This window comes from Streptomyces sp. NPDC005955, assembly GCF_042871255.1.
Classification (GTDB): domain Bacteria; phylum Actinomycetota; class Actinomycetes; order Streptomycetales; family Streptomycetaceae; genus Streptomyces.
In genome coordinates, this window is record NZ_JBIAIF010000019.1 from 1 (window position 1) to 57671 (window position 57671).

Annotated in this window: 46 protein-coding genes (1 of these 46 running past the window's edge); 18 read left to right on the forward strand and 28 right to left on the reverse strand. The window is 71.7% G+C overall.

Features of this window, described 5'->3' with window-relative positions; genetic code table 11:
• Window positions 1–246: 246 nt before the first annotated feature.
• The 3 genes from ACFYOU_RS31180 to thyX all read right to left on the reverse strand — a co-directional run bounded on the left by ACFYOU_RS31180 (window position 247) and on the right by thyX (window position 3998).
• The gene (locus tag ACFYOU_RS31180) at window positions 247–1932 is read right to left on the reverse strand and encodes a ribonuclease J (RefSeq protein WP_387011305.1); all 1686 of its coding nucleotides are present in this window, start codon (window positions 1930–1932) and stop codon (window positions 247–249) included.
• Between the two features lie 152 nt (window positions 1933–2084).
• The gene (gene dapA / locus ACFYOU_RS31185; protein ID WP_389766467.1) at window positions 2085–2984 is read right to left on the reverse strand and encodes a 4-hydroxy-tetrahydrodipicolinate synthase; all 900 of its coding nucleotides are present in this window, start codon (window positions 2982–2984) and stop codon (window positions 2085–2087) included.
• Window positions 2985–3257: 273 nt separating this feature from the next.
• A complete protein-coding gene (thyX, locus tag ACFYOU_RS31190) occupies window positions 3258–3998 on the reverse strand; it encodes an FAD-dependent thymidylate synthase (protein WP_387011307.1) in 741 nt (246 codons plus the stop codon).
• A 264-nt stretch (window positions 3999–4262) separates the two neighbouring features.
• Between thyX and ACFYOU_RS31195 the strand changes: the two genes are divergently transcribed.
• Entirely contained in the window at window positions 4263–4505 is a 243-nt protein-coding gene (locus ACFYOU_RS31195) for a hypothetical protein (protein WP_389766471.1), read from the forward strand.
• A gap of 197 nt (window positions 4506–4702) precedes the next feature.
• Window positions 4703–5248, forward strand: coding sequence for a hypothetical protein (locus tag ACFYOU_RS31200; protein WP_389766473.1), 546 nt, complete (start codon window positions 4703–4705; stop codon window positions 5246–5248).
• A 68-nt stretch (window positions 5249–5316) separates the two neighbouring features.
• Here ACFYOU_RS31200 and ACFYOU_RS31205 read toward each other — a convergent pair whose 3' ends face one another.
• From ACFYOU_RS31205 to eccD, 6 genes are all read right to left on the reverse strand, one after another.
• The gene (locus ACFYOU_RS31205) at window positions 5317–5769 is read right to left on the reverse strand and encodes a hypothetical protein (RefSeq protein ID WP_389766474.1); all 453 of its coding nucleotides are present in this window, start codon (window positions 5767–5769) and stop codon (window positions 5317–5319) included.
• Window positions 5770–5773: 4 nt separating this feature from the next.
• Window positions 5774–6526, reverse strand: a complete 753-nt coding sequence (dapB, locus tag ACFYOU_RS31210) for a 4-hydroxy-tetrahydrodipicolinate reductase (protein ID WP_385491761.1) — start codon at window positions 6524–6526, stop codon at window positions 5774–5776.
• A gap of 38 nt (window positions 6527–6564) precedes the next feature.
• Window positions 6565–7944, reverse strand: coding sequence for a M16 family metallopeptidase (locus ACFYOU_RS31215; RefSeq protein ID WP_389766476.1), 1380 nt, complete (start codon window positions 7942–7944; stop codon window positions 6565–6567).
• Window positions 7941–10160: a polyribonucleotide nucleotidyltransferase gene (locus ACFYOU_RS31220; protein ID WP_387002136.1), complete on the reverse strand. Its 2220-nt coding sequence runs from the start codon at window positions 10158–10160 to the stop codon at window positions 7941–7943. Before ACFYOU_RS31220 ends, ACFYOU_RS31215 begins: the two co-directional genes overlap by 4 nt.
• Window positions 10161–10597: 437 nt before the next feature.
• Complete coding sequence (rpsO, locus tag ACFYOU_RS31225) at window positions 10598–10885, reverse strand: 30S ribosomal protein S15 (RefSeq protein WP_385491752.1); 288 nt, start codon at window positions 10883–10885, stop codon at window positions 10598–10600.
• 215 nt (window positions 10886–11100) lie between these two features.
• Window positions 11101–12657 (reverse strand): type VII secretion integral membrane protein EccD, encoded by a 1557-nt coding sequence (gene eccD / locus ACFYOU_RS31230; RefSeq protein WP_391310386.1) that lies wholly within the window; start codon window positions 12655–12657, stop codon window positions 11101–11103.
• Between the two features lie 321 nt (window positions 12658–12978).
• On the opposite strand from eccD, the gene eccCa reads away from it, so the two are divergent.
• From eccCa to ACFYOU_RS31255, 5 genes are all read left to right on the forward strand, one after another.
• Entirely contained in the window at window positions 12979–16959 is a 3981-nt protein-coding gene (eccCa, locus tag ACFYOU_RS31235) for a type VII secretion protein EccCa (protein ID WP_391310388.1), read from the forward strand.
• A gap of 242 nt (window positions 16960–17201) precedes the next feature.
• Complete coding sequence (locus tag ACFYOU_RS31240) at window positions 17202–17756, forward strand: hypothetical protein (RefSeq protein ID WP_391310390.1); 555 nt, start codon at window positions 17202–17204, stop codon at window positions 17754–17756.
• Window positions 17756–20056, forward strand: coding sequence for a hypothetical protein (locus ACFYOU_RS31245; protein ID WP_391310392.1), 2301 nt, complete (start codon window positions 17756–17758; stop codon window positions 20054–20056). Before ACFYOU_RS31240 ends, ACFYOU_RS31245 begins: the two co-directional genes overlap by 1 nt.
• 5 nt (window positions 20057–20061) lie before the next feature.
• On the forward strand, window positions 20062–20679 hold the full coding sequence (locus ACFYOU_RS31250; protein ID WP_391310394.1) for a hypothetical protein: 618 nt from the start codon (window positions 20062–20064) through the stop codon (window positions 20677–20679).
• A gap of 81 nt (window positions 20680–20760) precedes the next feature.
• Window positions 20761–21099, forward strand: coding sequence for a DUF397 domain-containing protein (locus tag ACFYOU_RS31255; RefSeq protein WP_391310396.1), 339 nt, complete (start codon window positions 20761–20763; stop codon window positions 21097–21099).
• Between the two features lie 88 nt (window positions 21100–21187).
• Here ACFYOU_RS31255 and ACFYOU_RS31260 read toward each other — a convergent pair whose 3' ends face one another.
• The 6 genes from ACFYOU_RS31260 to eccB form a co-directional block, all read right to left on the reverse strand.
• On the reverse strand, window positions 21188–21490 hold the full coding sequence (locus ACFYOU_RS31260) for a WXG100 family type VII secretion target (RefSeq protein WP_385491731.1): 303 nt from the start codon (window positions 21488–21490) through the stop codon (window positions 21188–21190).
• 57 nt (window positions 21491–21547) lie between these two features.
• On the reverse strand, window positions 21548–21886 hold the full coding sequence (locus tag ACFYOU_RS31265) for a WXG100 family type VII secretion target (RefSeq protein WP_385491728.1): 339 nt from the start codon (window positions 21884–21886) through the stop codon (window positions 21548–21550).
• A gap of 75 nt (window positions 21887–21961) precedes the next feature.
• Complete coding sequence (locus ACFYOU_RS31270) at window positions 21962–23191, reverse strand: S8 family serine peptidase (RefSeq protein ID WP_391310398.1); 1230 nt, start codon at window positions 23189–23191, stop codon at window positions 21962–21964.
• A 1803-nt stretch (window positions 23192–24994) separates the two neighbouring features.
• Window positions 24995–25447 (reverse strand): hypothetical protein, encoded by a 453-nt coding sequence (locus tag ACFYOU_RS31275; protein ID WP_391310399.1) that lies wholly within the window; start codon window positions 25445–25447, stop codon window positions 24995–24997.
• Window positions 25448–25857: 410 nt separating this feature from the next.
• Window positions 25858–27114: a type VII secretion-associated serine protease mycosin gene (gene mycP, locus ACFYOU_RS31280; RefSeq protein WP_391310401.1), complete on the reverse strand. Its 1257-nt coding sequence runs from the start codon at window positions 27112–27114 to the stop codon at window positions 25858–25860.
• Window positions 27115–27127: 13 nt separating this feature from the next.
• Entirely contained in the window at window positions 27128–28651 is a 1524-nt protein-coding gene (gene eccB / locus ACFYOU_RS31285; RefSeq protein ID WP_391310403.1) for a type VII secretion protein EccB, read from the reverse strand.
• Between the two features lie 381 nt (window positions 28652–29032).
• Here eccB and eccE point away from each other — a divergent pair, with 381 nt between their 5' ends.
• The 8 genes from eccE (at window position 29033) to ACFYOU_RS31325 (ending at window position 41298) form a co-directional block, all read left to right on the forward strand.
• On the forward strand, window positions 29033–30379 hold the full coding sequence (gene eccE / locus ACFYOU_RS31290; RefSeq protein WP_391310405.1) for a type VII secretion protein EccE: 1347 nt from the start codon (window positions 29033–29035) through the stop codon (window positions 30377–30379).
• On the forward strand, window positions 30379–31125 hold the full coding sequence (locus tag ACFYOU_RS31295) for a hypothetical protein (protein WP_391310407.1): 747 nt from the start codon (window positions 30379–30381) through the stop codon (window positions 31123–31125). Before eccE ends, ACFYOU_RS31295 begins: the two co-directional genes overlap by 1 nt.
• Window positions 31126–31642: 517 nt before the next feature.
• Entirely contained in the window at window positions 31643–34873 is a 3231-nt protein-coding gene (locus ACFYOU_RS31300; RefSeq protein WP_391310408.1) for an SCO5717 family growth-regulating ATPase, read from the forward strand.
• A 406-nt stretch (window positions 34874–35279) separates the two neighbouring features.
• Window positions 35280–37178 (forward strand): ABC transporter substrate-binding protein, encoded by a 1899-nt coding sequence (locus ACFYOU_RS31305; RefSeq protein WP_391310409.1) that lies wholly within the window; start codon window positions 35280–35282, stop codon window positions 37176–37178.
• Window positions 37171–38214 carry an ABC transporter permease subunit gene (locus ACFYOU_RS31310; protein WP_391310410.1) on the forward strand — a complete coding sequence of 348 codons (1044 nt, stop codon included), beginning with the start codon at window positions 37171–37173 and terminating at the stop codon, window positions 38212–38214. Before ACFYOU_RS31305 ends, ACFYOU_RS31310 begins: the two co-directional genes overlap by 8 nt.
• On the forward strand, window positions 38211–39146 hold the full coding sequence (locus ACFYOU_RS31315; protein WP_391310412.1) for an ABC transporter permease subunit: 936 nt from the start codon (window positions 38211–38213) through the stop codon (window positions 39144–39146). Before ACFYOU_RS31310 ends, ACFYOU_RS31315 begins: the two co-directional genes overlap by 4 nt.
• Window positions 39143–40279: an oligopeptide/dipeptide ABC transporter ATP-binding protein gene (locus tag ACFYOU_RS31320; RefSeq protein WP_391310414.1), complete on the forward strand. Its 1137-nt coding sequence runs from the start codon at window positions 39143–39145 to the stop codon at window positions 40277–40279. The genes ACFYOU_RS31315 and ACFYOU_RS31320 overlap by 4 nt, the downstream gene beginning before the upstream one ends.
• Complete coding sequence (locus tag ACFYOU_RS31325) at window positions 40276–41298, forward strand: oligopeptide/dipeptide ABC transporter ATP-binding protein (protein WP_391310416.1); 1023 nt, start codon at window positions 40276–40278, stop codon at window positions 41296–41298. Before ACFYOU_RS31320 ends, ACFYOU_RS31325 begins: the two co-directional genes overlap by 4 nt.
• A 10-nt stretch (window positions 41299–41308) precedes the next feature.
• On the opposite strand, the gene ACFYOU_RS31330 is transcribed toward ACFYOU_RS31325, so the two are convergent.
• From ACFYOU_RS31330 to rimP, 8 genes are all read right to left on the reverse strand, one after another.
• Complete coding sequence (locus ACFYOU_RS31330) at window positions 41309–42256, reverse strand: bifunctional riboflavin kinase/FAD synthetase (RefSeq protein ID WP_391310418.1); 948 nt, start codon at window positions 42254–42256, stop codon at window positions 41309–41311.
• Between the two features lie 205 nt (window positions 42257–42461).
• Window positions 42462–43367, reverse strand: coding sequence for a tRNA pseudouridine(55) synthase TruB (gene truB / locus ACFYOU_RS31335; protein WP_389766510.1), 906 nt, complete (start codon window positions 43365–43367; stop codon window positions 42462–42464).
• Window positions 43364–43882 carry a 30S ribosome-binding factor RbfA gene (rbfA, locus tag ACFYOU_RS31340; RefSeq protein ID WP_389766511.1) on the reverse strand — a complete coding sequence of 173 codons (519 nt, stop codon included), beginning with the start codon at window positions 43880–43882 and terminating at the stop codon, window positions 43364–43366. The genes truB and rbfA overlap by 4 nt, the downstream gene beginning before the upstream one ends.
• Window positions 43883–43976: 94 nt before the next feature.
• A complete protein-coding gene (locus ACFYOU_RS31345; protein ID WP_389766513.1) occupies window positions 43977–44270 on the reverse strand; it encodes a DUF503 domain-containing protein in 294 nt (97 codons plus the stop codon).
• A 202-nt stretch (window positions 44271–44472) separates the two neighbouring features.
• The gene (infB, locus tag ACFYOU_RS31350; protein WP_389766515.1) at window positions 44473–47610 is read right to left on the reverse strand and encodes a translation initiation factor IF-2; all 3138 of its coding nucleotides are present in this window, start codon (window positions 47608–47610) and stop codon (window positions 44473–44475) included.
• Between the two features lie 151 nt (window positions 47611–47761).
• Window positions 47762–48040, reverse strand: a complete 279-nt coding sequence (locus ACFYOU_RS31355; protein ID WP_387002094.1) for a YlxR family protein — start codon at window positions 48038–48040, stop codon at window positions 47762–47764.
• Window positions 48041–48169: 129 nt separating this feature from the next.
• Window positions 48170–49195, reverse strand: coding sequence for a transcription termination factor NusA (nusA, locus tag ACFYOU_RS31360; protein WP_389766517.1), 1026 nt, complete (start codon window positions 49193–49195; stop codon window positions 48170–48172).
• Window positions 49196–49197: 2 nt separating this feature from the next.
• Window positions 49198–49737: a ribosome maturation factor RimP gene (gene rimP / locus ACFYOU_RS31365; RefSeq protein WP_387002090.1), complete on the reverse strand. Its 540-nt coding sequence runs from the start codon at window positions 49735–49737 to the stop codon at window positions 49198–49200.
• A 175-nt stretch (window positions 49738–49912) separates the two neighbouring features.
• Here rimP and ACFYOU_RS31370 point away from each other — a divergent pair, with 175 nt between their 5' ends.
• The 3 genes from ACFYOU_RS31370 to ACFYOU_RS31380 are packed head-to-tail and all read left to right on the forward strand — an operon-like array spanning window position 49913 to window position 51928.
• Window positions 49913–50479, forward strand: coding sequence for a hypothetical protein (locus ACFYOU_RS31370; protein ID WP_391310422.1), 567 nt, complete (start codon window positions 49913–49915; stop codon window positions 50477–50479).
• Window positions 50476–50967, forward strand: a complete 492-nt coding sequence (locus ACFYOU_RS31375) for a DUF4439 domain-containing protein (RefSeq protein ID WP_391310424.1) — start codon at window positions 50476–50478, stop codon at window positions 50965–50967. The genes ACFYOU_RS31370 and ACFYOU_RS31375 overlap by 4 nt, the downstream gene beginning before the upstream one ends.
• Before the next feature lie 46 nt (window positions 50968–51013).
• On the forward strand, window positions 51014–51928 hold the full coding sequence (locus ACFYOU_RS31380) for an aminoglycoside phosphotransferase family protein (protein ID WP_391310427.1): 915 nt from the start codon (window positions 51014–51016) through the stop codon (window positions 51926–51928).
• A 354-nt stretch (window positions 51929–52282) separates the two neighbouring features.
• On the opposite strand, the gene ACFYOU_RS31385 is transcribed toward ACFYOU_RS31380, so the two are convergent.
• From ACFYOU_RS31385 to ACFYOU_RS31405, 5 genes are all read right to left on the reverse strand, one after another.
• Window positions 52283–53977 carry a proline--tRNA ligase gene (locus ACFYOU_RS31385; RefSeq protein WP_391310428.1) on the reverse strand — a complete coding sequence of 565 codons (1695 nt, stop codon included), beginning with the start codon at window positions 53975–53977 and terminating at the stop codon, window positions 52283–52285.
• Window positions 53978–54064: 87 nt separating this feature from the next.
• Window positions 54065–54664 carry a GNAT family N-acetyltransferase gene (locus tag ACFYOU_RS31390; protein ID WP_385491662.1) on the reverse strand — a complete coding sequence of 200 codons (600 nt, stop codon included), beginning with the start codon at window positions 54662–54664 and terminating at the stop codon, window positions 54065–54067.
• A gap of 73 nt (window positions 54665–54737) precedes the next feature.
• The gene (locus ACFYOU_RS31395) at window positions 54738–55586 is read right to left on the reverse strand and encodes a GNAT family N-acetyltransferase (protein WP_391310430.1); all 849 of its coding nucleotides are present in this window, start codon (window positions 55584–55586) and stop codon (window positions 54738–54740) included.
• A gap of 190 nt (window positions 55587–55776) precedes the next feature.
• Entirely contained in the window at window positions 55777–56934 is a 1158-nt protein-coding gene (gene ispG / locus ACFYOU_RS31400; protein WP_389766529.1) for a flavodoxin-dependent (E)-4-hydroxy-3-methylbut-2-enyl-diphosphate synthase, read from the reverse strand.
• A 174-nt stretch (window positions 56935–57108) separates the two neighbouring features.
• Window positions 57109–57671, reverse strand: partial view of a site-2 protease family protein gene (locus tag ACFYOU_RS31405; RefSeq protein WP_391310432.1) — the end only. Its footprint extends 739 nt past the window's final position; the window shows 563 of its 1302 coding nt (coding positions 740–1302); its start codon lies beyond the right edge, outside the window — the gene reads right to left on this strand; it ends in the stop codon at window positions 57109–57111.

The window sequence follows — 57671 nt, forward strand, 5'->3', positions numbered from 1 at the left end:
CGACTCTATCAGATCTTTCCGATCCGATTTCCTCGGTGCTTTCCGGGAGAACGCTTTTCGGCGTTTTCCTTTCCGGCGATTCCGACTTTATCAGAAGACTCTGAGTCGGATTCCCCGCCCTGTCCGGAAGGCCCTCGGCACGCATGCGCGCCGGTGCTTCCCTGTCAGGCGGAGCCGTAAACGTACTGGAGCGGAGCGCCCCGATGCAAATCGAGGTGCTCCGCCCCAGGTTGGCGCTCGGTCGGGTCAGACCTCGACCACGACCGGCAGGATCATCGGGCGGCGTCGGTAGTTGTCCGAGACCCACTTGCCGAGGGTGCGGCGGATCAGCTGCTGGAGCTGGTGGGGTTCGACCACGCCGTCTTGCGCCGAGCGCTCCAGGACCTCGATGACCCTGGGGATGACGTCAGCGAACGCCGCGTCCTCGATGCCGGAGCCGCGGGCCTGGACGTGCGGGCCCCCGGTGATCTTCCCGGTGCTGGAGTCCATGACGACGAAGACGGAGATGATGCCCTCGTCGCCGAGGATCTTGCGGTCCTTGAGCGCGGGCTCGCCCACGTCGCCGACCGACAGTCCGTCCACGTAGACGTAGCCGGCCTGGACCTTGCCGACGATCTTCGCCTTGCCGCCGACCAGGTCGACGACGACGCCGTCCTCGGCGATCACGATGCGGTCGTGCGGCACCCCGGTGAGGGCGCCCAGCTCGGCGTTGGCCCGCAGGTGGCGCCATTCGCCGTGGACCGGCATCAGGTTGCGGGGCTTGCAGATGTTGTAGAAGTACAGCAGCTCACCGGCCGAGGCGTGGCCCGAGACGTGGACCTTGGCGTTGCCCTTGTGGACGACGTTGGCGCCCCAGCGGGTCAGGCCGTTGATCACGCGGTAGACCGCGTTCTCGTTGCCCGGGATGAGGGACGACGCGAGGATCACCGTGTCGCCCTGGACGATCCGGATCTGGTGATCGCGGTTGGCCATCCGGGACAGCGCGGCCATCGGCTCGCCCTGGGACCCCGTGCACACCAGGACGATCTCGCTGTCCGGCAGGTCGTCGAGGGTCTTCACGTCCACGACGAGGCCCGGGGGGACCTTGAGGTAGCCGAGGTCACGGGCGATGCCCATGTTGCGGACCATGGAGCGCCCGACGAACGCGACCCGGCGTCCGTACTCGTGCGCGGCGTCCAGGATCTGCTGGATGCGGTGCACATGGCTGGCGAAGCTGGCCACGATGATCCGCTTGCGGGCCCCGGCGAACACCTGGCGCAGGACGTTCGAGATGTCCCGCTCGGGCGGGACGAAGCCCGGCACCTCGGCGTTCGTGGAGTCCGACAGGAGGAGGTCGATGCCCTCTTCGCTGAGTCGGGCGAACGCGTGCAGGTCGGTGAGGCGACCGTCCAGCGGGAGCTGGTCCATCTTGAAGTCACCGGTGTGCACGACCATGCCGGCGGGGGTGCGGATGGCCACGGCCAGCGCGTCCGGGATGGAGTGGTTGACGGCGACGAACTCGCAGTCGAAGGGGCCGATGCGTTCCCGGTTCCCCTCCGCCACCTCCAGGGTGTAGGGGCGGATGCGGTGCTCCTGGAGCTTCGCCTCGATCAGGGCGAGGGTCAGCTTGGAGCCGATCAGCGGAATGTCCGGCTTCTCCCGCAGGAGGAAGGGGACACCGCCGATGTGGTCCTCGTGACCGTGCGTGAGGACGATGCCCTCGATGTCGTCGAGGCGGTCCCTGATGGACGAGAAGTCCGGCAGGATCAGGTCGATTCCGGGCTGCTCCTCCTCGGGGAAGAGCACTCCGCAGTCGACGATCAGCAGGCGTCCGCCGTACTCGAAGACCGTCATGTTGCGGCCGATCTCACCGAGGCCGCCCAGGGGGGTGACGCGCAGGCCGCCCTTGGGGAGCTTGGGCGGGGCGCCTAGTTCAGGATGCGGATGACTCAAAAGACTCTCCTCACCACGCGCGCCACGTGCCGGTGGCACGTGGCGCGCGTGACGTTCGTGCAAAAGCAGTTGTGGGTAGACCGGACCGGGTCGGTCCGGCAGCGTGCGTATTCAGTTGTGAAGTCTGTGGAGTGAGCCCTACCCCGTGGGGGCTAGAGCTCCACCCCGCCCGCGGCGAGGTCCTTCTTCAGTTGGGTGGTTTCCTCGTCGGTGAGCCCGATCATCGGGAGCCGGAGGGGTCCACCGGGCAGGCCCTGGAGGGCGAGTGCCGCCTTGCTGGTCATGACGCCCTGGGTGCGGAACATCCCGGTGAAGACCGGCAGCAGCCGCTGGTGGATCTCCGTCGCCTTCTGGACGTCACCGGCGGTGTGCGCCTCCACCAGTGCGCGCAGCTCCGGGGTCACGACGTGGCCGACGACGGAGACGAGGCCGATGGCGCCGACGGACATCAGCGGGAGGGTCAGCATGTCGTCACCGGAGTACCAGGCGAGTCCCGAGCGGGCGATGGCCCAGCTCGCGCGGCCGAGGTCGCCCTTGGCGTCCTTGTTGGCCACGATGCGGGGGTGCGCGGAGAGGCGGACCAGCGTCTCGGTGTTGATCGGGACACCGCTGCGGCCGGGGATGTCGTAGAGCATCACGGGCAGGCCGGTGGCGTCGGCGATCGCGGTGAAGTGCTGGTACAGCCCCTCTTGCGGGGGCCTGTTGTAGTACGGGGTGACGGCGAGCAGGCCGTGGGCTCCGGCTCGTTCGGCCGCGCGGGCGAGCTCGATGCTGGAGCGGGTGTCGTTGGTGCCGATGCCCGCGATCACGTGGGCGCGGTCACCGACGGCGTCGAGGACCGCGCGGACCAGGTCGCTTTTCTCCGCGCCGGTGGTGGTGGGGGACTCCCCGGTGGTGCCGTTGACCACCAGGCCGTCGTTGCCGGCGTCCACCAGATGGGCGGCGAGCCGCTGAGCGCCGTCGAGGTCAAGTGCGCCGTCCGCCGCGAAGGGCGTGACCATGGCGGTGAGGACCCGCCCGAAGGGGGTCTGCGGAGTGGAGGTCGGAGCCATGGGTAACACGCTACTCGCTGCTCAGCGCGCGGTCCCCATGCGGGGGACGCGGAGTGTGTGACGAAGGTGGAGCCCGGCACTGCCTGCTCGGGGGTTCAAGCAGTGCCGGGTCCGTTTGATCAGGCTAGATGAACTTCGCGAAATGCTGCAATACGGACACCTTGCCGGGCCGCCCCGCACATCTGTGCCCGCGCGCACCACCGGGCGCGTGCGGGGCCCGTACCGGGCGGCGGGCCCACGGACGGCTCCGCTCCCGCGGTCGCGCGGCGGGTACTACGGCGCCACTCGGCCGTTCGCGTTGAAGGCGGCGTGGGTGAGCGGCATCAGCTGCTCCCAGTGCTGCTCCATCGCCTGGCCCACCATCTCGATCTCGCGCTGCGGGAACGAGGGCACCGCGGCGAGTTCGTGCTGGGTGCGCAGTCCGAGGAAGTGCATCAGGGAGCGGGCGTTGCAGGTGGCGTACATGCTGGAGAACATGCCGACCGGCAGGACGGAGCGGGCCACCTCGCGGGCGACGCCGGCCTCCAGCATCTCCAGGTAGGCGGCGTACGCCTGGCGGTAGGAGTCCTCCATGGCCCGGCCGACGAGTTCCTGCTGGGCCCGGGTGCCCTCCACGAAGACGTACTTCCCGGGGCGTCCCTGCTGGACGAGCTTGCGGGACTCGTCCGGGACGTAGAAGACCGGCTCCAGCTGGCGGTAGCGGCCCGACTCCTCGTTGTACGACCAGCCCACCCGGTGTCGCATGAACTCGCGGAACACGAAGATCGGGGCGCTGATGAAGAACGTCATCGAGTTGTGCTCGAACGGGCTGCCGTGCCGGTCGCGCATCAGGAAGTTGATCAGCCCCTTGGAGCGGGCCGGGTCCTTCTCCAGCTCTTCCAGGGACTGTTCCCCGACGGTCGAGACGCGGGCGGCGAACAGCACGTCGGCGTCGCTCGCCGTGTGCTTCACGAGTTCGACGGTGATGTCGCTGCGGAAGCTCGGCTTCTGGTCGTCGGCGGGGGTGTCGGTCACGGTTCGGGGGGTCCTTCCCATCGCGTCGCTCGGGCGGCGACCACTCTACGTCGCGGGGTGGACGGCACCCGCCGGCAGGAGGGCGGGACGGCTGGTGGCGCAGGGGGTGGTGACCGCTTCGTTGCCGAATCGTGGCGTAGTTCGATGAACCACGGCGAAGGGCGGTGAACTTCTGCGAAATCGGTGAAACGGGGCACCATTCGGGGCTGTTGTGCGTCTGTAGGGGTGACGGTGTTTCCGTGTGATTCCAGGAGAGGAGCCTCCATGTTCCGCCGGCGCGAGTCCGTTCCCTTCGCCTTCGTCGCCGAGGCAGACGACTTCCGCAGCAATGTCACTCCCCCGCCCCGGGAGCGGGCGTCCGCGGGCGCCCTGGTGGGCCGCAGCCTCATCGGGCTCACGGTCGTCGCGGGGCTGGTGGGGGCCCTGGTGTTCGGCATGCCGGCCCTGACGCCCGACACGTCCCCCTCACGCACCCAGCAGTCCGAGGCGACGGTCGAGGGGCGCTGAGCGCTCCGCCCGCGCCGACGGTCACCGTGGGTGAGGGGCGGTGAGCGCACCGAATCGAGTGGTTTCGATATGCACCGCGTTGACCTGCGATGTCGTCCGGCGGTGACTCATCCGGCCCCCCGAGGGTGGTCGGCACGGTCACGTATCGATAACCTCACCGGGCACGGACCCGTGCGTTGATCGAGTGAGGACCAGTCGTGCCCCTGCCCTTTCTGACGGCGGACCGCGCCTTCGACGAGGCGTCGGACGATGTCGCGCTGCCGTTCGACGACCGCGACCGTTGGCGCCGCCCCTACCGGCCCGGCCCCTGGCGGGTGGGAGCCGCTGCGCTCCTGCTGCTGTTGGCCTCGTACGTCCTGTTCGCCACCATGATCATGGCGCTGGCGGGCTCCCTGTCCGCCGCCGGGATCAGCATGGCGCTGGCGCTGCTCATCATCGGGGCCTCGCTGCGGCTGCTGCGCGTGGGGGCCTGGGTCAGTGCGCGGGGCCTGCGCCGGGTCAGGTTCCTGACGACGGTCACCGTCCCCTGGGGCCGGGTGTCCGCGGTGCGCACCGTGCAGCAGCCGGTGCGCTGGCTGGGGCTGCCGCGCACGGTCCAGGGCCAGGCGCTGGTCGTCGTCCGCGGGACGGACACCGCGCTGCCGCTGCTCACGACCCACAACGCGGACTTCCTGGCGCGGTCGCGCGCCTTCGACCGGGCCGCGGACGGCATCGAGGTCTGGGCCGACGAGTACGGCGGCTGAACCGTCCGGCCGGTTCGTTCACGAGGTGACGGCGGTGCCCGCCCCGGCAACCGGGGCGGGCACCGCCGTCAGGCGCTGAGCTGCCGTCCTTCGTGGAGGGCGATCGCCCGCTGCATCGCCTTGCGGGCGCGCGGGGTGTCACGGGCGTCGTGGTAGGCGACGGCGAGGCGGAACCAGCAGCGCCAGTCCCCCGGGGCCCGTTCCGTCTCTTCCTTGCGCTTGCGGAACACCGCGTCGGCGGAGTCCCGGTCGATGCGTCCGCTGGGGGTGCGGACGAGTTCGTCGACGGGCAGTCCGCCCTCGCGTTCGAGTTCGGCGGCGAGGGAGTTGGCCTTGCGGGCGAACTGGGTGTTCTTCCAGAGGAACCAGATCCCGATCACGGGCAGGACCAGGACCGCGATCCCGAAGGTCACCGTGATCAGGGTGCCGGTCTGGATGAGGAACACCCCGCGGCTGCCGACCAGGGCGAAGTAGACGACCAGGACGGCCGCCGCGATGGCGTATGTGATCTTGGCGCGCATGGGGTCAGCCGAGGTCCAGGAAGTGTTCCAGGCCGAAGGTGAGGCCCGGAGCGTCCACGATGCGCCGCACGCCCAGGAGGATGCCCGGCATGAAGCTGCTGTGGTGCAGCGAGTCGTGCCGGACGGTCAGGGTCTCCCCCTCGCCGCCGAGCAGCACCTCCTGGTGCGCGAGCAGGCCGCGCAGCCGCACCGCGTGCACCCGGACGCCGTCGACGTCGGCGCCGCGCGCCCCGTCCAGTGCGGTGACCGTCGCGTCCGGCTGGGGGGCGCTGCCCGCGCGGGTGCGGGCGGCGGCGATCAGCTGGGCGGTGCGGGTCGCGGTGCCGCTGGGGGCGTCGACCTTGTTCGGGTGGTGCAGCTCCACGACCTCGACGGACTCGAAGTAGGGTGCGGCGATCTGCGCGAACTTCATGGTCAGCACGGCGCCGATGGAGAAGTTCGGCGCGATGAGGACCCCGGTCTCCGGGGACGCGGCCAGGCTGGTGCCGAGCTGCGCGAGCCGGTCGTCCGTCCAGCCCGTGGTGCCGACGACGGCGTGGATGCCGTGGCGCACGCAGAAGTCGAGGTTGCCCATGACCGAACCGGGGTCGGTCAGCTCGACGGCGACCTGCACGTCCTGCTCGACCAGGGTCTCCAGCTTGTCGCCGCGGCCGAGCGCGGCCACCAGCTCCATGTCCTCGGCGGCCTCCACGGCGCGTACCGCCTCGGAGCCGATGCGGCCCTTCGCGCCGATGACCGCGACACGCAGCTTGCTCATGTGCTTGTTCCTTACGGGAGGGGGGACGACACGGGAGGTCAGCCGACCGTCGCGTGCAGCGCGGCCGTCTGCTTGTCCTTGAGCGGGCCGATCACCGACAGGGACGGACGTCGGCCCAGTACGTCGCGGGCGACCGCGCGGACCTCGTCCGGGGTGACCGCGCCGATCCGGGTGAGCATGTCGTCCACGGACATCTGCTCGCCCCAGCACAGCTCGCTCTTGCCGATGCGGTTCATCAGGGCGCCGGTGTCCTCCAGGCCGAGGACCGTGGAACCGGCGAGCTGACCGATGGCACGGGCGATCTCGTCGTCGGACAGGCCGTGCTCGGCGACCTGGTCCAGTTCGTCACGGCAGATCTTCAGGACGTCGCCGACCTGACTGGGCCGGCAGCCCGCGTAGACGCCGAAGAGTCCGCAGTCGGCGAAGCCCGAGGTGTACGAGTACACGCTGTAGGCGAGGCCGCGCTTCTCCCTGACCTCCTGGAACAGCCGGGACGACATGCCGCCGCCGAGTGCGGTGTTGAGCACGCTCAGCGCCCAGCGGCGGTCGTCGGTCCGGGAGAGGCCGGGCATGCCGAGGACGAGGTGCGCCTGCTCGGTCCTGCGGCCGATGTGTTCGACCCGGCCGGCGGCGCGTATGGTGCGGCTGCCGTCGCGGGGGGCGGCGGGCACCGCGTCGGCGCGGCCGAGTGCGCCCGCCCGTTCGAAGGCGGCGCGGACCTGGCGGACGACCTTGTGGTGGTCGACGTTGCCGGCGGCGGCGACGACGAGGTGGGTGGGGTCGTAGTGCTTCTTGTAGAAGCGGCGGATGCGGTCGGCGCTCAGGGCGTTGACCGTGTCGACCGTGCCGAGGACGGGGCGGCCGAGGGGGCTGTCCCCGAACATGGTCTGCGCGAACAGGTCGTGCACGCAGTCGCCGGGGTCGTCCTCGGTCATCGCGATCTCTTCGAGGATGACGCCGCGCTCGGCGTCGACGTCCTCCTGGCGGATCAGGGAACCGGTGAGCATGTCGCAGACCACGTCGATGGCGAGCGGCAGGTCGGTGTCGAGCACGCGTGCGTAGTAGCACGTGTACTCCTTCGCCGTGAAGGCGTTCATCTCGCCGCCGACCGCGTCGATCGCGGACGAGATGTCCAGCGCGGTGCGCTTCTCGGTGCCCTTGAAGAGCAGGTGCTCCAGGTAGTGGGTGGCGCCGTTCAGGGCCGGCGTCTCGTCACGGGAGCCGACGTGGGCCCAGATGCCGAAGGTCGCCGAGCGTACGGAGGGCAGGGTTTCGGTGACGACCCGCAGGCCGCCCGGCAGGGTCGTGCGGCGGACCGTGCCGATGCCGTCCTTGCCCTTGAGCAGGGTTTGGGTACGGGCGACGGCCCGCGTCTCCGAAGAGACACGGGCCGTCGCGCGGAAACTACGGGACGTCACTTGGCAGCGTCGTCCTTCGCGTCCTCGGCACCGTCTTCGCCCTCGACCACGGGGATGAGGGAGAGCTTGCCGCGGGAGTCGATCTCGGCGATCTCGACCTGGACCTTGTGGCCCACGCCGAGGACGTCCTCGACGTTCTCCACGCGCTTGCCACCGGCGAGCTTGCGGATCTGCGAGATGTGCAGCAGTCCGTCCTTGCCCGGGAGCAGCGACACGAACGCACCGAAGGTGGTCGTCTTGACGACCGTGCCCAGGTAACGCTCGCCGACCTCCGGCATGGTCGGGTTGGCGATGCCGTTGATCGTGGTGCGGGCGGCCTCGGCGGCCGGGCCGTCGGCGGCACCGATGTAGATGGTGCCGTCGTCCTCGATCGTGATCTCGGCGCCGGTGTCCTCCTGGATCTGGTTGATCATCTTGCCCTTGGGGCCGATGACCTCGCCGATCTTGTCCACGGGGATCTTCACGGTGATGATCCGCGGGGCGTTGGGGGACATCTCGTCCGGCGTGTCGATGGCTTCCATCATCACGTCGAGGATGTGCAGCCGTGCGTCACGGGCCTGCTTCAGCGCGGCGGCCAGCACGGAGGCGGGGATGCCGTCGAGCTTGGTGTCGAGCTGGAGGGCGGTGACGAACTGCTTGGTGCCGGCGACCTTGAAGTCCATGTCACCGAACGCGTCCTCCGCACCGAGGATGTCGGTGAGGGTGACGTAGTGGGTCTCGCCGTCGATCTCCTGGGAGATCAGGCCCATGGCGATGCCGGCGACCGGGGCCTTGAGGGGCACACCGGCGTTCAGCAGGGACATGGTGGAGGCGCAGACCGAGCCCATGGACGTCGAGCCGTTGGAGCTCAGCGCCTCGGACACCTGGCGGATCGCGTAGGGGAACTCCTCGCGGGTGGGCAGGACCGGCACCAGGGCGCGCTCGGCGAGCGCACCGTGACCGATCTCGCGGCGCTTGGGGGAGCCGACGCGGCCCGTCTCGCCGGTGGAGTACGGCGGGAAGTTGTAGTTGTGCATGTAGCGCTTGCGGGTGACCGGGGACAGCGTGTCCAGCTGCTGCTCCATGCGGAGCATGTTCAGCGTGGTCACGCCGAGGATCTGGGTCTCGCCGCGCTCGAACAGGGCGGAACCGTGGACCCGCGGGATGGCCTCGACCTCGGCGGCCAGGGTGCGGATGTCGGTGACACCGCGGCCGTCGATGCGCTTCTTCTCCTTGATGACGCGCTCGCGGACCAGGGACTTGGTCAGCGAGCGGTACGCGGCGGAGATCTCCTTCTCGCGGCCTTCGAACTGCGGGAGCAGCTTCTCGGCGGCGAGGACCTTGACGCGGTCCAGCTCGGTCTCGCGCTCCTGCTTGCCCGCGATGGTGAGGGCCTGGGCGAGCTCGTCCCGGACGGCGGCCGTGAGGGCCTCCAGGACGTCGTCCTGGTAGTCGAGGAAGATCGGGAACTCGCCGGTCGGCTTGGCGGCCTTCGAGGCGAGGTCGGCCTGGGCCTTGCACAGGACCTTGATGAAGGGCTTCGCGGCGTCCAGACCGGCCGCGACGACCTCCTCGGTGGGGGCGTCGGCGCCGCCCTCGACGAGCTTGATGGTCTTCTCGGTGGCCTCGGCCTCGACCATCATGATCGCGACGTCGCCGTCGTCCAGGGTGCGGCCCGCGACGACCATGTCGAAGACGGCGTCCTCGAGCTCGGTGTGCGTCGGGAACGCCACCCACTGGCCGCGGATCAGCGCGACGCGGACGCCGCCGATCGGGCCGGAGAAGGGCAGGCCGGCGAGCTGCGTGGACGCGGACGCGGCGTTGATCGCGACGACGTCGTACAGGTGGTCCGGGTTGAGCGCCATGATCGTCGCGACGACCTGGATCTCGTTGCGCAGGCCCTTCTTGAAGGACGGGCGCAGCGGGCGGTCGATCAGCCGGCAGGTGAGGATCGCGTCCTCGCTGGGGCGGCCCTCGCGACGGAAGAAGGAACCGGGGATCTTCCCGGCCGCGTACATGCGCTCCTCGACGTCCACCGTGAGGGGGAAGAAGTCGAGCTGGTCCTTCGGGTTCTTGGAGGCGGTGGTGGCCGACAGCACCATGGTGTCGTCGTCCAGGTAGGCCACGGCGGAGCCGGCGGCCTGACGGGCCAGGCGGCCCGTCTCGAAGCGGATGGTGCGGGTACCGAAGGCGCCGTTGTCGATGACGGCCTCGGCGTAGTGGGTCTCGTTCTCCACTAGCGGTGTCTCCTCTTGTGCGTCCCGCGCGCCCGTGTGGCGGGGGACCGTGGCGGAGAAGCGCGCCGTGGGTGCTTGCCGGTCTTCGATCGAAGCCCTCGGGGGGTGCCCCGGGAGCCACTACCGAGGACCGGCGCGGCGGGGGCGCTTCTCCTCGTCGTTGTCACGTCGTGCGGAACCGCCAGGTGCGGTGCCGCGGGTGCCGGGGGCGCGGTCCTTCGCGTCCTCGGCCTGACGGTGGCCGTGGCGCTCGGCGCCGCGGCACGTCGGGGTGGTGCTGCGTCCAGACTACAAAGCCGTGGTGACACTGCGCACGCAGAGCGGGTACGACGGGTGTGCCGCCGTTCGCCGCGCGTGGTCGGTGGGGCTGCCGGTCCGGCCGGGCAACGGCGAAGGGAGCGGTTCCCTGGGGTGGGAACCGCTCCCTTCACGGCGTACTACTTGGCGCCCGCCGCACCGCGACGGATGCCGAGGCGGTCGACCAGGGCGCGGAAGCGCTGGATGTCCTTCTTGGCCAGGTACTGGAGCAGGCGGCGGCGCTGACCGACCAGGATGAGCAGACCGCGACGCGAGTGGTGGTCGTGGCGGTGCGTCTTCAGGTGCTCGGTCAGGTCGGAGATCCGGCGCGACAGCATGGCGACCTGGACCTCGGGGGAGCCGGTGTCGCCTTCCTTGGTGGCGAACTCCGACATGATCTGCTTCTTCGTAGCGGCGTCGAGCGACACGCGTACTCCTTGTTTCCGTCTTCATGAGGCCGCCGAGTGCCCCTGGCACATCGCAGGGGATCTTCCAAGACTCGACAGGCGGGGTCCGCTGGGCGCTGCCTCCAGGTCTCGGGAGATCCGGGGGTGCGTACGCAAACGGCCGTCGACCAGGGTATCAGCTGCCCGCCGTGCCCCGGGTCGGTGCGCCTCGGCGGGCGTCGCGGGCAGTGGGGGCGTCAGCTGGTCATGGCCCTGGCCTTGGCGTACACGTCGAAGACGGCGAGGGCCAGCGGCACCAGGGTGAGCAGGAAGAACCCCTCCGCGAGCTCCAGGAAGCGTCCCCAGAAGGGGCTGACCCCGCCCCGGGAGGCGATCAGTCCGACCGCCGTGACCAGGGCGGCGGCCACGGCGAGCGCGGCGACGAGCCAGACCGTGCGCACGTCCAGGCCCGCCGGGTCGCCGCGCAGGGCGTCGCGGACGAGTCCGGACGGCGGGTTGAGGGCGAGGCCGAGGCCCAGCAGGACCAGGGAGCCGAGGCCGGCCGCGAGGGTGGCGCCGACCTGGGCCGAGTAGCGGAACAGCTGGGCGCGCAGCAGCAGGGAGAGGCCGGTCGCCAGGGCGAGGAGCTGGCCCCATCCGCTGTCGGAGAAGCCGAGGACGGTGGCGGCGCCCACGGCGACCAGGGCGCAGCCGCCGACGAGTCCGACGAGCAGTTCGTGACCCCGTCGGGCCTGGGCGGTGATGCGGTCGTAGTCCACGGTCTCGGGGGGCGCGGGCTCGTCGCCGTACGCCCCCGCAGTGGTGGTCGGTCGGCTCTCGCGCAGGGCGCTGGGCGCGTCGAAGCCGATGGGCAGCCGGGCGAAGCGCAGCGAGAGGCCCGGCAGGAAGGCGAGGGCGCCGACCGCGAGGGGGGCGCAGATCGCGGCGGTCTCCACGGCCGTGAGGTCCGCGAGCAGGGCGGTGAACGTGGTGAGCAGGCCGGTGCCGGACGCGACGGCGAAGGCGACGAAGGGGCCGTCGCCGCGCGGGGAGGTGAAGGTGAGGAGCAGTGCGGCGAGGAGGACGGCCGCGCAGGCGAGGAGGAAGTGGAGCCGGCCGACGCCCTGGCCGTCGGCCGGGGTCAGCAGGCCGGAGCCGGCGACGGCGAGGTTGGGGAGGGCGCCCAGGCCGAGGGCGATCGAGGCGGCCCGGTCCTCGTAGACGCGGGCGCGGACGGCGCCGAGCGCGAGCAGGAGCAGCCCGGTGACGGCGGCGAGGACGCCGGGGAGTCCGTGCATGTCGTGGCGCGGGTCGGCGGACCAGGCGACGAAGGCGATCAGCGCGGCGAGGACGCCGCCGCCGGTGAGGCCGGCCGCCCGGGTCAGTTCGCCGGTCCACAGGGTGCGGTCGCGGCCGACGGCGGAGGCGACGGCTTCGGACACGTCGTCGAAGACGGCGGGCGGCAGCGACTCGGCGAAGGGGCGCAGGGTGAGGAGCTCGCCGTCGAGGATGCGCTGGGCGGCGAAGGAGCGGGAGCTGTCGAGGACGGTGCCGTCGCGTCGGACGAGGTGGTAGCCGACGGGCGCCCCGGGGGTGGGGCTCTGCTGGGAGAGCCGCAGGATCTCGGGGTGGACGTCGGCCACCGGGACGTCGTCGGGGAGGGCGACGTCGATGCGGCTGTCGGGGGCGACGATCGTGACGCGGCAGAAGCCGAGGCCCGTGCCGGGGCCGCGGCCCGTCGCGGGGCCGTTCGGCCCGCCGGGTGCGGCGGGGCCGCCGGTCCCTCCGGTGGCCGCGGAAGCCGTCATGCTCACCTGCTGCTCCCCCTCTGGGTGATGTGGCCGTGGGCTCTGGTGCGGTGTGACCGTGGGTTCCGGTCCGTTTCCGGCCCGACGCGTACGGGTTCCGGGCCGAAACCGGTCCGCCGCCGGGCCGCATCGGGCCCGCATCAGGTCCGGGTGGGGACGGAACACCCCGGTTCGTACGGCTCGTTCTGCGTGTGCGCCCGCACACGCACGGCAGCCTATCGCCCCCCTTGTCTGAGGGCTCGTCAGTAGGATCGGCCGCGCGGCCGACGTCCGCCCGACACGGGGCGGCGGACGGAAGAGACGGGGCCGGCAAGGGAATTGGTGCGAATGAGCCAGATCGTCGTCAAGCGCCCGCCGCGGACGTTGCCGTCCGCAACGCCCACGGGAGAGATCGCACTCCAAGCCCCGCCCGAGCTGCCGCGCGGCCAGGACGAGGGCACCATGATGCAGCTCCTGCCGATGTTGGGGATGGGCGGTTCGGTGGTGTTCTTCTTCATGCCCAACGCCCATCCCTTCATGAAGGTCATGGGCATGGTGATGATCGCGTCCACCCTCGCGATGACGATCGCCATGGTGGTGCGCTACCGGCGCGGAGCCCAGGGCCAGTTGGCGGACCTGCGGCGGGACTACCTGCGGTACCTGGCCCAGACGCGGCGGGCCGCGGTGGAGACCGCCCGCGCCCAGCGCGACGCCCAGTACTTCCTGCACCCCTCCCCCGACCAACTGTGGGCGCTGGTCGCCGAGGGCAGCCGGGTCTGGGAACGGCGCACCGGTGACGGGGACTTCGGGCAGGTGCGGATCGGTCTGGGGCCGCAGCCGCTGGCCACCGCGCTGATCGCGCCGGAGATCGGGGCGACGGACGGGCTGGAGCCGCTGACGGAGGACGCGCTGCGTCGCTTCGTCGCCGCGCACGGCACGCTCGACGCGCTCCCGATGGCGGTGTCGTTGCGGTCCTTCTACCACGTGACGGTCAGCGGGGACCCCGCCACCGCGCGCGGCACGGCCCGCGCCCTGACGGGCTCGTTGGCCTCGCTGCACTCCCCCGACGACCTGATGCTGGTGTTCGGCGTCGGCGCGGACGCCGCCGCCGAGTGGGAGTGGACGAAGTGGCTCCCGCACACCCAGGCGGGCGGCGCACCGGACGGCGCGGGTTCCCGACGGATGATCGTGCACCGGTCGGGCGACCTGGAGACCCTGTTGGCCGAACGGATCGCGGGCCGCCCGCGGTTCCACCCGGCCGGTGCGCCCGTACCGGACGAACCGCACCTCGTGATCGTGTTGGACGGCCTGTCCCTGTCACCGGACTCCCCGTTGGCGTCGGTGGAGGGGCTCCAGGGGGTGACCGTCGTCGAGGTCGTGCCCGGCGAACTCGCCGCGGGCCGCGGGGACCTGTCGGTGGTGGCCCACCCGGGCGCCCTGCGCCTGGAGTCGGCGGGCGGCCAGGTCTACGAGGGCGTGCCGGACGTCCTCGCGTACGCGTCCGCCGAGGCGCTGGCCCGGCAGTTGGCACCGCTGCGGATGGCGTCGGGCGGTGACGACGACGAGCCGCTGCTCGCGAACCTGGAGTTCACGGACCTGCTGGGGCTCGGCGACGCGGCGTCGGTGGACACCCGCCGCACCTGGCGGCCGCGTTCGCTGGCGGAGCGGCTGCGGGTGCCCATCGGCGTCGGCGAGGACGGCCGTCCGGTGATGCTGGACCTCAAGGAGGCCGCGCAGGAGGGCATGGGCCCCCACGGGCTGTGCGTGGGGGCCACCGGCTCCGGCAAGTCGGAACTGCTGCGGACGTTGGTGCTGGGCCTCGCGGTCACCCACTCGTCGCAGACGCTGAACTTCGTGCTCGCCGACTTCAAGGGCGGTGCCACCTTCGCCGGGATGGCGCAGATGCCGCACGTGGCGGCCGTGATCACCAACCTGGCGGACGACCTGACGCTCGTCGACCGGATGGGCGACTCGATCCGGGGCGAGCTGAACCGCCGCCAGGAGATGCTGCGGGACGCCGGGAACTACGCCAACATCCACGACTACGAGCGGGCGCGGGCCGCCGGTGCGCCGCTCCAGCCCGTTCCTTCGCTGGTCCTGGTGATCGACGAGTTCAGCGAACTCCTCACGGCCAAACCGGACTTCATCGAGATGTTCGTGCAGATCGGCCGGATCGGGCGTTCGCTGGGCGTGCACCTCCTGCTGGCTTCCCAGCGGCTGGAGGAGGGGCGGCTGCGCGGACTGGAGACGTACCTGTCGTACCGGGTGGGGCTGCGGACCTTCTCGGCGGCCGAGTCGCGGGCGGCGCTCGGCGTGCCGGACGCCTACGAACTGCCGAACGTGCCGGGTTCGGGCTTCCTGAAGTTCGGTACCGACGAGATGGTCCGCTTCAAGGCCGCGTACGTCTCCGGCGCGTACCGGTCCACCGCGTCCCGGGCCACCGGGACGGACGGCCCGCTCCCGGTGGACCGGCGCCCGGTGCTGTTCACCGCGGCGGAGGTGCCCGTGTCCTACGGACACGTGCCGCCGCCCCGTACGGAACCGGGCACGGACGCGGACGACGCGCTGGCCGACACGGTCCTCGACGTGATCGTGCAGCGGCTGGAGGCGCAGGGCCCGGCGGCCCACCAGGTGTGGCTGCCGCCGCTCGACAGCCCGCCCTCGCTGGACGACCTGCTGCCGGGGCTGACCGCGGTGGCGGGCCGGGGCCTGACCCAGCCGGGCTACGAGGGCGCGGGGCGACTGGTGGTGCCCCTGGGACTCGTGGACAAGCCGTACGAGCAGCGGCGCGACCCGCTGTGGTGCGACTTCTCCGGCGCGGCCGGCCACCTCCAGCTCCTCGGCGGTCCGCAGTCCGGCAAGTCGACCCTGCTGCGGACGCTCATCGCGTCGTTCGCGCTCACCCACACCCCCCACGAAGTCCAGTTCTACGGGCTCGACTTCGGTGGCGGAGGGCTGGCGGCGGTCGCCGGGCTGCCGCACGTCGGCGGAATCGCCTCCCGTCTCGACCCGGAACGGGTCCGGCGCACCGTCGCCGAGGTGTACGGGGTGCTGACCCGGCGCGAGGAGTACTTCCGGACGTCGGGGATCGCGTCGATCGCGGACTTCCGGGCCCGCCGCGCACGGGGGGACGTCTCCGTCGCGGACCAGCCGTGGGGCGACGTCTTCCTCGTCGTCGACGGCTGGGGGAACTTCCGCGGCGAGTACGAGGGCCTGGAACAGGTCGTCCTCGACATCGCCTCCCGCGGCCTCGGCTACGGAGTGCACCTGGTGCTGTCCGCATCCCGTTCGATGGAGGTCAGGTCCCACCTCAAGGACCATCTGGTGAACCGGCTCGAACTGCGGCTCGGCGACACCATGGACTCGGAGATCGACCGCAAGGTGGCGGTGAACGTGCCCGCGGGCGTGCCCGGCCGGGGCCTGTCCCCGCAGCGACTGCACTTCATGGCGGCGGTCCCCCGCATCGACGGGCTGTCCTCGGACACCGACCTGGCGCCGGCCACGGAGGCGCTGACGGCGGAGGTCGCCCGGCACTGGCCCGCGCCGGGCGCACCCGCGGTACGGCTGCTGCCCCGGACGCTGCCCGCGGACCGGTTGCCCGCCGGCGACCGGTTCCCCGACCGGGGCATGGCCTGGGCCCTGGACGAGGACAACCTCGAACCCGTGTTCCTCGACTTCGAGCAGGACCCGTTCTTCCTGGTCTTCGGCGAGAGCGAGTCCGGGAAGTCGAACCTGCTCCGGCTGTTCATCAAGCGGCTCGCCGAGCGGTACCCGGGCGACGACTGCAAGCTGTTCGTCGTGGACAACCGGCGCGCCCTGCTCGACGCCACGCCCGCCTCGCACCTCGCCGAGTACGTGCCGATGTCCAACGCGATGGACCATCACGTCGAGGCGCTCGCCGACCTGATCCGCCGCCGCAGCCCCACGGCCGAGGTCACCGCACGGCAGCTGCGGGAGCGCAGCTGGTGGCAGGGGCCGACGGTGTACGTGGTCATCGACGACTACGACCTCGTGTCGACCTCCAGCGGCAACCCGCTGGCCCCGCTGACCGAGTTGCTCCCGTTCGCGCGGGACGTGGGGGTGCGGTTCATCGTGGCCCGGTCCACGGCCGGAGCGGGACGGGCCTCGTACGAACCGTTCATCCAGCGGATGAAGGAGTTGGGCGCACAGGGCGTCGTCCTCGCGGGTGATCCCGGCGAGGGCGATCTGCTCGGCGGGGTGCGGCCCCGGCCGATGCCGGTGGGCCGGGGCACGTTCGTGTCCCGCAAGCGGGGCCGGCCGTTGGTGCAGACGGGACTCCTGGAGTCGGAGGCGGAAGGGGAGGGCTGAGGCCCTCGGCGCGGCGGAGGCGGCGCGGCGCCTCCCGGGAACGAGCGAGGGAGGTGGTGGTTCCCGGTCCGGCGCGCGCCCACACCCGCGGACCGATACGTTGCGTGTTCACCCGGGCGCGCTGCGCGTTCCCGCGGGGCGCGTCACGCGGGGGCGCGCCCGGAGAGTCCGTCCGCACGCCGCTGGGCGTGCGCTCGACCCGGTCGCGCCGTCGCGCCGGCCGTGGGGGAAGGAACCGGTCCATGGGCTGGAACGAATGGGAGCAGTTGAAGGCGGAGGCCATCGAGCGGCGGTCCGGCGCGATGCGGTTGAACCAGGTGCCGGGCGACCCGGAGGGCGGACCCGCCGACGGCGGCAGCCCGCAGGCCGTACTGAAAGTCACCCAGGCCGACCTGGCGAAGGTCGGTGACCACGCCTTCGGCCTGTACGAACGGCTGTGGACCGAGGGACGGGTGTCGGTCCACAGCACCGAGAAGGCGGCGGGAAGCCTGAGGGGTCAGGGATTCGCGCTGGGCGGAGCCCTCCACCACGTCTCCACCCGGTGGGAGGAACAACTGACGTCGTTACGGGACGCCTGTGCGCACATCTCGAACCACCTGGAGTTCACCCAGCGGACCCACCGCGGCGACGAGCAGCACGTCCGGGGCGAGTTGAGCGGCATCCGCACCCTCGACCAGGGCTTCGACGAGAAGGTGGGCGGGCCCGGCACGGCCAACCCGGTCTACGGGCCCCGGAAGGCCGACGAGGACCACCGGGGGGACGAGGGTGACGCGGGCGACCGAGGGGAGACGGGCTGATGGACTTCGAGGCGTTGCGGAACGCCGAGTTCGGGCCGCTCGACACCGCCGTTTCAGACTGGTCGCGGTTGGTCCGCAACCTGGAGTCGATGGAGAAGGACGCACGGGACGGACTCAAGCGCCGCGCTGCGAAGGCGAACTGGCAGGGGATCAACGCCACGGTGTCGCGGCAGTTCGTCGGCAAGACGGTCGGCGAGTTCACCGACGCGCGCACCCAGGCGTCCTCCGTCCGGAACATCCTGCGGGACACCCGGGACGAACTGCGGTCGCACCGACGCACGTTGGAAGAGGCGCTCGACCGCGGCAGCAAGAGGAACCTCACGGTCGTCGCGACGGGTGGCGGAGGGTTCACGGTCACCATGCGGGTGCACCCGGACCGCGCCGGCACGGGCACCGACCCCTCGGCTCACGGGGAGGCCGACGTCCTGGCCCTGCGGGACGAGGTGCAGGAGATCCTGGAGGCGGCCACCCGCAGCGACGACACGGCCAGCGACGTACTGCGGGCCCTGGTGGACCAGAGCGAGCACGGGTTCTCCGGCGCCTCGTACGGGGACCGGGACGGGGCGGTGCGGGCCGTCCGCGAGGCCGCGGCGTTGGCCCGGCTGGCGCGCCAGAACCCGGGTGACCTCAGCGTCAAGGAGTTCGACCGACTCCTGGCCGGGCTCGAACGGTACGGGGACGACGCGCTGTTCGCCGAGCGTTTCGCCGCGGAGCTGGGCGCTGCCGGGACGCTGGAGTTCTGGACCGGGATCAACGATCCGGGGCACGGCATCGAGGCGTCCTCCCGGGGAGGGAACGAGCTGATGCGCGAGCGCCTCACGCACTTCGACGACCTCCAGCGCCACCTGGGCCTGACCCTCGCCCACGCCACCCAGAGCGACAGCGCCGCGATGAGCGACTGGAAACGGGAGATGATCCGGCTCGGCGAACAACCGATCGGGCCGAGCGGCATGCACCAGGGGTTCCAGGTCATGAGCAACCTGATGCGCCACGGCGACTACGACGACGGGTTCCTCAAGCAGTACGGGGACGCGCTCGTCGAGGCCGAGAAGCAGCACGGCGACGGTGACGGCAAGGCGCCGGCCGCGTGGCACAACCTGGGCCTGGATCCCCGGCTCAACCACGTCGGGCCCGACGGCGGTTCGGACCCGTTCACCGGTTTCATGAAGGCCCTGGCGAACAGCCCCGACGCGGCCACCACCTTCTTCGGCGAGACCTTCCGGACCGCCTCCGAAGCGGGTGGTGGGAGCAGCGTGGACAACTTCACGTACTTCTTCGAGCAGCGCGACTGGCCGTCGGACCTCGACAGTGAGAAGCAGGCCGGCCGCGTGGGGCGCGACATGATGGCGCAGGCGCTGGAGGCCGCGGTGACGGGCCATCCCGCCGGCGAGCTGCCGACGGTGAACACCCCCGCGCACGGCGCCGAACAGGCCCGCCTCATGGAACGGGTCATCGGCTCCATCTCCGAGGACCCCGACCGGCTGCTGAACCACCGTTACATGGCGGACAGCATCGGCCAGATGACCGCGGAGTACATGCCGGACGTTCATCGGGGGTTGCACCCGGCAACGGAGAGCAACACCAGACTCTTTCCCGTCGCGGGGACAGCAGCGGTGTTCGAAAGCGACGACCTCACCCGGGTTCTCTATGCCGTGGGACGCGATCCTGCTGGATACGCAGCCGTCACCATGGGACAAAGCAGCTACACGGGAAACATCATGGAGTACCACTTCCGAAACCCAGAAGCAAACATTAGCGATCCACTTTTTTCCCAGCCGGAGAATCTGAAGGCAAGCATCGAGGGAATTGCGAACATCGCCGGCGAGATCCAGGGCACGATCAGCGCGGGCCGCGCATACGAAGGCGAAAAAGAAGAGGGTGCAAGAAACGCCGAGTACAACACCGCCCTAGAAAAATCCAAAGTATGGACCAGTGCCACGATCGGCATCGGTGTTGGTATCGGCGTTGCCAGCATTGCTGGACCCTGGGGGATCGCGGCCGGCGGTATTGCAGGAACAGCATCGAATGAGATCCTCAACGGAATTGTGACCGGTTCCCTGCAAGACGACGCAAGTCAAGTCATCTACCGCAACGGCGAAGAAATCGGCGACACTCGAGACTCCACTTTCAAGGCAGTAGAAATGGCCGCCGAAGAAGCAGGAAGGCTCTCCGGAAGCCCGTCCCCGCACATCGTGGCGATCGTAGCCGAGGAAGCGGGGGAAGGTTTCAACACAGCCCACACTAAGATTAGCGAAATCTTGGGCGGACAGAAAATCCCTGACACCCTTGAGACAAAGTAGAAGAAATGACCATAACCCGAAAGTCGATACTCATACTCTTCCTTCCGATTGCAACGATAGCCCTAGCGGCAGCGTATCTAACAAAATCACCTCCGTTTAAAGATGCTCCCACCCCCAAGATCAAAGCAGTCGACGTCTGCCAATCTCTGGGAAATTCAAAGAGGCTGGTTCCTGCACTACAAAGAGCTCTACCCGAAAAGCGTAAGTACAAGTTCTCCGAAACGCGACTAACCACGCACGGCCACCGCTATCAGATCCACTGCTCAGCACGGGATGAATCTCGACACACCAAGATCATTCTTCGGAGTAGAGCGATTCAAGAGATGTCGCGAGAAGATTGGATCGGTCACCACATGAACAACTTCTCGGACGAGCACCCTCTTCTAGACTTCAAGGCTGGACTAACAGCTACGGCATCTATCAGCAAGGCAGGAATCCAGACGCCTTGCTTCCCGAAGGGTAGATACGTCGGAGGGCGCCATAATCTCTTCATCGACGTATATCTTCGCGAGGCAGGCGAGGCCAGCGACAAGGACACGCGTCAATCACTGATCGATATCGTTCGAAGTGCAGCAGAGCACGCGCACAAAGACGCCAAGTGCGAGCTCCCTTCGAAACTCTAGGGAACTTCACCGTATTGCCAGGGCGTAGGGTGAGGCACGGCAAATCGCTTGACGGGAAACCACGGAGAAAGGGGTCGGGGCATGGCCGAGGAGCAGGGCCTGGGAGTAGCGGAGTCCGAGGAAGAAGTACGGGCCCGCAAGGAACGGGAGAAGGACGAGCTGTACTCGCTGGACATCTCCGGTGTCGAGTGGGTGGGCGCTCCGGGCACCGAGGAGGACGAGGAGCGGGTGGAGATCGCGTACCTGCCCGGCGGGGGCGTGGCCATGCGGTCCTCGCTCGACAAGGAAACGGTGCTGAGGTACACGGAGGCCGAGTGGCGGGCGTTCGTGCTCGGCGCGCGCGACGGGGAGTTCGACCTGACGCCGGTCGAGGACGAGGGCTCGACCGCGGCCGGAACCGAGGGCGAGTCGCCGCGTTAGCGGGACGGCAGCCGGACCTGCAGCAGGGGCCGGGGTGGGCACCTCCCGTGCGTGCCCACCCCGGCCCCTGCTCCACCGCCCGCCTTCTCTACAAGAAGTAGCTGGCGGCCTTCTTGTCGCCGCCCATGTAGTCACCGCCGGCGCGGCCGACGACCCCGGCGATGGCGACCAGCGCCTGGTGGATGTCCTCGGCCTCCTTATCCCACTTGGCCTGCTCCTGCGTGTACATCGTGTGGGCCTCGCCCTCCCAGCCCGCGGCGACGGTCGCCACGGCCCGTTTCAGGCTCGCGAGGTCTTCTTCCAGCTTCTTCGCCTGGTTGGCCAGCTCGGTCGCGGTGGCGTCCAGGCCGCCGTACCGGACGACCAGTTCGTCGTAGTTGCCCGTGGACATGGGTGCGGATTCCCCTCGTAGAGTGATGTGCTCGCGGTGGACGGTCAGCGGGCGGCTCTAGTAGCCGCTGAGGCTGGACTTCGGTGCGCCGTCGTACACGTTGATGCTCTGCACAGCCGCACGGACCTCTTCTTCGGTGCCGTCCTTGATCTTGCGGCTCGCGCTCATGGCGTCAAGGAACTTCACGAGGATGTTGCCGATGCGCACCATCGAGGTGTTGATCTCGTGTTGCTTGCTGTTGAACGCGCCGGCGCCGATGCCCTTCCACTGGCCTTCCAGGCTGTCGATCGTGGCCTGGAGGCGGTGGAGTTGGCCCTTGAGGTTCTCGAAGCGGGTGGCGATGTCCTGTTCGAGCTTGATGAGTTCTGAATTCGATAGCCGCTGGCCCTGAGACATGGCTGCGGTTCCCTTCTGTGTTGGGGGCGAGGGACGGGATCGGGCGGGTGCTGGTGGTGAGGGTGGTGCGGATGGTCAGGCGGCGTTGCGGCGCTTACGGAGGAAGACGTAGACGCCACCGCCGAGCGCGGCGAGCGCTGCTGCGGCACCCAGGACGGGGACGAGGTCGATACCGCCGTTGTCCTTGTCGGCGGACGCGGTGGGGCCGTTGGCGCCGTTGTCACCCTCGGCTGGCGATCCTTCGCTCGGTGAACCCTTCGGGGCCTGACCGGCTTCGGAATCTGTGGGCTTGTTCGACGGAACACTGGGGAACTCGTCAGCGGAAGGCGCGGCGCCCTCGATCGGAGTCTTCTCGTTCGTGATCGGGTTGACGTCCGCCGGTCCCGGGTCGATGTCGGGGTCCTCCAGAACCAGGCGGGGGCGGATCAGGCCGTAGCCGAGGTAGTTGCTTGGGTTGTTCCTCGCCCAGTCCCGCCCCGCGGTGTCGATGAGGGTGCGGAGCACCTGATGGGCCGTCCACTCCGGGTGCACGGACCAGATGAGCGCTGCGGATGCCGACGCGATCGCCGTTGCCTGGCTGGTTCCCCGGGAGGGGCAGTACCTGGTGAACGTCTCGTCGCACCACATCGGAACGTTCACACCTGGGGACGCAAGGTCAACGTAGTCGCCCTTCTGGGAAAAATCGCCGACCTTACCAGACTTATCAGCGGCGCTGACTCCGATCGCTTCAATGTAGGCCGCCGGGTAGGCCCTGAACTCTGCCTTTGGCCCCTCGTTTCCGACGGAAGCAAAGATGAGCTTTCCCTTGGAGGCCGCATACTTTACGGAATCTTCAAGTTCAGGATCGGTGAACTCTCCTCCGAGCGACAGGTTGATGATCCGAGCATCGGTATCAGCAGCAGCTCGGATTCCATCAGGAATTGAAGCGGTCTTCCTGATTTCATCCTTGCTCTTGAGCTGCTTCAGCACCACACGAATCGGAATGATTCGCGCATCCGGCGCAAGTCCGCGGAGGCTCGCGTCAGCCCCGCTCCCGGCGATCAGCTCGGCCATCGTCGTACCGTGCCCTCCGTAGTCCTTTGTGGCACCGTAAGCAGCGTCATCGGGCACTTCGTTGACGAGAACCTTGCCTCTGAGTGACGGCGTCTGAGGGTTGACGCCAGAGTCAACCACAGCCACCTTCACCCCTTTTCCTGTACTGATCTTCCACATTCTTTCCGCTTGCATGGGTTCCAGATACCACTGCTGCGAATGAACGTCGTCGGCTACGACAGGAGGCGCCAACCCGATCAGTAACGCGGTCATGACGGCACAAGAACTAGCTACGGAGACGACTGATCGCCCAAGGTGCCCCACCGATACTGGAGTCGCCCTGCCGCGACGGCCCTCAACTGACATCATTCCTGCGCCTGTCCTCCTCTAGCTCGGTCGATGAACCCTGCTGCCCGATGTCATCGTCCGACTGTTGGTCCTCTTCCACGCCTCTACGCCGCTGGGATTCCTTTGCACCCCGCACAAGTCCAGTCCCGCCTACGGAGAAGCCCTGACCACTCCGATTCGGGTTGCTGCTCCTGGCGCCTCCCACGACGTGGGAGTTGCTGGTAGGAGTTGCAGCCCGACGCGTAGTGCGTTGCTGACGCTGCGGTTCTGAGGAGGCCCCAATCACCCCCCGGCCGCCGGGGGAAACAGCAGGCCCAGCAGTGGACGCAGTCCTACCAACACCTCCGACAACGGGCGCCTGCCCGGGGCGCGGGCCCATCGGCGGCGGCGTTGCAGCCGCCGGGCGTCCGCCAACGATGCCGCTGGAGCCACCGACAGGCACGTTGCTGGGAGCTGCACGGTGCTGAGGTGAACCACCGACTGCAGACACGGAACCCCCGGGCGGAACTCGGCCTGGGATGCCTTGTCCCTGAGGCACCCCTGTGTGCCTTGAGCCTCCCTGGACTCCGGCGCTCCATCCTCCTCCGGGATTCGCCGCCCTTCCGGCTGCCCCTCGAGCCCCAGCCCTCGCGGAATCCGACAAATTGTTCCCAGGTGCCGCCCGCCTCGACTGTACTGACGTGCCACCCGTTGGCTCCCCCTTCGGGAGGCGGTCGCGAGACGCTGGAGCCGGGGGCGTGACCGTGGCGGACTCGCCGGGAGGCGCCTGGGCCGGGATCAGACCCGGACCGCCACTCACCGGACCTGTCGCGGTAGGAACAGTGCCGACACTCGCGATCTCGGTCGCAGGATCGCGGTTCATCACCGGAGACGTCCCGTGCGCGCCCCCTGGCACATTCACTCCTCCGGAGACGTCGTCCGGGGCTGTCACTCCACGAGTGGATGACTCTGACGCAGGTGAAGCGACTGTCCCGTCGTGTCCCGGGGATGCGGAAAGCGGGACGCTGCCGTCAATGATCGGTTCGGCTCCGTCCCAACCTCGATTCGGTTGCGGGACACCCACGTCAGGCATTCGAGTGAACGTAGGACCCTCCTGCTGAGCCAAGACGCCCTCGGACACCGCGTAGAACGACGCCAGCCGGTTCATCTGGTTGATCGCCTCTTGGCGGTGCTTCTCCGCCTTTACCGCGGCCGCGTACTCCGCGTTGTCCGCCCCACGCTTGTCCGCGGGGAAGTCCTCGACGGCCTTGGGGTCTGCTCGTGCGTCGCGAGGAGGCATGGAACTGCGGACGGAGGCGAGCCCGGTCCCGGCCGCGGTGATCTGAGTGCCGGCGGCGTCGGCGAAGTCCGCGAGCTTCAAGGTGTCCGAGACCAGGGCCTCGCCCCACTTGCGGAACGCCTCGCCCGACTCGCCCTCCCAGTCGGGCTGGGCGACATGGCCCTTGAGTTCGTCGGCGGCCTTGGTGATCGCGTCGCGGGCGCTCCACAGTGCGGCGCCCGCCTCTTCGAGGTCGGCCGGGTTGGTGTTCTGCACCAGGTCGATCATGTCGTTGAGGCGGTGCGCCTCGAAGCTGGTGCGACCGGGGCTGACACTCGGCGCATTGAAGAAGACAGTGCCTTCCAACAGTCCGGACACGGCCACGGCCATGTCAGTGGCGCTGTTCTGTCCTGCGACCCGTTGCAAGTCGGACGGGTCGGGGGTGTTCTGGTCGTTCTGGCCGGCCATGCCTACCACCCCGCATCGGTCTGGTTGTCCTGGTTGCGCCTGCCGTCACCCGCACGGTCGCGCTCGTACTGTGCGTCGATCTTGGTCTGGATCGCCCAGAACCGTCGGCGCACCTCTTCGTCGAGGTTGTCGAAGCCGACGTCCGCCCCGTGGACGGCGATGCCCATGGCCTCGATCTGTTGGCCGAGTGCCTTGGAGAGGGACGTCAGGCGTTGGTGGACCCGTGTGTACTGGGTGAACAGGCCGTCCGCCTCGGCGAACTGGCTGCTCGCGCTGCTGAACGAGGTCCGGGACACCTGTTGTGAACCGACCTTGGCCGCGCCGCCCGCCGATCCCTCGAAGTCCGACAGGACCTTGTCGATGCTCTTCTTGAAGGTCTTCAGCGCGGCGACACCGCGCCGTAGGTCAGCCCCGCTCATGTACGAGGCACGGCCCGTGCTGTCTGGAAGCCCCATGTCCGTGTCCTTCCCCGTTTCCCCGTTCCCCGTTTCCCCGTTCCCCGTTTCCCCGTTTGCTCGTTCACCCGAGCCAGCGCCCCGTGGGCGCCGTGACCCCGTCGCTCGTGGTCGGTGCTCCGCGCCCCACGGGCCGTGCTCCAGCGCACCGTTCGGGCGCGCCGGCACGCTCCGGAGAGGGGGCGTGCGCGCGGGCGCGATCCCGCCCCGCCACTGTATCCACCACGTGATACCGCGCCAACTGGACTTTCTGGCAGCGCAGTTGCGCATGCGGGCGTTTGCCCGACGGGCGTGGCGGTGCGGCAACGGGCCCCGCCACACCGTCACCAACAGCATAGCGACCCTCACTGACAGCCACCTGAGCACGGATACTCAGATGCTCAGACGGCCGCCGGCGCGCAGTCGGAGCGTCATGCGCGGGAGTGACCGTCACGACGTCGGGACCTGTCGCGGACGGTCACGGCGACGCCCGCGAGTACCGCGGCCAGGACCGTGGCGGCGACGGTCACGTACGTGGCGAGGCGGGCGTCCCGATCGGCGGCGGATTCGCCGAGGTCGACCCGTGGTGCCGTGGGGGCCTCGGCGCGGTTGACGCCTTCGTCGGCGACGGGCGCGTCGACGGGGCGGTCGTCCTCGGTGAGGGCGCGCACGGGGTCGACGACACCCCAGCCGACGAGGCGGTCGTGGCCGGCCACCGAGCGTTCCGCGGTCTGTTGGATCTGGGCGACGATCCGGCGCGCGGGCCAGTCGGGGTGCTTGGCGCGCAGCAGGGCGGCGACCGCGGCGACGTAGGGGGCGGCGAAGCTGGTGCCGTTGTCGGCGCAGTGGCCGCCGCCGGGGACCGTGGAGACCATGTCGACGCCGGGTGCGGCGACGCCGACGAACTCGCCGGACTGGGAGAAGGGGGCGCGTTCGTTGTTGCGGTCGGAGGCCGCGACGGCGAGGACCCCGGGTTCGGACGCGGGGTAGGTGTTCTTGACGTTGCCGCCGAGTCCGTCGTTGCCGGCCGATGCGACGACGACGATCTCCGCGTCGAGCGCGGCGTTGATCTGCTGTTTGAGGTCCGGTGACGACTCGACGGCGTTCGCGGTGTCCTGGGAGATGTTGATGACGTCGGCGCCCGCGTCGATGGCGTGCCGGATGGAGGTGGCGAGGCTCGCGGCGGTGCCGTTGCCGTGGGCGTCGTTCTGGTGGATGGGGATGATCCGGGCGTCGGGGGCCAGGCCGACGAAGCCGGTGCCCTTGGCGGGGCGGGCGGCGATGAGGCCGGCGACGCGGGTGCCGTGGCCGACGGTGTCGCCGGTGCCGTCGGCCTTGCCGCGGGGCACGGGGTCGCCGTTGTCGTCCTCGGGTTCGGCGGGCAGGGAGTTGAGGCCCTTGGAAGGGTCCACCGCGCGGGTGAGTTGGGGGTGTTTGACGTCGACGCCGGTGTCGATGACGGCGACCTCGACGCCCTTGCCGGTGGACTCGTCCCACAGTTCGTCGAGGAGGACGCGTTGCAGGGCCCAGGGCCGTCCTTGGTAGGGCTTGGCGGGGAAGGTGCACTGGCCGGTGTCGGCGGCGGCGTTCGGTGCGGCGGGCAGGGTGAGGGCCGTGGCGGCGACGGCGAGGGCCGTGGTCAGGGGGGCCCTGCGGCGGGCGGAGGTGGTCGGGATGCGTGGCGGCACGGGGCGGCTCCCGTTATGAGCCCTGCGGCTGGCGGGCCGCGGCGGTGGACAGACGGGGGCCGGTGGGCAGCAGGGCGGACCACGCGGTGGGTACGGGGGTGGGTTCGGCCTTGGCGTAGCCGAGGCACGCCTGGGCGCGTTGGGCTTCCTGGAGTTGTTCCTTGCGCCGGGCTTCGGACATGCCGATGCCCGCGTCGTCGGAGGCGCTGTCGCTGTTGGACTGGAGGGCGTAGCGCAGTCCGGTGTCGGTGACGAGGAAGATGCCGCCGGTCCTGGTCTGGGCTCCGGTGACCTGGCGGAAGAGTTGGCCGGAGCCGGGGGTGACGTAGGCGCTGGAGGAGCCGCTGGGCAGGGGGGCGGGGTAGTCGGTGCCGGCCCAGGTGCTGAGGGTGGTGGCGCCGGTGTCGGGGTCGACCTTGCGCAGCACGTTGCAGACGGTGTCCCGGCCGCCGGGTCGCCCGGGGTCGTTGACGGTGCGCGGTTCGTGGGCGGGCCAGTCGCGATCGCCGGCGAAGGCGCGGCCCTCGGGGGTGAACGAGGCGGGGCCGACGTCGCGCGGGCGGCCGGCCTGGCCGAGGACGTTGAGGTCGCGGCTGCTGAGCAGGAGCTTGGCGGTGAAGTCGGAGACGGGGGCGACCTTGCCGGGCAGGACGACGTAGTGCTGGGTGCGGTCGCCGTGGGGGGCGCGCAGCACGGTGCCGATCTTGTTGGCGTCGGGGGCGAGGCTGCCGGGGGCCCCGGCGGGGTCTCCGGGGGTGCCGTCGACCTCGGGGAAGTCGACGGGGTCCCCGGTGCGCAGGGTGGCGAGCCATTCGCGGGAGACGCGCTGCGGGGCGCGGCCGTTGGTGTCGAGGGTGCGCAGGAGGAGTTCGTCGTCGTCGGGTACGCGGTACTTGGTGCCGTGGGCGTCGACGACGTGGTGGGACTCGTCGGGTCCGGTGACGTACATCAGGTCGCCGCCGCGCAGTCGTTCCCGGCCGTCGGTCAGGCCCTCCTCGCGGGGGGCGAGGACGAACGCGGCCGTCTGGATGGTCCGGCCGCCCTGTCCGGGGCGTTCGCAGACGGCCCAGCGCTTGGCCGCGTCGGCTTCCTCGGCCGGGGGGAGCCGGTCGGGTGCGTAGGGGATGCCGAGGCTGGCGCCGTGCGGGATCTCGCCCTTGTCGATGACGGACTCGTCGACGCTGATGACCTTGCCCTGGCCGGGTTCGAGGAGGAGTTTGGCGGAGGCCATGTTGAGGACGGGGTGCAGTTGGCGTTCGCCGTCGGTCTTCAGGACGACGTACCGGGTGGTGGAGTCGCTGGCGATGATGACGTTCTTGTAGGGCTCCGACCAGCCCGGCGGGGCGGAGGGTTTGAACATGCCCCAGGCGCCGAACACGGCGAGGACCAGCACGCCGACGACGATCCCGGGCACGATGCCGCGGAGCGGGCGCGGGGCGTCCTCCTCGGTGCCGCCCGGGTAGGGCCGCAGGTAGGCCGCGAGGGTGCGGCGCTTCGCGAAGGTGTAGGCGTTCAGCTCGTCGCGCCGTGATGCCATCGGTGTGTGCGTCTCCCCCGTGTGTCGCCGACGTCCGCGGAGTGCGCGGGGTGGCCGGAGCCCCGGCGTCCCTGCTCGTCGCGTACCGTCGCGCGCGGTCCTCGTCGTCCGGTCGGGCACCGCCGCGGACGGGTGGTCCACGTGGTCCGGGCGCGCGCCCCGAACGGCACGCTACCGCTCGGCGGGCGGTGTGTCCGGTGCGGTGGGTCCCGGGGGTGCGGGCGGTGTCCGACGTGTTGTCGGACCGGGCACCTACTATGCCTGGTACGTGGTCGGGTACGGGGGGCGGGTAGGGTGAGCGGCCCTTAACCGCCTTACTGGCCAGTGGATTTCGGAAGAGTGCGGGGAATTCGGGGCCAGCAGGACATCGGGGGTCATGGAGTGAGGGTTTCCGCGACGCGGACCCGTTCGCGGTCCCGCTCGGGGTCGTCGGGAACGGCTCCGGCGGCCGGTGTCGATGCCGGTTCCGAGCGGTCCTCCGTCACCGCCGTGGCGCCGCGGCTCGCTGCTCGTTCGGGGCGGGCGGGCGGCGGGGGGCGCGGGTCGTTCCGTTGGCAACGGCTCGCGTTGGTCGAGGTGGCGGCTGCGCTGGTGCTCGTCGCGTGGGTGGTCGATCCGGTCGCGCTGGCGGTCGTGGCGCCGGTGGCGTTGGTCCTGTTGTCGCTGGCGTTGGTGCGTCGGCGGGGGCGTTCGTTGCCCGAGTGGTTGGCGACGGTGTGGAGTTTCCGGTCCCGGACGCGTCGGGCCCGGTCGTGGACGGTGCCGCCCGGTACGGAACCGGGGTTGGCGCCGGCGGTGGAGTGCGCGCCGGCGCTGCGGACCTACCGGTTCGCGCCGGGGGGCAATCGGGATCGACGGCCGGTGGGGATGGTCGGCGACGGCGGTTTCCTGACGGTGGTGCTCCAGGTGGAGTCGGACACGACGGCCCTGCGCGCCGAGCGGGAGCGGCGGCCGTTGCCGTTGAGCCTGGTCCGGGACGCCCTGGTGGTGGACGGGATCAGGCTGGAGTCGGCGCAGGTGGTGGTGCACACGCAGCCCGCTCCGGCACCGCACCTGCCGCAGGACGCGATAGCGGTCACCAACTACGCCCGGTTGCACGTCGGGGTGACCGCTCCGGCGGTGCGACTCACCTGGGTGGCACTGAAGTTGGACCCGGAGTTGTGTCCGGAGGCGGTGGCGGCGCGCGGGGGCGGCCTGGTGGGGGCGCAGAAGTGCGTGGCGCGTTCGGCGCAGCACCTCGCGAGCCGGCTGACGGGGGCGGGGTTCCGGGTGTCGGTGTTGACGGACGAGGAGTTGACGGCCGCGGTGGCGACCTCGGCGGGCGCCCATCCGTTGGTGACGGCTCAGGCGGGGCGTACGGAGGTGCCGCAGCGGCGCACCGAGGAGTCGAGTCGTAGTTGGCGGTGTGACAACGGCCGCCACACGGCGTACTGGATACGCCGTTGGCCGCCGTTGGGCGGTACGGGTGAGCCGTTGACGGCGGTGGTGGCGCGGCTCACGGCGGTGCCGGCGCTGGCGACCACGTTCAGTCTGACGTTGGACGGGGGCGGTCGGGACGTGGGGGTGCGGGGGCACCTCAGGGTCTCGGGTCGTACGGAGAGCGAGTTGACGGCGGCCCGCCGGGCGTTGGAGCAGACGGCGCGCGAGGCCCGGGTGGGGCTGGCGCGGTTGGACCGGGAGCAGTTGCCGGGCGTGTTGGCCACGTTGCCGTTGGGGGGTGTGCGCTGATGGGTGCCGTCCCGCCGGAGCAGGTCACGCGGGGGTCGCGCGCGTGGTTGCGGTCGGGGCTCGGAATGCTGGGTCCCCGGCACCAGCGGCATGCGCTGTCCGTGGAGCAGTTCGACGCGTTGGCGCTGCCGGTGGGCGACGACGGGGTGGTGATCGGGGTGGATGCGCAGGACCAGCCCGCGGTGCTGAGCGTGAACCGGCCGACGCCGTACGACGTGGTGCTCATCGGCGGGTTGTGGACCGCGCAGGTGTTGGCGCTGCGCATCGCGGCGACGGGTGTCCGGGTGGCGGTCGAGACGGGTCGGGCGCAGATGTGGACGGGGCTCGCGCAGGCGGCCGGCGGCGCGGTGCAGTGCGTGGCGTTGCACGGGGTGGGCAAGGTCCCTCCCCAGGGTGCGACGGCGGGCCAACCGGTGGTGGTGGTCCGGGACTGCGGGATGCGGCCGCCGCGCGGACGGGTGGTGTCGGCGCCGTGGCAGTCGGTGGTGACGTTGCTGCCGTATCTGAGCCCGGTGGCCCCGCGGTTGATGCGGCAGGCCCGGCTGGTGGGGGTGCAGCGGGTGTCACCGGACGAGGCGGCGGAGATCGGGCGGGTCCTGGCGCTGCCCCGCGAGGACGTGGCGTCGCTGCCGAACCTCGCGGACGGGGTGACGCTGTGGTGCGCGGACCGGAGCCGTCACTACGTGATGACGCGCCCGACGGACATCGAGGAGGGGCTGCTCGGTCTGGCCCGCCGTATGGATTGATCGGGTGGCGACCGATCGGGTACGGATTCACCCCGTGTTGACGTCGTGTTGACGTGGCGTTGACCGTGTGACGGGCCGGCCGGCGGTCGGACGTCCGACTGGTCGGGCGTGAGAACCCTCGTCGGCGCGGGAAGGCTGTCGGTGCGGGGACCGGTACTGGTGTTCTCGGGCTGACGCGATCGGGCGGTCACCCCGGGGGGTCTTTCGGGACCGTGACGAATGTGCCACGTCCGACCCACCCGATCGGGCCGGGACTTGACCCGGTTTGCCCGCATACCGGGTGGGTGGGGCGGCGGTTGCCGATCTGCGGCGGGGGCACGGGTCGTGGTGGGGCGGTGGACGGGCCTGCCGTACCGACGCTTCGGGTGATTAGGCTGGGACCGGGCGCGTCTTCGCATCCCCTTGCGCGGTCGAGAGCGGCCCGGGGAAGGCCCGGCGGACCGGCGGCGAGGTCCGGACCCGGGAACGACGCCCGCCATCGCGGCAAGCAGGGTGCTCGACCACACCAGGAGGAATTGTGAACAGCGATCGGGACGGGAAGCGCGGGGGCTGGGCCACACCCGACGATGACCAGTCCGACGCCGAGTCCGCCGTCGAGGCGACGGGCGAGTTCACCATCGACTACGCCCCTCCTGCCTGGTACACGCAGAACTCCTCGGGGAGCGCGGGTGAGACTCCTTCGCCCTCCCCGGGCACGCCGCCGCCCGTGCCCGCCGCGCCCCCTGTGGTTCCCCCCGTCCCCCCTGCCGCCGAGTCGCCCGTGCTGCCGTCCCAGACGCCGCGGGAGCCGTCCTCCGGGGCCTACGCACCACCGCCGCCCACCGGTTCGGCCCTGCCGTTGCCGCCCCCGCCGGGCATCGGGGCGTCCACCGGCGCCCTGGTGCCGGGGTTGCCGCTCGGTTCGGGGTTCCAGCCGGCGACGCCTGAGCCCGCGGTGCCCGTCGCCTCCTCCGAGCCCGCCGGGGCTCCGCCCGCCGGAGCCGACGGCAGCCGGGCGGACGCCGGCGGTGACCGTGACGGCGACCTGGAGAGCGGGGCGACGATGCGGATCTCCGTCACCGCGCTGAAGCGGGAGTTGGCGGAACGCCCCGACCCGGCCGACGGATCGGACGCCGTTCCGTCCGACGACGTGCCCGCCCCGGCCACCACGGCCGCGGGGGCCGACGGCGGGGAGGACGTTCCGGCGCGGGACGAGGCCCCCGACGACGCACGGCCCGAGACGGCGTCCGTGGCCGAGTCCGGGACCGGGCCCGAGGTCGGGTCCGAGACCGGGTCCGGGGCGGGGTCCGGGTCCGGGGACGCCGAAGCAGTGGTCGACGCCGCCACCGGCACGGACGGCAGCGTCCCCGCGGCCGTGCCCGACGTGGTGCCGCAGGACGGCCCGCCCGGCGACGCGCCCGCAGCCCCGCAAGCGGCTCCGGCCGCGGGCGTACCGCCCCAGTGGACGTCACCACCCGCTCAGCAGGGGGCGCTCCCCCCGCTGCCGCCGGCGTTCCGGGCGGCCGCCCCCGGCGGCCCGGCCGGACCGTGGCCCACGCCGGACACCCCGGCAGCCCCGACGCCGCCGGCCGCTCCGGCCGCTCCGGCCGCTCCGGCCGCCTCGTCACCGCCCGCCGCGCCCGCTCCGGCACCGGCACCGGCACCGGCACCGGCACCGGCACCGGCACCAGTGCAGCAGCCCGCCGTCGCCCCGCAGGCGCCGCAGGGCGTACCGGGGGTCTGGGGCCGTCCCACCGCGCCGGGCACACCGGACGCGCAGGGAACGCCGGGGGCCGTGGGCGGCCACCCAGTACCCGGGGGCTACGGGTTCCCCCAGCCCCCCGTACCCCAGGTGCCCCCCGCACCGCCGACCTCCGCGCCCCTGGCTCCGCAGTCGCCTCAGACGCCTCAGTCACCTCAGACACCTCAAGTAGCCCAGCCGTCCCAGGCGCTACCGGCGCCCCAGCAGCAACCGGGCCCCGCCCTGCCCGCTCCGCACCAGTTGCCCGACCCGCAGGCACCGGGATTCCCCCAGCAGGGGTACCCGCAGCCGTACGCCCAGGACGCTCCGCAACCGCCCGCCGGCGGTTACGGCTTCCCCCAACAGCCGCCCGCCCACCCCGGGGTCCAGCAGCCCGGTCCTGGCGCGCCGGCGGCGTCCTACCCGCAACCGTTGCCCCAGGAGAACCCGCAGGTCCCGCCCTCCCCGTACGGTCAGCAGCCGGTCGATCCGCGGGCCGGCGCAGCGTGGCCGCAGCCGCTCCAGCACGACCAGCGCGAGCGGACCTCGCCCGGCGCCCCGCTCGGGTACACGGCCGCGGTGGAGTTGTCCTCCGACAGGCTGCTCAACAGCAAGAAGCAGCGGGCGAAGAGCAGCAGGCCGGTCGGCGGCGGTTCACGGTTCCGGCTGGGCGGCAAGAAGGAGGAGGCGGAGCGTCAGCGCAAGCTCCAACTCATCCGCACGCCCGTGCTGTCCTGCTACCGCATCGCCGTCATCAGTCTGAAGGGCGGTGTCGGGAAGACGACCACGACGACCGCGCTCGGGTCGACGCTGGCCAGCGAGCGGCAGGACAAGATCCTGGCGATCGACGCCAACCCGGACGCGGGCACCCTCGGGCGCCGGGTCCGGCGGGAGACCGGTGCGACCATCCGTGACCTGGTGCAGGCGATCCCGTACCTGCACTCGTACATGGACATCCGGCGGTTCACCTCGCAGGCGTCCTCCGGGCTGGAGATCATCGCCAACGACGTGGACCCGGCGGTGTCCACGACGTTCAACGACGAGGACTACCGGCGGGCGATCGACGTGCTCGGCCGGCAGTACCCGATCGTGCTGACGGACTCCGGTACGGGTCTGCTGTACAGCGCGATGCGCGGGGTGCTGGACCTCGCCGACCAGCTCATCATCGTCTCGACGCCGTCGGTGGACGGGGCGAGCAGTGCGAGCACCACGCTGGACTGGCTCTCCGCGCACGGGTACGCGGAGTTGGTGGCCCGTTCGGTGACCGTGATCTCCGGGGTGCGGGAGACCGGGAAGATGATCAAGGTGGAGGACATCGTCAGCCACTTCCAGACGCGCTGCCGGGGTGTCGTCGTCGTGCCCTTCGACGAGCACCTCGCGGCGGGGGCCGAGGTCGACCTCGACATGATGCGCCCCAAGGTCCGTGAGGCGTACTTCAACCTGTCGGCGCTCGTCGCGGAGGACTTCGCGCGCGCCCAGCAGGTCCAGGGCCTGTGGACCTCGGACGGGAACCCGCCGCCGCAGCTCGCCCCGCCCATGCCGGGTCCGGGCCAGCCCGCCGTTCCCGGCCAGCCGTCCGTCCCGGAGCAGCCGGGCTTCCCCGGTCAGCAGCCCGTTCCGGGCCACCCGGCGCCCCCTCCCGTGCAGCAGGGCTTCCCGGGCCGGCCCGGTGTTCCCGGTCAGCCGTACCCGCAGCAGGCGCCCGGCGCGCCCGGTGCCGCGTACGGCTGGCCGCAGCAGCCCGCGCCCGGGCAGCAGCCGCCGGTCGCGGGGCAGCCGCCCGTTCCCGGCCAGCCGTACCCGGCACCGGGTCAGCCCGGCGGGTACGGGTTCCCGCCGGGGCAGCCCGCGGGGACCCCACCGGTCGCGCCGGCAGCGGCACCGGTGCCCGGACCGTGGCCGGGGCACCCGGCCGCCGCGCCGCTCCCGGAGCAGCAGTCGGCGGACGGCCCGGCCGACGCGCGGCCGAACCTCCCGGGCGCTCCGGACGGCCCGCCCCCGGCGCCCCCCACGGGCTCCGGCCAGTAGGGTCCGCCCGCGCACGACGGACCGCGCGCACGTACCGCCCCGAGGTCCCGCCCCGACGTTCCGGAGCGGGACCTCCGGCATGCCGGGGACATCATCACCCCCGGCGCGCGCCCACCCACAGGGCGCGCACGACGCACCGCGCGCCGCCCGGTCGGCCCCGTGCACGCGCTTCACCCCGATGCGCCCCGGTACACGTTTGCGCAGGCCATGGGGGGTACGCGGGGATGGCGGTCGTTGACCCGGGGTCCGGGCGCTGATAGACACGCCTGATCCCCCGCCCGCTGTCACATCATCACTCCACAGCCTTCCTCCCCCCTCCTGCTGTTTCTTCCTTCAGCTCCTTCCTCCCTCGAACCTCCCTGCGATCCTCCGTTCCCCCGCGAGCCCTGACGCGAGGTCACGAACCATGGAGCCCGAGCCGCCCGGACCAGCCCCCTCCCCCACGCCACCCGCCACCCGCCGGACGCTTCCGGTCACCGTCCGCTGCGCGTTGCGCGGCGCCGCCCTGGCCGCCTCGCTCGCCCTGCTGTCCGCGACGGTGGCCCCGGCCGCGTCGACGCCCGCGGTGACGACGGACGCCGCCGCCGCCGAGCGCGGGGGGCCGCCCCGGACGCTGAAGGTCGCCGTGTCGCAGAGCGTCGACTCGCTGAACCCGTTCCTCGCCTCACGGCTCATCAGCACCAGCGTGCACCGGCTGATGTACGAGTACCTCACCAACTACGACCCGGTGGACAACCGCACCGTGCCCGGCCTCGCGACCTCGTGGCGGCCGTCCGCCGACAAGCTCACCTGGACGTACACGATCCGTTCCGACGCCCGCTGGTCGGACGGGGTGCCGGTGACCGCCGACGACGTGGCGTGGACGTTCCGGACGATGATGACCGACGAGGCGGCGGGCGCCGCGAACGGCAGTTACGTCGGCAACTTCCGCGAGGTCACCGCGCGGAGCCCCACCGTCCTGGTGATCACGCTGCGCACCCCCCAGGCGACGATGACCGCCCTGGACGTGCCGATCGTGCCCCGGCACGTCTGGGAGAAGACGGGTGACGTCGTGGGCGTCACCAACGACGACGGCTTCCCGGTCGTCGGCAGCGGACCGTTCGTCCTGGTCGACTACGAGCCCGACAGCTACGTACGGCTCCGGGCCAACCCCGACTTCTGGCGGGGCGCGCCCGGTTTCGACGAGTTGCTGCTCACGTACTACAAGGACGGTGACGCGGCGGTGGCCGCGCTGCGCAAGGGGGAGGTCTCGTTCGTCCAGGGCCTGACGCCGGCCCAGGCGAGGTCGCTGGCCGACGAACCGCACATCACCGTGAACGACGCGCCGGGCCGTCGCTTCTACGCCCTGGCCACCAACCCGGGGGCCCGCACCCGGGACGGGCGGCGCTTCGGTGACGGGCACCCCTCGCTCCTGGACCCGCGGGTGCGGCGGGCCCTGTTCATGGCGGTGGACCGGGACGCGCTGGTCGACCGGGTGTTCCAGGGGCACGCGGTCCGCGGCGAGGGGTACCTCCCGCCGCGTTTCGCCGCCTACCACTGGCGGCCGTCCGCGGAGCAGCGCGTGCCCCACGACCCGGCGGGGGCGGCCCGGCTGCTGGACCGGGCCGGGTACCGCAAGAACGCCGACGGGCAGCGGATCGGGGCGGACGGGGAGCCGATCACGTACCGCGTGCTGTGTCACGCCACCGACCCCAACGACAAGGCGATCGGTCGCTACCTCCAGGAGTGGTACGCCGAGTTGGGGATCGGGGTGGAGGTCGAGTGCCTGGACAACGTCACCGATCCCTGGACGGCCGGCGAGTACGACCTGGCCTTCGACGGCTGGTCGGTCAACCCCGACCCCGACTTCGTCCTGGCCCTGCACACCTGTGCCGCGCTCCCCGAGTCCCCGGGGGTGCCGGGCGCCACGGACAACTTCCTCTGCGACCGGCGCTACGACGAGCTGTACGCACGCCAACTCGCCGAGTACGAACCCGACCGGCGCGCCGAGTTGGTGCGGCAGATGCAGTCGCGGCTGTACGACACCGGGTACATGAACGTGCTGGCGTACCCGAACGCCGTGGAGGCGTACCGGTCGGACCGGATCGGTTCGATCACGACGATGCCCGCCGCCGCGGGCAACATCTACGGTCAGGACGGTTACTGGAGTTGGTGGTCGGCGACCCCGGCGCGGCCCTACCGGCCGGACGGGGGCGCGGCCCCAGGTCGGGTGCTGGTCGGGCTCGCCGCGACGGGTGCGGTCCTCGCCTGCGGCGCGGGAGCCGTGGCGCTGCGCCGCCGGGCCACGGTGGACGACCGTGAGTAGCGCACCGGGGCTGCTGGGGGCGCCGGGGCGGTCCCGTACGGGGCGTCCGGGGGCGGCGGCCTCCGGGTACGCCCGGTACGCGGCGGGCCGACTGGCGGGCGCGGCGGTGTCGCTGCTGGCCGTGCTGGTGACCGGGTTCTTCCTGTTCCGGCTGGTCCCCGGCGATCCGGTGAAGTTCATGACCGGTGGGCGTCCGGTGTCGGCGGAACAACTGGCCGCCTACCGGAGCGAGTTCGGACTCGACCTGCCGTGGTGGCAGCAGTTCACGGACTACTGCGGACGGGCGCTGACGGGTGACCTCGGCTCGTCGTACCAGTTCCGCACGCCGGTGCTCGACAAGATCGTGGAGGCACTGCCGAACACCTTGCTGCTGACGGGTACGGCGTTCGCCCTGTACACGGCCCTCGGGGTGTTCCTGGGTACGCGTGCGGCCTGGCGCCGGGGCGGTCCCGGCGACCGGTTCCACACCGGGCTGGCGTTGACCTTGTACTCGGTGCCGTCGTTCTGGCTGGGGCTGCTGCTGATCGTCGTCTTCTCGGTGGGCGCCGGGCCGGTGCCGGGGCTGTTCCCCACGGGCGGGATGGAGTCGGGCACCTCGCAGGGCGTCGGGTACGTGCTGGACGTCGCGCACCACCTGGTGCTGCCGGTGGTCACCCTGGTCGCGGTGGAGTACGGGCAGACCCTGCTGGTGACCCGGTCGGCGCTGCTGGACGAGGTGGACGCCGACTACCTGACCACGGCCCGCGCCAAGGGCCTGCGGGACGTGCACGTCCGCCGACGGCACGCGGTGCCGAACGCGGCGCTGCCGACGGTCACCCTGGTCTTCGTCAACCTGGGGCGGGTCGTCGCGGGCACCATCCTGGTGGAGACGGTGTTCTCCTGGCCGGGTCTGGGCGGACTGTTCTACCAGGCGCTCAGCGTGCCCGACCTGCCGCTGGTCCAGGGGCTGTTCCTGGTGTTCGCGGCGGCCGTGATCCTGATGAACACGGTGGCCGACCTGATCTGTCCGTTCCTCGATCCCCGGGTGGGCCGATGACCGTGCGCACCGACACCGTCCTGCCGCCGCCGGGACGCGCACCCGGCCCGCGGGCCCTCGCCCGGAAACGGCGGCGTGAGAGCGCCGCCCGGTTCTGGCGCCGCTACCGCGCCCACCGCTCGGGGGTGCTGGGGCTCCTCGCCCTGGTGTTGTGCGGACTGCTCGCGCTGACCGCCCCGTGGACCGTGGGGGACGAGGTGCGCAGTGTGACGCGGGCGACGGGCGGGCCGATGGAGGGGCCGAGCGCCGCGTTCTGGCTGGGCACCGACCAGTTCGGGCGGGACCTGTTCGGGTTGCTGGTGTGGGGTGCGCGGGTGTCGCTGATGGTGGGGCTGCTGGCGGCGGTGCTGTCGGTGGCGATCGGTGCGCTGGTGGGGATCACGGCGGGGCACTTCCGGGGCTGGTACGGGACGGTGGCGATGCGGGTCACGGACTGGTTCCTGGTGATGCCGACGCTGGTCCTGGCGATCGCGCTGGCCACCGTGCTGTCCCGTTCGCTGGGCACCGTCGTGCTGGCGATCGGGGTGACGACCTGGCCGACCACGGCCCGGTTGGTGCGGGCGCAGACGATGGCCGTGGAGTCCCGCCCGTACATCGAACGGGCCCGGGCGCTCGGCGGCGGGCACCGGCACGTCATGGTGCGGCACGTGGTGCCGAACGTGCTGCCGCTGGTGCTGGCGCAGACCACGCTCGGCATCTCGGGGGCGATCCTCGCCGAGGCCACGCTGGCGTTCCTGGGGCTCGGCGATCCCACGGTCACGTCCTGGGGCGGAATGCTCCAGGACGCGCGGGAGGCGGGGGCGGTCAGCGCGGGCCACTGGTGGTACCTGGTGCCGCCGGGCCTGGCCATCGCGGCGGTGGCGCTGGCGTTCACGCTCTGCGGGCGCGCCGTCGAGTCGGTACTGAACCCGAGGTCGGGAGCGGCACGATGAGCGGACCCCTGCTCCAGGTGCGGGACCTGACGGTGACCTACCCGGGCGGGTCGGCGGCCGTGCGCGGGGTGGACCTCTCGCTGGCGGCGGGCCAGCGGCTGGGGATCGCCGGTGAGTCGGGGTGCGGCAAGTCGACCCTGGCACTGGCCCTGCTGCGGCTGCTGCCGACCGGGACGGTGACGCGGGGCACGGTCCTGCTCGACGGCGAGGACGTGCTGACCATGCGGTGGGGGCGGCTGCGGGCGGTGCGCTGGGCGGGCGCGTCGATCGTCTTCCAGGGGGCGATGCACTCGTTGAACGCGGTGCGTCGGATCGGCGACCAGATCGCCGAACCGGTCCTGCTGCACCACCGGGCGAGCCCCGCGCAGGCCCGGCGACGGGCGGGGGAACTCCTCGAACAGGTCGGTCTGCCGGCCGGCCGGGCGCACGCCTACCCGCACGAGCTGTCCGGCGGTCAACGTCAACGGGTCATGATCGCGATGGCGCTGGCCTGCGATCCACGGCTGATCGTGGCGGACGAGCCGACGACCGCGCTGGACGTGATGGTGCAGGCCCAGGTCCTCGACCTGTTGGACGGCCTGGTCACGGACCGCGGACTCGGGCTGATCATGATCAGCCATGATCTGGCGGTGCTCGCGGACCGTTGCGACCGGCTGGCGGTGATGTACGCGGGCCGGATCGTCGAGGAGGGCCCGGCGCGCCGGGTCCACGAGGACCCGTTGCACCCCTACGGGAGGGCGTTGGCGGGGTCGTTCCCGCGGATCGGCGATCCGGCTTCCCGGTTCGCGCCCCGGGGGCTGCCGGGTGATCCTCCCGATCCGGCGGCGCTCCCGTCCGGCTGTGCGTTCCGGCCCCGGTGCCCGGTGGCCCTCGACGGCTGCGAACGGGACGACCCCGCGCTGCGGGAGGCCGACGGCACGCCGGACCTCGACGTCGGGGCGCGCCGGGCGGCCTGTGTGCTGATCGGGGTCGGCGGGGTGCCGGGCCCGGGGGCGGTCCCCGCGCTGGAGGGCCGCCCGATGGACGGAACCGACGGGGCGGACGGGGTCGGTGGTACCGGGCCGCTGGTGGGTGGACCGGACGCGCCGGGACCCGAGCCCGAGGACGGAGTGAGGAGCGGAACCACCCCATGAACGACCACCCCGTGAACGACCAGCCCAGAGGCGACCAGCCCGTGAACGACGCCCTGCTCAGCGCCCGGGGCCTGCACGTGGTCTTCCCCGGCCGCCCGGGCGCGGCCGGGGCCCGCGCCGTCGACGGAGTGGACCTCGACGTCCACCGCGGCGAGATCGTGGCCCTGGTCGGCGAGTCCGGCTGTGGCAAGTCGACGCTCGCCCGGACCCTGCTCGGCCTGGTGCGCCCCACCTCAGGCACCGTCGGCTACGCCGGGGCGCCGCTGGCGTACGGCGGACGGGCCCTCAAGGCGTACCGTGCACGGGCCCAGTTGGTGCTCCAGGACCCGAGCGGCTCGCTGAACCCCCGGCACACGGTGTACGAAGCGGTGGCCGAGGGGCTGCGCATCCACCGGTACGGGGGCGACGAGCGGGCCGCGGTGACGGGAGCCCTGTCCCGGGCCGGGCTACGACCGCCGGAACGCTTCCTCCTGCGCTACCCGCACGAACTCTCGGGCGGCCAGCGACAGCGCGTGGTGATCGCGGGGGCCCTGGTCCTGGAACCCGAACTCCTCGTCGCCGACGAGCCGGTGGCCTCCCTGGACGCCTCCGTGCGCGGGGAGATCCTGGCCCTGCTGCTGCGGCTGCGGTCCGAACTCGGGCTGTCCGCACTGGTGGTGACGCATGACCTGGGCCTGGCGTGGAACATCGCCGACCGGGTGGCGGTGATGTACCTGGGCCGGATCATCGAGACGGGACCCGTGGAGCGGGTGCTGACGACTCCTCAGCACCCGTACACCCAGGCCCTGTTGTCCGTGCTGCCGGAGACGCCCGGGGCGGCGGTCGTGCTGTCCGGTGAGCCGCCGGACCCGGCCCGCGTCCCCGCGGGTTGCCGGTTCCACGTGCGCTGTCCGGTCCTCGCGGACGGCCGGGCCGAACGCGCGGGCGTGTCCCGGTCCTGCCGGACCCGCGACCTCCCGGTACTGACCGCCACGGCGACCCGTACCGCGTGCCACTGGGCGGACACCCGCCCCGGCTAGGACGGACCGGCTAGGACGCCTCGGCGATCAGCGTCTTCGACTGCCGGACGTCCTCCGCCATCGCGACCAGCAGGTCGTCGATGGTCTCGAACTTGACCATGCCCCGCACGTACGCCAGGAAGTCGACGGCGACGTGCAGCCCGTACAGGTCCAGGTCGACCCGGTCGATGGCGTACGCCTCCACCGTGCGGGCGGTGCCGTCGAAGGTGGGGTTGGTGCCCACCGAGATCGCCGCGGGCATCGACTCGTCCCCGACCTGGAGCCATCCCGCGTACACCCCGTCCGCGGGGATCGCGGTGTGCGGCAGCGTCTCCACGTTCGCGGTGGGGTAGCCCAGCTCACGGCCGCGCTGGGCGCCGCGGACGACGACGCCCTCGACGCGGTGCGGACGGCCGAGGATCTCCGCCGCGCCCGCCACGTCGCCCTCGGCGACCAGCCGCCGGGTGAGGGTGGACGAGAAGGGTTCGCCGCCGCCCGCCTCCCCGGTGACGCACAGGTCGATGACCTCGACGGCGTAGTCGTACGTTCCGCCCAGCTCGGACAGGAGGGCGACGTTCCCGGCGGCGCGGTGGCCGAACCGGAAGTTGGGGCCCTCGACGACGGCCCGTGCGTGCAGCTTGTCGACGAGCACCTTGACCACGAAGTCCGCGGGCGACAGCCGGGAGAACTCGGTGGTGAACGGCAGGATCAGCAGGGCGTCGACGCCAAGCTCCGCCATCAGTTCGGCGCGGCGGTGGTGCGGGGCGAGCAGCGGGGGGTGGCTACCGGGTCGGACGACCTCGCTGGGGTGCGGGTCGAAGGTGACGACGACGGAGGGGACGCCCAGCTCCCGGGCGCGGGCCACGGTACGGCCGATGATCAGCTGATGCCCGCGGTGGACCCCGTCGTAGGACCCGATCGTGACGACGCTGCGCCCCCAGTCCTCGGGGATGTCCTCCAAGCCACGCCAGCGCTGCACTGTGCCGCTCCTTGTCGCATTCCTGGTCTCACCTGTGGCGGTCCGGCGACCGCGGTCCTGGCCGGATCCGCGCACGCGTCGGATCCGCAGGTCTAAGAGTGCCATGCCCCTCACGCGCAGTCGGCATCGGCATCCGCCGCGGGCGGGACGCGACCCCGGCGGGTCGGTCCGCGCCCCGGCGGTCCGGACGGGGGCGTCGCCGTCGTCAGGCGAAGACGGCCAGGCTCTTCGCCTTGCCCCGGGATTCCTCCACCAGCACGATGAACCGGCCGTCGGAGTCGTACACCCCGACCGCGCCCGCTCCGGCGTACTCGTCGGGCATCTCCAGCCGCACTCCGTTGAGCAGCAGCTTGGCGCGCCGGGTGTCGACGTCCCAGCGGGGGAACGCGGCGGCGGCGGCCTCGGCGACCGGCATGACGGTGAGTTCGCGCTGGAGGTCGTCGAGGGTCCGGGCGGAGTCCAGCTTGTAGGGGCCGACCCGGGTGCGGCGCAGCGCGGTGAGGTGTCCGCCGACGCCCAGCGCGGCCCCGAGGTCCCGGGCGAGCGCCCGGATGTACGTCCCGGAGGAGCACACCACGGAGACGACGAGGTCCAGCACGGGCGTGCCGTCCTCGGCGACGGCCGGTCGGACGTCGTACACGGCGAACGACGACACGGTGACGGGGCGGGCGGGGATCTCGAAGTCCTCGCCCTCCCGGGCCCGCTTGTAGGAGCGCTTGCCGTCGATCTTGATGGCGCTGACCTTGGACGGGACCTGCATGATGTTCCCGGTCAGCACGGCGACCTCGGCGTCGATGGCCTCGCGGGTCACCTCGGAGGCCGGGGTGGAGGTCAGGACGTCGCCCTCGGCGTCGTCGGTGACGGTGTCCTGGCCGAGCCGGATGGTGCCGAGGTACTCCTTCTCGGTGAGCGCGAGGTGCCCGAGGAGCTTGGTCGCGCGCTCGACGCCGAGGACGAGGACGCCGGTGGCCATGGGGTCGAGGGTTCCGGCGTGGCCGACCCGCCGGGTGCGGGCGATGCCGCGCATCTTGGCGACCACGTCGTGCGAAGTGAAGCCCGACGGCTTGTCCACGATGACGAGGCCGTCGGGCACTGGGGGCTTGCTGGTCATGCTCGGGAGACGCCGCCGTTCTGCTCGTCGTCCCCGTCGGCGGACGCCTCGGGGGCCTCAGGAGCCTCGGGGGCGTCGGGCGCCGCGTCCTCGTCGGCGGGCTTGCGGTAGGGGTCGGCCCCGCCCGCGTAGGTGGCGCCCGCGGAGGTCTCGCGGACCTTCGCGTCGGACGCCCGGGCCCGGTCGAGGAGGCCCTCGATGGTGCGGGCGGTGTCGGGGAGCGCGTCGGCGACGAAGGTGAGGGTCGGGGTGAACTTCACGCCCGCGGCGCGGCCCACCTCGGAGCGGAGCACGCCCTTGGCGCTCTCCAGCCCGGCCGCGGCGGCGGCCCGCTCCTCGTCGTCCCCGTACACGGTGTAGAAGACGGTCGCTTCCCGCAGGTCACCGGTGACCCGGGTGTCGGTGATGGTGACATGGGTGCCCAGCCGGGGGTCCTTGATCCCACGCTGGAGCTTCTGGGCCACCACCTCCCGGATGAGGTCCGCCAGCCTCTTAGCCCGCGCGTTGTCGGCCACTGGTCCGTCTCCTTCTTGAAAACCTTGCGTGTGCTGCTCGTACTGGGTCGGCCGGTCCTCGTGGGGCCGACCGTGTCGTGGGGACGCGGCTGCGTCAGTCGTCGTCCCGGTGGAGCCTGCGCCGTACGGACAGGAGTTCCACTTCCGGCCGTCCCGCAACCAGCCTTTCGCAGCTGTCGAGGAGCTCGGCCAGGTGCCCGGTGTCCCCGGACACCGCCGCGAGACCGATCTCGGCCCTGCGGTGGAGGTCCTGGTTGCCGGTCTCCGCGACGCTCACCGCGTGCGTGCGTCGGAGTTCCGCGACGATCGGCCGTACCAGTGAACGCTTCTCCTTGAGCGAGTGGACGTCGCCGAGGAGCAGATCGAAGGACAGGGTCCCCACGTACATGTGTGTCCGGATGTCCCGCCGGTTCGGGTTCAAGGGCCGTGCCGCCCGTGCGGCGGGCCCGGCGGCCCCGCCGATCGCACGGCGGGGACACCTGAACCGTACACGCGACGGCCGGGGCCGATCGACGGGATTTCCCCCGTCGACCGGCCCCGGTCCGGACGCACGGGCCGCCCGGCGGGAAGCCGGGCGACCACCGGGCGCACTAGGCGCGCGGCTTCTCGCGCATCTCGTACGTCGCGATGACGTCGTCGACCTTGATGTCGTTGAAGTTGCCGAGGTTGATACCGCCCTCGAACCCTTCGCGGATCTCGGTGACGTCGTCCTTGAAGCGGCGCAGGCCCTCGATGTTGAGGCTCTCCGCGATGACCTTGCCGTCGCGGAGCAGGCGGGCCTTGGTGTTGCGCTTGACCTCGCCGGACCGGATGAGGACACCCGCGATGTTGCCCAGCTTGGACGAGCGGAAGACCTCGCGGATCTCCGCCGTGCCCAGCTCGACCTCTTCGAACTCCGGCTTGAGCATGCCCTTGAGGGCCGCTTCGATCTCTTCGATCGCCTGGTAGATGACCGAGTAGTAGCGGACGTCCACGCCTTCGCGCTCGGCCATCTGCTGTGCCCGCCCGGCGGCGCGCACGTTGAAGCCGATCACGATGGCGTCCGAGCCCATCGCCAGGTCGATGTCGGACTCCGTGACCGCACCGACGCCGCGGTGCAGCACCCGGATGTCGACCTCTTCGCCGACGTCGAGCTGGAGCAGCGAGGACTCCAGGGCCTCGACCGAACCGGACGCGTCGCCCTTGATGATGAGGTTGAGCTGCTGGATCTCGCCGGCCTTGAGCACCTTGTCCAGGTCCTCCAGGGAGACGCGACGCACCCGCTTGGCGAAGGCCGCGTTGCGCTCGCGCGCCGCACGCTTCTCCGCGATCTGGCGGGCCGTGCGGTCCTCGTCGACGACGATGAAGTTGTCGCCGGCGCCGGGGACGTTGGTGAGACCCAGGACCTGCACCGGGGTGGAGGGACCGGCCTCGTCGAGGGTGTTGCCCTGGTCGTCGTGCATGGCACGGACCCGACCGTAGGCGTCACCGACGACCATGGTGTCGCCGACCCGCAGCGTTCCGCGCTGGACCAGGACGGTCGCGGTGGCACCGCGGCCCCGGTCGAGACGGGCCTCGATCGCGATGCCCTGTGCGTCCTGCTCCGGGTTGGCGCGCAGGTCGAGCGAGGCGTCGGCGGTGAGGACGACGGCCTCCAGCAGGCTGTCGATGTTCAGGCCCTGCTTGGCGGAGATGTCGACGAACATGGTGTCGCCGCCGTACTCCTCGGCCACCAGACCGAACTCGGTGAGCTGGCCGCGCACCTTGGTCGGGTCGGCGCCCTCGACGTCGATCTTGTTGACCGCGACCACGATCGGCACCTCGGCCGCCTTGGCGTGGTTCAGCGCCTCGATCGTCTGGGGCATCACACCGTCGTTGGCCGCCACCACGAGGATCGCGATGTCGGTCGACTTGGCACCGCGGGCACGCATGGCGGTGAACGCCTCGTGGCCCGGGGTGTCGATGAAGGTGATGCGACGGTCGTCGCCGTTGACCTCGGTCGCGACCTGGTAGGCACCGATGTGCTGGGTGATGCCGCCGGCCTCGCCCGCGATGACGTTCGTCTTGCGGATGGCGTCGAGCAGTCGGGTCTTTCCGTGGTCGACGTGACCCATGACGGTGACGACCGGCGGACGCGAGACGAGGTTCTCCTCGCCGCCCTCGTCCTCGCCGAACTCCAGGTCGAAGGACTCCAGGAGCTCGCGGTCCTCCTCCTCGGGGCTGACGACCTGGACGACGTAGTTCATCTCCTCGGCCAGCATGACCAAGGTGTCGTCGGAGACCGACTGGGTCGCGGTGACCATTTCACCGAGGTTCATCATGACCGCGACGAGCGACGCCGGGTTGGCGTTGATCTTCTCCGCGAAGTCGGTGAGGGACGCACCGCGCGACAGGCGAATGGTCTCGCCGTTGCCGCGGGGCAGCATCACGCCGCCGACCGACGGGGCCTGCATGGCCTCGTACTCCTGGCGCCGCTGCCGCTTCGACTTGCGACCGCGTCGGGCCGGACCGCCGGGACGACCGAAGGCGCCCTGCGTTCCACCACGGCCACCGGGGCCGCCGGGACGACCGCCGAAGCCGGGACGGCCACCGCCGCCACCGAAGCCGCCGCCACCGCCGCCGCCACCGGGACGACCGGCGAAACCGCCGCCACCACCGGGACGGGCACCGCCGCCGCCACCGCCGGGACGACCGGCGAAGCCGCCGCCGCCACCGGGACGACCGCCGCCGCCACCCGGACGGGCACCGGCACCGGGACCGCGACCGCCACCCGGGCCACCGCCGGGGCGGGGACCGGCAGCCGGACGCTGCGGCATCATGCCGGGGTTCGGACGGTTGCCGCCGGGGCCGCCGCCGGGACGCGGGGCCTGCGGACGGGGCATGCCGCCCGGAGTGGGACGCGCACCGCCGGGACCGGCCTGGGGACGGGGACCGCCCTGACCGGCGCCCTGGGGACGCGGGGCGCCACCGGGAGCACCGCCGCCGGGACGCGGGGCGCCACCGGGACGGGGCGTCTGGGGACGCGCCATGCCGGTGGAACCACCGGACGTGAACGGGTTGTTGCCCGGACGCGGGCCCGCGGGGCGGGCACCGGGACGCGGGGCCTGGCCGCCGGGGCGTGCGCCCTGGCCGCCGGGACGCGGGGCACCGGAACGGTCGCCGCCGCGCGGCTGTCCGCCCTGGCCACCCTGTCCGCCCTGACCGGCGGGGCCGCCGGGGCGACCGCCGGGACGCGGACCGTCGCCGGGGCGGTTGCCCTGGCGGGGAGCGTCGGCGGGACGTGCGGGCGCCGCCGGGGGCGCCGTGAACTCGGGGACTCCCGGTGCGGGCGCGGCCGGAGCGGCCGGCGCGGGGCGCGGGGCCGGCTTCTGGGCCGGGGCGGGCCGCGGGCCGGGGGCCGGCGCGGCGGGACGCTCCGCGGCGGGCGGCTTGGGGGCCGCCGGGCGCGGCGGACCCGGACGTGCGGCCGGCGCGGCACCGGGGGTCGCCTGACCCGTCGGAGCCGGAGTCGACGAAGGCGCCGCCGGCATCGGGGGCCGCGGCGTTGCCTTCCTGGGGGCCGAGGGCTTCGCGCCGGACCTGCCGGAGCCACCGCCCTGGAATGCGTCAGTCAGTTTGCGTACGACGGGCGCCTCGATCGTCGAGGACGCCGAACGTACGAATTCACCGAGTTCTTGGAGCTTGGCCATGACGACCTTGCTCTCTACTCCGAACTCCTTGGCGAGCTCGTATACCCGGACCTTAGCCACTTCGCTCCTTTGAGGTCCGGGTTACGCCGGACCGTCGCTACTTCATGGGCGTACTCATCGCGTACTCATCGAGTGCTCATCGCAATCTCGACCTACTTCCAACTCGCGAGGTACTGGGCCGCACGGGGCTTCGCACGGCACCTGTTACGTATTACGTGGTGTCACCCGTGACCATCTGGGTCAGCGCCTGGGTGTCGAGCTGTGTCCGGGCCCGCAGGGCTCGGACGAGAGCGCGACGGCGCACCGCCAGATCGAGACAGACCGGGACGGGATGCACGTACGCACCCCGGCCGGGCAGCGTACCGCGAAGGTCGGGTACGCAGGCGTCACCCTTCTGCACGATACGCAGCAGTTCGTTCTTGGCCGCTCGCTCCCGACACCCCACACAGGTGCGTTCAGGGCGTGCGCGGGCTTGCGTCCGGCCAGACACGTTCTAGTCTACCTCCCCGTACGGACCCCATTCCTGCGGGGGCGGGCCACTCACCTGATGGTTCTCCCGCCGACACGTGCGGCGGGGCTCCGCGGGCGGGCGGTGGGCCCGCGGAGCCGCCCCTTCGTCTCAGGGGCGCCGGTACTCAGACCGGTCGGACCGGTCCGACTCGTCCGACTCCTGCTCGGTGTCCGGGCGGATGTCGATGCGCCAGCCGGTGAGGCGGGCGGCGAGGCGGGCGTTCTGGCCCTCCTTGCCGATCGCCAGTGACAGCTGGTAGTCGGGCACGATCACCCGGGCGGAGCGGGCCGCGAGGTCCACGACCTCCACCTTGGTCACCCGAGCGGGGGACAGGGCGTTGGCGACCATGTCCGCGGGGTCGTCGGACCAGTCGACGATGTCGATCTTCTCGCCGTTCAGTTCCGCCATGACGTTGCGGACCCGGCCGCCCATCGGGCCGATGCAGGCGCCCTTGGCGTTCAGTCCGGAGCGCGTCGAACGGACCGCGATCTTCGAACGGTGTCCGGCCTCGCGCGCGATCGCCGCGATCTCGACGGACCCGTCGGCGATCTCCGGCACCTCCAGCGCGAAGAGCTTCTTCACCAGGCTGGGGTGGGTGCGCGAGAGGGTGACGGAGGGACCGCGCACGCCCTTGGCCACCCGGACGACGTACGTCCGCAGCCGCATGCCGTGCGGGTACTCCTCGCCGGGCACCTGCTCCTGCACCGGCAGGATGGCTTCCAGCTTGCCGATGTCCACGAGCACGTTGCGCGGGTCGCGGCCCTGCTGGACGACACCGGTGACGATGTCTCCCTCGCGGCCCGCGTACTCGCCGAGCGTCACGTCGTCCTCGGCGTCCCGCAGTCGCTGGAGGATCACCTGCTTGGCGGTGGTCGCGGCGATCCGGCCGAAGTCCGACGGGGTGTCGTCGAACTCGCGCGCCTCCTGACCCTCCTCCAGGTCCTCGGGGTCCTCCTTCGCCCAGACGGTCACGTGACCGGTCTCGCGGTTGAGTTCCACCCGCGCGTGGCGCCGGCTTCCCTCGGTGCGGTGGTAGGCGATGAGGAGGGCCGATTCGATCGCCTCGACCAGCAAGGAGAAGGAGATCTCCTTCTCCCGCACCAAGCCCCGCAGGGCACTCATGTCGATGTCCACGACTACGCCTCCTCTTCTTCCGTGTCGTCGGTCAGGTCGGTGTCGTCACCGGCCGGGCCGGTGGTCTGCTTGCGGTTGAACTCGATCTCCACCCGCGCCTTGGCGATCTCGTCGAACGCGAGCCTGCGGGCGGTGGGCTTGCGGCCCTTGACGCCGGGGACTTCGAGGTCGAGACCGTCCTCGTCCACCTGGTTGATCCGGGCGGTCAACTCGCCGCCGGCGACCAACTGGAAACGGACCAGACGGCCGGTGGCCCGCACGTAGTGGCGGTGCAGGGTGAGCGGTCGGTCGGCGCCGGGGGACGTGACCTCCAGGACGTACTCGCCGGAGCCCATCACGTCGGTGGCGTCGAGTTCGTCCGAGATCGTCCGGCTGAGCTCCGCGCAGGTGTCGAGGAGCACGCCCTCGTCGGAGTCCACCACCACGCGCAGCACGCGCCGCTTGCCCGCCGGAGACACGCTGACCTCTTCGAGATCGAGTTCCTGGGCGGTCACGAGCGGTTCCAGCAGCTCGCGCAGCCTCTCGCTCTGGGTGGTGCTCATCCGGGTGACTCCTCGGCCGCGTGTGCTGTTGTGGGAAGGTCCTGTGTCCGGTCAAAGGGTATCCGCTCCCGGAGGGTGTTGCCGTCCGCGGCCGGTGGCCGTGCGGGTACGGTGATCACGGGCGTACAGCCCGTGTCTCCCGTCCTGCCACCGCGAGTTCCCGAGGACGTCCGCCATGCCGTTCCCCCTGCCGCTGCGTGCCCGGTCCGGGCCGCGCCGAAGGACTCTGCTCGCGGGTGTCGCGGGCGTCAGCCTGGCCGCCACGGTCACCACCGGCTGCACCTCGGACGCCGACGACCCGTCGGGGACGACGAAGAAGCAGGCGTCCGCCGCCGAACGTGCCCGGGTCCGCACGGCCACCGAGAGCCGGGACTTGGGCGAGCGCTACGACCGGGTGCTCGCCGCGCACCCCTCGCTCGCGAAGCGGCTGACGCCGCTGCGGGCCGAGGTCGCCAGCCACGAGAAGGCGTTCGCCCGGACCGGTCGGTCGGCCTCCCCCGAGGCGTCCACCGGCGCGACCGGCTCGGCCTCCCCCGGCTCCCCGGCCACCGGCGCCGCCCCGGAGCCCGTGCCGGACGCGCCCCGCGAGGCGCTCGGCTGGCTCGCCGGGCAGGAGCGGAAGCTGTCCGGCGCCCGGACCGCACGGGCCCTGGAGGTCCCCGGCGAGCTGGCACGGCTGCTCGCCTCGGTCGCGGCGGCCGGCGCCGCGCACGCGTACCTGTTGACGGAGGGCGACAAGTGACCGACCAGCCCAGTGCCCGCGAGCGGGCGAAGGCCGCCGAACTGACGGCGCTGCGAGCGGCCCTGGACGCCGAACACGCCGCCGTGTACGGCTACGGGGTGGTCGGCGGCAAGGTGCACGAGGACCGGCGGGGCGAGGCCCGCGCCGCGCACGACGCCCACCGGGCCCGTCGGGACGCCTGGCAGCGCGCGGTGCGGGACCTCGGCGGGGACCCGGTGCCGGCGGCGCCCGGGTACGCGCTGCCGTTCCCGGTCGCGGACACCGGCGGCGCGGTCCGGCTGGCCGCCCAGTTGGAGGACCGGCTCGCCGGGGTGTACGCCGACCTGGTCCGGGCCTCGCAGGGGGCACGGCGACGGACGGCGGTGGACGCGCTGCGGGAGGCGGCGGTCCGCGCGGCCCGCTGGCGGGGCGGCAGCGTAGCCTTCCCTGGGCTCGCCGAGCGGTCCGCGGGCCCGGGTGGCCCGCCGGCCCTGCGGGCATCCCGCTAGCTGGGGCGCGCCCCGCGACACGCTCAGGAAGGGACACCCCCCGCACATGGTTTTCGAAGCGCCGGAACGCCTGGTCCGGGCGCTGGCCGAGGCACGCGCGGACGCCACCCGCGAGACGGGGCCCGACGGGGCGTGGCTCGACGCCCTGCCCCGGCTCCTGGACCGGGCGGTGGCCGGTGTCGGGCTGACGGTGGAACGGGTGCCGGTGCCCGGGGGACGCAGTGGTCTGGTGGTGCTGGTGCGCCGGTCGGACGGGACGTCCGCCGCGCTGAAGCTGGCCCCGCCCGGTGCGCACCCGGAGCAGGAGCGGGCGGCGCTGGAGCACTGGGGCGGCCTGGGGGCCGTACGGGTGCTGACCGGTGCTCCCGTCGCGGGCGGGATGCTGCTGGAGCGCTTGCAGTCGGACGTGTCCGTGCGGTCGCTGCCGGAGGCCAAGGCGATGTTGGAGGCCGCGGGCGTGCTGCGGCGGCTGTGGGTCGAACCGCCGGTGGACCACGGGTTCGGGACGGTCGCCGAGCTGACCGGGCGGCAGGCCGCGGTGCTGAAGTCGGCCGCCGATCCGGAGGTCGCCGAGTTGGTGACGGCGGCGCTCGACGCGCGCGACGCGCTGTTGGCGGTGCCCGTGGACGCGCGGCTGCTGCACGGGACGTTCCGGCAGAGCAAGGTGCTGGCCGGGGAGCGGACGCCGTGGCTGGCGGTGGGGCCCGAGCCGCTGGTGGGCGACCCCGCGTACGATCTCGCGCGGCTGGTGCGGGACCGGGTGGAGGACCTGGTCGCCACGTCGTCCGGGGCGGGGGTGGCGCGGCGGCGGGTTCGCCGGCTGGCGGAGTCGTTGGAGGTGGACCCCGAGCGGGTGCGGGGGTGGGCGCTGTTTCGGGCGGTCGAGTCCGCGGTGCGGTCCCGGGGCTCGGGGCGCCCCGGGGATGCGGAGCTTCTTCTGGAGTACGCCACGTGGTTGTAGCTTCGGGTGCGCTGTGGTTGCCCGCGCAGTTCCCCGCGCCCCTATCGGGTACGACCCGCTGCACGTGCGCTGTTCGGTCGGCGTGCGCCCCGGACTCGCGCAGTTCCCCGCGCCCCTGATCGGGTGCGATCTGCTGCGCGTGCGCTGTTTCGTCGTTGTGCGTCCCCGTTTCGCGCAGTTCCCCGCGCCCCTGTCGGGGCGCTCTGTGGGCGGGGCCGGTTCAGCTCCGTCCGGGCCACGGGGCGAACCGGTTCGGGCCCCGTCAGGGGCGCGGGGAACTGCGCGGGCAAGGACGACGCACCCGCGCCGAACCACGCACCCCTAGGGAAGCGACCCCGCACCCGAGCCGAACCGCTACGCGGTCAAGCGGGCCACCGCCTCCGCGACGGTCAGTTCCTCACGCTCGCCGGTGCGCCGGTCCTTCACCTCGACGACGCCCTCGGCGGTCCGCCGCCCCGCGACGACGATGGTCGGCACCCCGATCAGCTCCGCGTCGGTGAACTTGACCCCGGGCGACACCCCCGCACGCTCGTCCACGAGCACCCGCAGACCCGCCGCGGCGAGCTGCTCGGAGACGTCGAGCGCCAGCTCCGTCTGCGCGGCCTTGCCCGCGGCGACCACGTGCACGTCGGCGGGGGCGATCTCCCGCGGCCAGCAGAGCCCCTGCTCGTCGGCGGACTGCTCGGCCAGCGCGGCCACCGCACGGGAGACGCCGATGCCGTAGGAGCCCATGGTGACCCGGACGGGCTTGCCCTGCTGGCCGAGCACGTCGAGCTGGAAGGTGTCGGCGTACTTGCGGCCGAGCTGGAAGATGTGGCCGATCTCGATCGCGCGGTCCAGCTTGAGGCCGGTGCCGCACTTCGGGCAGGGGTCGCCCTCCTCGACCACGACGACATCGAGGTAGTCGTCCACGGTGAAGTCCCGGCCGCAGACGACGTTGCGGGCGTGGGTGTCGGGTTTGTTGGCGCCGGTGATCCAGGCGGTGCCGGGCGCGATCCGCGGGTCGGCGACGTACCGGACCTTGTCCAGCCCCTGCGGGCCGACGTAGCCGCGGACCAGGTCGGGGCGGCCCTCGAAGTCCTCGGCGGTGACCAGTTCCACCACGGCGGGGGCGAGGTGCTCGCCGAGCTTGCCGAGGTCCACCTCGCGGTCGCCGGGCACGCCGACGGCGACGATCTCGCCGTCGACCTTCACCAGCAGGTTCTTCAGGGTGGCCGAGGCGGGGACGCCCAGGTGCTCGGCGAGGGTCTCGATGGTCGGGGTGTCGGGGGTGTCCAGCTCCTCGACGGGCCCGTGCTCGGCGCCGTCGACGGGGGTCAGCGCGAAGGTGACGGCCTCGGTGTTGGCCGCGTAGTCACACGCGGGGCAGTCCGCGAAGGTGTCCTCGCCGGCGGCTGCGGGGGCCAGGAACTCCTCGGAGTCGGAGCCGCCCATCGCACCGGAGACGGCCGACACGATCCGGTAGTCGAGGCCGAGGCGCTGGAAGATCTTCTGGTAGGCCCCGCGGTGCAGCCGGTAGGACTCGGCGAGCCCCTCGTCGGTGGTGTCGAAGGAGTACGAGTCCTTCATCTGGAACTCGCGTCCGCGCAGCACACCGGAGCGGGGACGGGCCTCGTCGCGGTACTTCGTCTGGATCTGGTACAGCATGACCGGAAGGTCCTTGTAGGACGCCACCTGGTCCTTGACGACGAGTGTGAAGATCTCTTCGTGGGTGGGGCCGAGCAGGTACTCGCCCCCCTTGCGGTCCTTGAGCCGGAACAGCAGGTCGCCGTACTCCTCCCAGCGCGCCGAAGCCTCGTAGGGCTCCTTGGGCAGCAGGGCGGGCAGCAGGACCTCCTGGGCGCCGATGGCGTCCATCTCCTCGCGGACCACGCACGAGATGTTGTCGAGGACCTTCTTGCCGAGCGGGAGCCAGGTCCAGATGCCCGCCGCGTTGCGGCGCACGTATCCGGCGCGGACCAGCAGCTTGTGGCTGAGCGTCTCGGCGTCCGCCGGGTCGTCGCGCAGTGTCTTGACCATCAATCGGGACATGCGCTGGACCTGGGCCATGGTGAACTCCTGCGTGGAAAGGGTGATGGGCAGGAGGTTAGCCGGGCCCGCCGGGCGGGCGGAAATCGGTTACGCGCGCCAGGGGGGTCAGGGGGCCCGGCGGGCCGGTCGGGCGGGCTCCCCGCGCAGCAGCGGCAGCGGCGCTCCCATGATCACGTACGGCCGGGGGGCGCTGGGGAAGTGGACCTGTCGGGCGAGGTCGCGGTAGCCGAGGGCGCGGTACAGCGCCCGGGCCGGGCTCTCGGTGTCGATCGCCGACAGGATCGAGCGGGGGTGCGGCGCGTCGTCCGTGATCGTGGTGATCAGGGACCGGCCGATGCCCCGGTTCTGGTGCCGGGTGCGCACGTGGAGTTCGGTGATGACGAAGGCGTCGTCGAGCCAGCCGTCGTTGCCCTGGAGCCTGAGGTAGGGCTGGACCACGGTCGACCACCAGTGGGTGCGGTCGTTGGGCATGCCGTACACGAATCCGACGAGCCGGTCGTCACCGAGGGTGGCGCCGAACGCGCGGGCGCCGGGCTGGTTCATGTGTCGCAGGACGATCTGACGGCGCACGTTGACCTCGTCCCGGCCCAGGCCGAACGCGTCGGCCTGCACGGCCAGGGCCTCGTCGACCCGGGCCGCGAGGTCCAGGGGCCCGATCGTGAAGTCGTCGGGCGTGCGCGAGCCGAACCCGGGAATCCGCAACATGCGGGGAGCGTACCCCGGGGCCGACCAGCCGGTACGGGGAGCCGGTCGGGGAGCGGCGCTCGGTGCGGGGAGGTCAGAACAGGACGCTCATGAACGCGCCGGTCTCACGGAAACCGACCCTGCGGTAGGCGGCGCGGGCCGCGGTGTTGTAGTCGTTCACGTAGAGGCTCACCACGGGGGCGACGTCGGCGAGGGCGTAGCGCAGCACGGCCGCCATGCCGGGGGCCGCGAAGCCCTGTCCCCGGTACTCGGGGGCGACCCACACGCCCTGGATCTGGCAGGCCCGCGGGGTGGCGGCGCCGATCTCCGCCTTGAAGACGACCTTGCCGTCCCGGTCGACCCGGGCGAAGGACCGTCCCGCTCCGACCAGTTCGGCGACCCTCGCCTGGTAGAGCAGTCCGCCGTCCCCGGCGAGCGGGGAGACCCCGACCTCCTCGGTGAACATGGCCACGCACGCGGGCATGATCGTTTCCATTTCGTCCTTGCGGACGCGGCGGACGTACGGGTCGGGGGTGACGGTGTCGGAGAGCCGGTCGGTGACCATCAGGGGTTGGTTCGGCCGGACCTCGCGGGCGGGGCCCCAGGACGGTTCGAGGAGCCGCCACAGTTCGGCGGTGGTCTCGGCGGGGCCGACGATGGAGGAGCAGCGGCGGCCGGCGCGGCGGGCGCGGTCGGCGAAGCCGCGGACGGCCCGCGGGGTGGCGCAGAGGGGGACCAGGTTGGCGCCCGCGTAGCAGAGGGACGCCAGCGCGCCGTCCTCGTACCAGCCCCACATCTCGCCGCCCAGGCGCCAGGGGTCCAGGCCGGCGACCTGGACCCGTGAGGTCACGAAGGCGTTGGCCACCGGGTCGCGGTCAAGGACCGCGAGGGCGGCTGCTAGGTCGCTCGGTTCGAGGACCCTGGTGGTGGTCTGGGTCAACACGGGTGCGGGGCCTCACCGGGTGGGCTGCTGGTCCTGGCACTGTACCTGCCGGTGAGGAGCCGTGCGCTGCCCGTGCGCTGCCCGTGCGGGGGCCGGGCCACGGGGCCCGTCCCGGGCGGGTCGCCGGTGCCCGCGACGGGTGTCGTCACGGGGCCGCGGCCCGGGTGGGGCGGGCCCGGGGCGGTACGGGTCAGCCGGCGACGGAGACGGTGGGTTCGCCGGAGGCGATGCCGTCCTTCTCCATCTGCTCGGCGATCTTCATGGCCTCGTCGATCAGGGTTTCCACGATCTTGGACTCGGGGACGGTCTTGATGACCTCGCCCTTCACGAAGATCTGGCCCTTGCCGTTGCCGGAGGCGACGCCGAGGTCCGCTTCGCGGGCCTCGCCGGGGCCGTTCACCACGCAGCCCATCACGGCGACCCGCAGCGGCACCTCCATGCCCTCCAGGCCGGCGGTGACCTCCTCGGCGAGCTTGTAGACGTCCACCTGGGCGCGGCCGCACGAGGGGCACGACACGATCTCCAGGCGGCGCTGGCGCAGGTTGAGCGACTCCAGGATCTGGATGCCGACCTTGATCTCCTCGGCCGGCGGGGCCGAGAGGGAGACCCGGATGGTGTCGCCGATGCCCTCGGCGAGCAGGGCGCCGAAGGCGACGGCCGACTTGATGGTGCCCTGGAAGGCCGGGCCGGCCTCGGTGACGCCCAGGTGCAGCGGGTAGTCGGACTGGGCGGCGAGCTGGCGGTACGCGTTCACCATGATCACCGGGTCGTTGTGCTTGACGGAGATCTTGATGTCGCGGAACCCGTGCTCCTCGAAGAGCGAGGCCTCCCACAGCGCCGACTCGACGAGGGCCTCGGGGGTGGCCTTGCCGTACTTCTGGAGCAGTCGGCGGTCCAGCGAGCCCGCGTTCACGCCGATGCGGATGGGGGTGCCCGTCTCGCCCGCGGCCTTCGCGATCTCGCGCACCTTGTCGTCGAACTGCTTGATGTTGCCGGGGTTCACCCGGACCGCGGCGCAGCCCGCGTCGATCGCCGCGAAGACGTACTTCGGCTGGAAGTGGATGTCCGCGATGACCGGAATCTGAGACTTGCGGGCGATGATCGAGAGGGCGTCGGCGTCGTCCTGGGTGGGGCAGGCCACCCGGACGATCTGGCAGCCGGAGGCCGTCAGCTCGGCGATCTGCTGGAGCGTCGCCCCGATGTCGGAGGTGCGCGTGGTCGTCATCGACTGGACCGAGACCGGCGCGTCGCCACCCACCGCGACGGACCCGACCTGGATCTGCCGGCTCTTGCGGCGTTCGGCGAGCTTGGTCGGAACGGACGGCATGCCGAGCGAAATCGCAGTCATCTGGTGTGCAACCCCAAGGTGTGGATCGAGGTCCCGTCATCAGCGGGCTCCGATCCCTCAGATTACGGCACCGGAAGGGCCCTGGGCACATCGCGCCGCCGGGTGCACCTCAGGGGTGGGCGGCCGGACAGACGTGCTGTCCGGCCGCCGTGAGCACGTCCGTGCCGGGGGTCGTCAGGAGATTCTGACGGGGTTCACGAGGTCAGCGATGAGGACGAGGAGGGTGAAGCAGACGAACACTCCGGCGACGACGTAGGCGACGGGCATGAGCTTGGCCACGTCGAAGGGTCCCGGATCGGGCCGCTTGAACACCCGTGCGGTGGCCCGCCGTACGGACTCCCAGGCGGCGCCCGCGATGTGCCCGCCGTCGAGCGGGAGCAGGGGCAGCATGTTGAACAGGAACAGCGAGAGGTTGAAGCCCGCGACCAGGAACAGCATCATCGCGACCTGGTTCTCCGGCGGGATGTCGAGGTTCAGCACCTCGCCGCCGACCCGGGCCGCCCCGACGACGCCCATCGGCGAGTCGGCCTCGCGCGGTCCGTCGCCGAAGGCCGCGTCCCACAGGGCGGGGACCTTGGAGGGCAGCGCTATCAGCGACTCGACGCCGCTGACCATCATGTCGCCCATCCGGTCCACGGACTGGCCGAAGGACTGTTCGACGATTCCGGTGGCCGGGGTGAAGCCGAGGAAGCCCGCGGTGACGTACTCCCCCTCGACGTAGCCGCCCTTGCCGTCGG

Bases quoted from the DNA above. Each gene is read 5' to 3' on its own strand.
- dapA (WP_389766467.1), bottom strand. From the start codon at position 2,984: ATGGCTCCGACCTCCACTCCGCAGACCCCCTTCGGGCGGGTCCTCACC.
- ACFYOU_RS31195 (WP_389766471.1), top strand. From the start codon at position 4,263: ATGTTCCGCCGGCGCGAGTCCGTTCCCTTCGCCTTCGTCGCCGAGGCA.
- ACFYOU_RS31205 (WP_389766474.1), bottom strand. From the start codon at position 5,769: ATGCGCGCCAAGATCACATACGCCATCGCGGCGGCCGTCCTGGTCGTC.
- dapB (WP_385491761.1), bottom strand. From the start codon at position 6,526: ATGAGCAAGCTGCGTGTCGCGGTCATCGGCGCGAAGGGCCGCATCGGC.
- eccCa (WP_391310388.1), top strand. From the start codon at position 12,979: ATGAGCCAGATCGTCGTCAAGCGCCCGCCGCGGACGTTGCCGTCCGCA.
- ACFYOU_RS31240 (WP_391310390.1), top strand. From the start codon at position 17,202: ATGGGCTGGAACGAATGGGAGCAGTTGAAGGCGGAGGCCATCGAGCGG.
- ACFYOU_RS31245 (WP_391310392.1), top strand. From the start codon at position 17,756: ATGGACTTCGAGGCGTTGCGGAACGCCGAGTTCGGGCCGCTCGACACC.
- ACFYOU_RS31250 (WP_391310394.1), top strand. From the start codon at position 20,062: ATGACCATAACCCGAAAGTCGATACTCATACTCTTCCTTCCGATTGCA.
- ACFYOU_RS31255 (WP_391310396.1), top strand. From the start codon at position 20,761: ATGGCCGAGGAGCAGGGCCTGGGAGTAGCGGAGTCCGAGGAAGAAGTA.
- ACFYOU_RS31260 (WP_385491731.1), bottom strand. From the start codon at position 21,490: ATGTCCACGGGCAACTACGACGAACTGGTCGTCCGGTACGGCGGCCTG.
- ACFYOU_RS31265 (WP_385491728.1), bottom strand. From the start codon at position 21,886: ATGTCTCAGGGCCAGCGGCTATCGAATTCAGAACTCATCAAGCTCGAA.
- ACFYOU_RS31270 (WP_391310398.1), bottom strand. From the start codon at position 23,191: ATGACCGCGTTACTGATCGGGTTGGCGCCTCCTGTCGTAGCCGACGAC.
- ACFYOU_RS31275 (WP_391310399.1), bottom strand. From the start codon at position 25,447: ATGGGGCTTCCAGACAGCACGGGCCGTGCCTCGTACATGAGCGGGGCT.
- eccB (WP_391310403.1), bottom strand. From the start codon at position 28,651: ATGGCATCACGGCGCGACGAGCTGAACGCCTACACCTTCGCGAAGCGC.
- ACFYOU_RS31295 (WP_391310407.1), top strand. From the start codon at position 30,379: ATGGGTGCCGTCCCGCCGGAGCAGGTCACGCGGGGGTCGCGCGCGTGG.
- ACFYOU_RS31305 (WP_391310409.1), top strand. From the start codon at position 35,280: ATGGAGCCCGAGCCGCCCGGACCAGCCCCCTCCCCCACGCCACCCGCC.
- ACFYOU_RS31315 (WP_391310412.1), top strand. From the start codon at position 38,211: ATGACCGTGCGCACCGACACCGTCCTGCCGCCGCCGGGACGCGCACCC.
- ACFYOU_RS31320 (WP_391310414.1), top strand. From the start codon at position 39,143: ATGAGCGGACCCCTGCTCCAGGTGCGGGACCTGACGGTGACCTACCCG.
- ACFYOU_RS31325 (WP_391310416.1), top strand. From the start codon at position 40,276: ATGAACGACCACCCCGTGAACGACCAGCCCAGAGGCGACCAGCCCGTG.
- truB (WP_389766510.1), bottom strand. From the start codon at position 43,367: ATGACCAGCAAGCCCCCAGTGCCCGACGGCCTCGTCATCGTGGACAAG.
- ACFYOU_RS31345 (WP_389766513.1), bottom strand. From the start codon at position 44,270: ATGTACGTGGGGACCCTGTCCTTCGATCTGCTCCTCGGCGACGTCCAC.
- rimP (WP_387002090.1), bottom strand. From the start codon at position 49,737: ATGAGCACCACCCAGAGCGAGAGGCTGCGCGAGCTGCTGGAACCGCTC.
- ACFYOU_RS31370 (WP_391310422.1), top strand. From the start codon at position 49,913: ATGCCGTTCCCCCTGCCGCTGCGTGCCCGGTCCGGGCCGCGCCGAAGG.
- ACFYOU_RS31380 (WP_391310427.1), top strand. From the start codon at position 51,014: ATGGTTTTCGAAGCGCCGGAACGCCTGGTCCGGGCGCTGGCCGAGGCA.
- ACFYOU_RS31385 (WP_391310428.1), bottom strand. From the start codon at position 53,977: ATGGCCCAGGTCCAGCGCATGTCCCGATTGATGGTCAAGACACTGCGC.
- ACFYOU_RS31390 (WP_385491662.1), bottom strand. From the start codon at position 54,664: ATGTTGCGGATTCCCGGGTTCGGCTCGCGCACGCCCGACGACTTCACG.
- ispG (WP_389766529.1), bottom strand. From the start codon at position 56,934: ATGACTGCGATTTCGCTCGGCATGCCGTCCGTTCCGACCAAGCTCGCC.